The sequence below is a fragment of the Peribacillus sp. N1 genome (genome assembly GCF_054600815.1).
On record NZ_BAAHZO010000011.1, the window covers coordinates 1 to 57,671 of the forward strand.

At 40.6% G+C, this 57,671-nt stretch carries 59 protein-coding genes, 1 pseudogene and 2 riboswitches (1 of these 62 running past the window's edge); of the genes and pseudogenes, 16 read left to right on the forward strand and 44 right to left on the reverse strand.

Translation table 11 applies throughout. The features are described from left to right. Positions 1 to 848 precede the first annotated feature (848 nt). The gene (locus ACYP5M_RS24970) at positions 849 to 1,301 is read right to left on the reverse strand and encodes a hypothetical protein (protein WP_459735665.1); all 453 of its coding nucleotides are present in this window, start codon (positions 1,299 to 1,301) and stop codon (positions 849 to 851) included. A gap of 305 nt (positions 1,302 to 1,606) precedes the next feature. On the opposite strand from ACYP5M_RS24970, the gene ACYP5M_RS24975 reads away from it, so the two are divergent. Together ACYP5M_RS24975 and yidC are read left to right on the forward strand one after the other, a co-directional pair. After that, positions 1,607 to 1,894 carry a hypothetical protein gene (locus ACYP5M_RS24975; protein WP_101224472.1) on the forward strand — a complete coding sequence of 96 codons (288 nt, stop codon included), beginning with the start codon at positions 1,607 to 1,609 and terminating at the stop codon, positions 1,892 to 1,894. 28 nt (positions 1,895 to 1,922) lie between these two features. Next, positions 1,923 to 2,708 carry a membrane protein insertase YidC gene (gene yidC, locus ACYP5M_RS24980; protein WP_232782986.1) on the forward strand — a complete coding sequence of 262 codons (786 nt, stop codon included), beginning with the start codon at positions 1,923 to 1,925 and terminating at the stop codon, positions 2,706 to 2,708. Positions 2,709 to 2,804: 96 nt separating this feature from the next. Here the strand turns inward: yidC and cphA are convergent, their stop codons facing one another. Next, positions 2,805 to 5,426, reverse strand: a complete 2,622-nt coding sequence (gene cphA, locus ACYP5M_RS24985; RefSeq protein WP_459735666.1) for a cyanophycin synthetase — start codon at positions 5,424 to 5,426, stop codon at positions 2,805 to 2,807. Further along, complete coding sequence (locus ACYP5M_RS24990; protein ID WP_459735667.1) at positions 5,423 to 6,238, reverse strand: cyanophycinase; 816 nt, start codon at positions 6,236 to 6,238, stop codon at positions 5,423 to 5,425. Before ACYP5M_RS24990 ends, cphA begins: the two co-directional genes overlap by 4 nt. Positions 6,239 to 6,422: 184 nt before the next feature. Between ACYP5M_RS24990 and ACYP5M_RS24995 the strand changes: the two genes are divergently transcribed. Further along, positions 6,423 to 6,845 (forward strand): pyridoxamine 5'-phosphate oxidase family protein, encoded by a 423-nt coding sequence (locus ACYP5M_RS24995; RefSeq protein ID WP_230177645.1) that lies wholly within the window; start codon positions 6,423 to 6,425, stop codon positions 6,843 to 6,845. Positions 6,846 to 7,023: 178 nt separating this feature from the next. Here the strand turns inward: ACYP5M_RS24995 and ACYP5M_RS25000 are convergent, their stop codons facing one another. The 8 genes from ACYP5M_RS25000 to ACYP5M_RS25035 form a co-directional block, all read right to left on the reverse strand. Beyond that, positions 7,024 to 8,070, reverse strand: coding sequence for a M42 family metallopeptidase (locus ACYP5M_RS25000; RefSeq protein WP_101224468.1), 1,047 nt, complete (start codon positions 8,068 to 8,070; stop codon positions 7,024 to 7,026). Between the two features lie 95 nt (positions 8,071 to 8,165). Next, positions 8,166 to 8,303: a hypothetical protein gene (locus tag ACYP5M_RS25005; RefSeq protein ID WP_348964387.1), complete on the reverse strand. Its 138-nt coding sequence runs from the start codon at positions 8,301 to 8,303 to the stop codon at positions 8,166 to 8,168. Between the two features lie 31 nt (positions 8,304 to 8,334). Further along, positions 8,335 to 8,523, reverse strand: a complete 189-nt coding sequence (locus ACYP5M_RS25010; protein ID WP_034314269.1) for a hypothetical protein — start codon at positions 8,521 to 8,523, stop codon at positions 8,335 to 8,337. A gap of 109 nt (positions 8,524 to 8,632) precedes the next feature. Then, complete coding sequence (opp4A, locus tag ACYP5M_RS25015; RefSeq protein WP_402941557.1) at positions 8,633 to 10,396, reverse strand: oligopeptide ABC transporter substrate-binding protein; 1,764 nt, start codon at positions 10,394 to 10,396, stop codon at positions 8,633 to 8,635. Between the two features lie 19 nt (positions 10,397 to 10,415). Beyond that, positions 10,416 to 11,315: an ABC transporter permease gene (locus tag ACYP5M_RS25020; protein ID WP_402942924.1), complete on the reverse strand. Its 900-nt coding sequence runs from the start codon at positions 11,313 to 11,315 to the stop codon at positions 10,416 to 10,418. A gap of 21 nt (positions 11,316 to 11,336) precedes the next feature. Continuing rightward, complete coding sequence (gene opp4B, locus ACYP5M_RS25025; RefSeq protein WP_459735668.1) at positions 11,337 to 12,302, reverse strand: oligopeptide ABC transporter permease; 966 nt, start codon at positions 12,300 to 12,302, stop codon at positions 11,337 to 11,339. A 15-nt stretch (positions 12,303 to 12,317) separates the two neighbouring features. Next, positions 12,318 to 13,244 carry an ABC transporter ATP-binding protein gene (locus ACYP5M_RS25030; protein WP_459735669.1) on the reverse strand — a complete coding sequence of 309 codons (927 nt, stop codon included), beginning with the start codon at positions 13,242 to 13,244 and terminating at the stop codon, positions 12,318 to 12,320. Further along, positions 13,222 to 14,247 carry an ABC transporter ATP-binding protein gene (locus tag ACYP5M_RS25035; RefSeq protein WP_101224463.1) on the reverse strand — a complete coding sequence of 342 codons (1,026 nt, stop codon included), beginning with the start codon at positions 14,245 to 14,247 and terminating at the stop codon, positions 13,222 to 13,224. The genes ACYP5M_RS25030 and ACYP5M_RS25035 overlap by 23 nt, the downstream gene beginning before the upstream one ends. A gap of 493 nt (positions 14,248 to 14,740) precedes the next feature. Here ACYP5M_RS25035 and ACYP5M_RS25040 point away from each other — a divergent pair, with 493 nt between their 5' ends. Continuing rightward, positions 14,741 to 15,376, forward strand: a complete 636-nt coding sequence (locus ACYP5M_RS25040) for a Bax inhibitor-1/YccA family protein (RefSeq protein ID WP_434168968.1) — start codon at positions 14,741 to 14,743, stop codon at positions 15,374 to 15,376. Positions 15,377 to 15,580: 204 nt separating this feature from the next. Here ACYP5M_RS25040 and ACYP5M_RS25045 read toward each other — a convergent pair whose 3' ends face one another. The 3 genes from ACYP5M_RS25045 to ACYP5M_RS25055 all read right to left on the reverse strand — a co-directional run bounded on the left by ACYP5M_RS25045 (position 15,581) and on the right by ACYP5M_RS25055 (position 17,345). Beyond that, positions 15,581 to 16,123, reverse strand: a complete 543-nt coding sequence (locus ACYP5M_RS25045) for an acyl-CoA thioesterase (protein WP_459735670.1) — start codon at positions 16,121 to 16,123, stop codon at positions 15,581 to 15,583. Between the two features lie 130 nt (positions 16,124 to 16,253). Further along, positions 16,254 to 16,793 carry a M15 family metallopeptidase gene (locus tag ACYP5M_RS25050; RefSeq protein ID WP_402941549.1) on the reverse strand — a complete coding sequence of 180 codons (540 nt, stop codon included), beginning with the start codon at positions 16,791 to 16,793 and terminating at the stop codon, positions 16,254 to 16,256. 69 nt (positions 16,794 to 16,862) lie between these two features. After that, entirely contained in the window at positions 16,863 to 17,345 is a 483-nt protein-coding gene (locus ACYP5M_RS25055) for a DinB family protein (protein WP_459735671.1), read from the reverse strand. A 204-nt stretch (positions 17,346 to 17,549) separates the two neighbouring features. On the opposite strand from ACYP5M_RS25055, the gene ACYP5M_RS25060 reads away from it, so the two are divergent. Then, the gene (locus ACYP5M_RS25060; RefSeq protein WP_434168966.1) at positions 17,550 to 19,367 is read left to right on the forward strand and encodes an ABC transporter ATP-binding protein; all 1,818 of its coding nucleotides are present in this window, start codon (positions 17,550 to 17,552) and stop codon (positions 19,365 to 19,367) included. Positions 19,368 to 19,409: 42 nt separating this feature from the next. On the opposite strand, the gene ACYP5M_RS25065 is transcribed toward ACYP5M_RS25060, so the two are convergent. Next, complete coding sequence (locus ACYP5M_RS25065) at positions 19,410 to 20,111, reverse strand: DUF459 domain-containing protein (RefSeq protein ID WP_434168965.1); 702 nt, start codon at positions 20,109 to 20,111, stop codon at positions 19,410 to 19,412. A gap of 221 nt (positions 20,112 to 20,332) precedes the next feature. On the opposite strand from ACYP5M_RS25065, the gene ACYP5M_RS25070 reads away from it, so the two are divergent. Then, positions 20,333 to 20,839, forward strand: a complete 507-nt coding sequence (locus tag ACYP5M_RS25070) for an N-acetyltransferase family protein (protein ID WP_459735672.1) — start codon at positions 20,333 to 20,335, stop codon at positions 20,837 to 20,839. Positions 20,840 to 20,907: 68 nt separating this feature from the next. Here ACYP5M_RS25070 and ACYP5M_RS25075 read toward each other — a convergent pair whose 3' ends face one another. After that, on the reverse strand, positions 20,908 to 21,102 hold the full coding sequence (locus ACYP5M_RS25075) for an aspartyl-phosphate phosphatase Spo0E family protein (RefSeq protein ID WP_101224038.1): 195 nt from the start codon (positions 21,100 to 21,102) through the stop codon (positions 20,908 to 20,910). A gap of 253 nt (positions 21,103 to 21,355) precedes the next feature. Further along, positions 21,356 to 21,544 (reverse strand): Fur-regulated basic protein FbpA, encoded by a 189-nt coding sequence (locus ACYP5M_RS25080; protein WP_034314291.1) that lies wholly within the window; start codon positions 21,542 to 21,544, stop codon positions 21,356 to 21,358. A 175-nt stretch (positions 21,545 to 21,719) separates the two neighbouring features. Continuing rightward, positions 21,720 to 21,824: riboswitch (SAM riboswitch) on the reverse strand. A gap of 157 nt (positions 21,825 to 21,981) precedes the next feature. Next, a riboswitch (TPP riboswitch) is annotated at positions 21,982 to 22,087 on the forward strand. Between the two features lie 89 nt (positions 22,088 to 22,176). On the opposite strand from ACYP5M_RS25080, the gene tenA reads away from it, so the two are divergent. The 5 genes from tenA to thiE are packed head-to-tail and all read left to right on the forward strand — an operon-like array spanning position 22,177 to position 25,603. Further along, a complete protein-coding gene (tenA, locus tag ACYP5M_RS25085; protein ID WP_459735673.1) occupies positions 22,177 to 22,866 on the forward strand; it encodes a thiaminase II in 690 nt (229 codons plus the stop codon). 15 nt (positions 22,867 to 22,881) lie between these two features. Then, complete coding sequence (gene thiW, locus ACYP5M_RS25090; RefSeq protein WP_434169630.1) at positions 22,882 to 23,403, forward strand: energy coupling factor transporter S component ThiW; 522 nt, start codon at positions 22,882 to 22,884, stop codon at positions 23,401 to 23,403. Next, positions 23,372 to 24,178, forward strand: coding sequence for a bifunctional hydroxymethylpyrimidine kinase/phosphomethylpyrimidine kinase (gene thiD, locus ACYP5M_RS25095; protein ID WP_101224040.1), 807 nt, complete (start codon positions 23,372 to 23,374; stop codon positions 24,176 to 24,178). The genes thiW and thiD overlap by 32 nt, the downstream gene beginning before the upstream one ends. Continuing rightward, a complete protein-coding gene (gene thiM / locus ACYP5M_RS25100) occupies positions 24,175 to 24,990 on the forward strand; it encodes a hydroxyethylthiazole kinase (RefSeq protein ID WP_434168963.1) in 816 nt (271 codons plus the stop codon). The genes thiD and thiM overlap by 4 nt, the downstream gene beginning before the upstream one ends. Beyond that, positions 24,971 to 25,603 carry a thiamine phosphate synthase gene (gene thiE / locus ACYP5M_RS25105; RefSeq protein ID WP_434168962.1) on the forward strand — a complete coding sequence of 211 codons (633 nt, stop codon included), beginning with the start codon at positions 24,971 to 24,973 and terminating at the stop codon, positions 25,601 to 25,603. Before thiM ends, thiE begins: the two co-directional genes overlap by 20 nt. Before the next feature lie 39 nt (positions 25,604 to 25,642). On the opposite strand, the gene ACYP5M_RS25110 is transcribed toward thiE, so the two are convergent. Further along, the gene (locus ACYP5M_RS25110) at positions 25,643 to 26,848 is read right to left on the reverse strand and encodes an MFS transporter (RefSeq protein ID WP_459735674.1); all 1,206 of its coding nucleotides are present in this window, start codon (positions 26,846 to 26,848) and stop codon (positions 25,643 to 25,645) included. A gap of 272 nt (positions 26,849 to 27,120) precedes the next feature. Here ACYP5M_RS25110 and ACYP5M_RS25115 point away from each other — a divergent pair, with 272 nt between their 5' ends. After that, a complete protein-coding gene (locus ACYP5M_RS25115; protein ID WP_101224044.1) occupies positions 27,121 to 28,608 on the forward strand; it encodes an aldehyde dehydrogenase family protein in 1,488 nt (495 codons plus the stop codon). Positions 28,609 to 28,901: 293 nt separating this feature from the next. Then, the gene (locus ACYP5M_RS25120; RefSeq protein WP_459735675.1) at positions 28,902 to 30,134 is read left to right on the forward strand and encodes an aminopeptidase; all 1,233 of its coding nucleotides are present in this window, start codon (positions 28,902 to 28,904) and stop codon (positions 30,132 to 30,134) included. 464 nt (positions 30,135 to 30,598) lie between these two features. Here the strand turns inward: ACYP5M_RS25120 and ACYP5M_RS25125 are convergent, their stop codons facing one another. From ACYP5M_RS25125 to ACYP5M_RS25150, 6 genes and pseudogenes are all read right to left on the reverse strand, one after another. After that, positions 30,599 to 30,850: a hypothetical protein gene (locus ACYP5M_RS25125; RefSeq protein WP_057278949.1), complete on the reverse strand. Its 252-nt coding sequence runs from the start codon at positions 30,848 to 30,850 to the stop codon at positions 30,599 to 30,601. A 1,223-nt stretch (positions 30,851 to 32,073) separates the two neighbouring features. Further along, positions 32,074 to 32,316, reverse strand: a pseudogene (locus ACYP5M_RS25130) (tyrosine-type recombinase/integrase); the annotation flags it as partial. Positions 32,317 to 32,651: 335 nt separating this feature from the next. Beyond that, positions 32,652 to 33,221, reverse strand: a complete 570-nt coding sequence (locus ACYP5M_RS25135; protein WP_434168961.1) for a hypothetical protein — start codon at positions 33,219 to 33,221, stop codon at positions 32,652 to 32,654. A gap of 22 nt (positions 33,222 to 33,243) precedes the next feature. Next, positions 33,244 to 33,585, reverse strand: a complete 342-nt coding sequence (locus tag ACYP5M_RS25140) for a hypothetical protein (protein WP_148357100.1) — start codon at positions 33,583 to 33,585, stop codon at positions 33,244 to 33,246. Beyond that, a complete protein-coding gene (locus ACYP5M_RS25145; protein ID WP_434168960.1) occupies positions 33,569 to 33,892 on the reverse strand; it encodes a DUF4176 domain-containing protein in 324 nt (107 codons plus the stop codon). Before ACYP5M_RS25145 ends, ACYP5M_RS25140 begins: the two co-directional genes overlap by 17 nt. A gap of 31 nt (positions 33,893 to 33,923) precedes the next feature. Continuing rightward, complete coding sequence (locus ACYP5M_RS25150) at positions 33,924 to 34,427, reverse strand: hypothetical protein (RefSeq protein ID WP_452445070.1); 504 nt, start codon at positions 34,425 to 34,427, stop codon at positions 33,924 to 33,926. Positions 34,428 to 35,142: 715 nt separating this feature from the next. Between ACYP5M_RS25150 and ACYP5M_RS25155 the strand changes: the two genes are divergently transcribed. Beyond that, positions 35,143 to 35,310, forward strand: coding sequence for a hypothetical protein (locus ACYP5M_RS25155; RefSeq protein ID WP_164855016.1), 168 nt, complete (start codon positions 35,143 to 35,145; stop codon positions 35,308 to 35,310). Positions 35,311 to 35,434: 124 nt separating this feature from the next. On the opposite strand, the gene cspC is transcribed toward ACYP5M_RS25155, so the two are convergent. Continuing rightward, the gene (gene cspC / locus ACYP5M_RS25160; protein WP_034314312.1) at positions 35,435 to 35,635 is read right to left on the reverse strand and encodes a cold shock protein CspC; all 201 of its coding nucleotides are present in this window, start codon (positions 35,633 to 35,635) and stop codon (positions 35,435 to 35,437) included. 288 nt (positions 35,636 to 35,923) lie between these two features. Between cspC and ACYP5M_RS25165 the strand changes: the two genes are divergently transcribed. After that, the gene (locus tag ACYP5M_RS25165; protein ID WP_101224047.1) at positions 35,924 to 36,184 is read left to right on the forward strand and encodes a hypothetical protein; all 261 of its coding nucleotides are present in this window, start codon (positions 35,924 to 35,926) and stop codon (positions 36,182 to 36,184) included. 34 nt (positions 36,185 to 36,218) lie between these two features. Here ACYP5M_RS25165 and ACYP5M_RS25170 read toward each other — a convergent pair whose 3' ends face one another. The 3 genes from ACYP5M_RS25170 to ACYP5M_RS25180 form a co-directional block, all read right to left on the reverse strand. Further along, on the reverse strand, positions 36,219 to 36,824 hold the full coding sequence (locus ACYP5M_RS25170) for a YdcF family protein (protein ID WP_459735676.1): 606 nt from the start codon (positions 36,822 to 36,824) through the stop codon (positions 36,219 to 36,221). A gap of 84 nt (positions 36,825 to 36,908) precedes the next feature. Continuing rightward, the gene (locus ACYP5M_RS25175; protein WP_459735677.1) at positions 36,909 to 37,694 is read right to left on the reverse strand and encodes a serine hydrolase; all 786 of its coding nucleotides are present in this window, start codon (positions 37,692 to 37,694) and stop codon (positions 36,909 to 36,911) included. A 432-nt stretch (positions 37,695 to 38,126) separates the two neighbouring features. After that, a complete protein-coding gene (locus ACYP5M_RS25180; protein WP_101224050.1) occupies positions 38,127 to 38,294 on the reverse strand; it encodes a YezD family protein in 168 nt (55 codons plus the stop codon). A gap of 523 nt (positions 38,295 to 38,817) precedes the next feature. Here ACYP5M_RS25180 and ACYP5M_RS25185 point away from each other — a divergent pair. After that, entirely contained in the window at positions 38,818 to 40,206 is a 1,389-nt protein-coding gene (locus ACYP5M_RS25185) for an amino acid permease (RefSeq protein ID WP_101224051.1), read from the forward strand. A 40-nt stretch (positions 40,207 to 40,246) separates the two neighbouring features. Here the strand turns inward: ACYP5M_RS25185 and ACYP5M_RS25190 are convergent, their stop codons facing one another. The 16 genes from ACYP5M_RS25190 to ACYP5M_RS25265 all read right to left on the reverse strand — a co-directional run. Beyond that, entirely contained in the window at positions 40,247 to 41,221 is a 975-nt protein-coding gene (locus ACYP5M_RS25190) for an aldose 1-epimerase (protein WP_459735678.1), read from the reverse strand. 235 nt (positions 41,222 to 41,456) lie between these two features. After that, positions 41,457 to 41,756, reverse strand: a complete 300-nt coding sequence (locus ACYP5M_RS25195; RefSeq protein ID WP_076366987.1) for a YxcD family protein — start codon at positions 41,754 to 41,756, stop codon at positions 41,457 to 41,459. Next, the gene (locus ACYP5M_RS25200) at positions 41,744 to 42,178 is read right to left on the reverse strand and encodes a hypothetical protein (RefSeq protein WP_101224426.1); all 435 of its coding nucleotides are present in this window, start codon (positions 42,176 to 42,178) and stop codon (positions 41,744 to 41,746) included. The genes ACYP5M_RS25195 and ACYP5M_RS25200 overlap by 13 nt, the downstream gene beginning before the upstream one ends. Positions 42,179 to 42,374: 196 nt before the next feature. Continuing rightward, the gene (locus tag ACYP5M_RS25205) at positions 42,375 to 43,751 is read right to left on the reverse strand and encodes a C40 family peptidase (RefSeq protein ID WP_311735923.1); all 1,377 of its coding nucleotides are present in this window, start codon (positions 43,749 to 43,751) and stop codon (positions 42,375 to 42,377) included. A gap of 513 nt (positions 43,752 to 44,264) precedes the next feature. Continuing rightward, positions 44,265 to 45,329, reverse strand: coding sequence for a sulfate/molybdate ABC transporter ATP-binding protein (locus ACYP5M_RS25210; protein WP_459735679.1), 1,065 nt, complete (start codon positions 45,327 to 45,329; stop codon positions 44,265 to 44,267). 10 nt (positions 45,330 to 45,339) lie between these two features. Next, on the reverse strand, positions 45,340 to 46,224 hold the full coding sequence (cysW, locus tag ACYP5M_RS25215; protein ID WP_434168954.1) for a sulfate ABC transporter permease subunit CysW: 885 nt from the start codon (positions 46,222 to 46,224) through the stop codon (positions 45,340 to 45,342). 10 nt (positions 46,225 to 46,234) lie between these two features. Continuing rightward, on the reverse strand, positions 46,235 to 47,074 hold the full coding sequence (gene cysT / locus ACYP5M_RS25220) for a sulfate ABC transporter permease subunit CysT (protein WP_459735680.1): 840 nt from the start codon (positions 47,072 to 47,074) through the stop codon (positions 46,235 to 46,237). A 67-nt stretch (positions 47,075 to 47,141) separates the two neighbouring features. After that, the gene (locus ACYP5M_RS25225) at positions 47,142 to 48,173 is read right to left on the reverse strand and encodes a sulfate ABC transporter substrate-binding protein (protein ID WP_459735681.1); all 1,032 of its coding nucleotides are present in this window, start codon (positions 48,171 to 48,173) and stop codon (positions 47,142 to 47,144) included. Positions 48,174 to 48,426: 253 nt separating this feature from the next. Further along, complete coding sequence (nadD, locus tag ACYP5M_RS25230; RefSeq protein WP_101224057.1) at positions 48,427 to 49,080, reverse strand: nicotinate (nicotinamide) nucleotide adenylyltransferase; 654 nt, start codon at positions 49,078 to 49,080, stop codon at positions 48,427 to 48,429. A 23-nt stretch (positions 49,081 to 49,103) separates the two neighbouring features. Next, on the reverse strand, positions 49,104 to 49,949 hold the full coding sequence (gene kynA, locus ACYP5M_RS25235; RefSeq protein WP_101224058.1) for a tryptophan 2,3-dioxygenase: 846 nt from the start codon (positions 49,947 to 49,949) through the stop codon (positions 49,104 to 49,106). Positions 49,950 to 49,966: 17 nt separating this feature from the next. Beyond that, complete coding sequence (locus ACYP5M_RS25240) at positions 49,967 to 51,316, reverse strand: amino acid permease (protein WP_101224059.1); 1,350 nt, start codon at positions 51,314 to 51,316, stop codon at positions 49,967 to 49,969. Between the two features lie 14 nt (positions 51,317 to 51,330). After that, positions 51,331 to 52,617 carry a kynureninase gene (gene kynU / locus ACYP5M_RS25245; RefSeq protein ID WP_434169627.1) on the reverse strand — a complete coding sequence of 429 codons (1,287 nt, stop codon included), beginning with the start codon at positions 52,615 to 52,617 and terminating at the stop codon, positions 51,331 to 51,333. A 32-nt stretch (positions 52,618 to 52,649) separates the two neighbouring features. After that, positions 52,650 to 54,164, reverse strand: coding sequence for a carboxylesterase/lipase family protein (locus ACYP5M_RS25250; protein WP_459735682.1), 1,515 nt, complete (start codon positions 54,162 to 54,164; stop codon positions 52,650 to 52,652). A 228-nt stretch (positions 54,165 to 54,392) separates the two neighbouring features. Further along, on the reverse strand, positions 54,393 to 54,806 hold the full coding sequence (locus ACYP5M_RS25255) for a MerR family transcriptional regulator (protein WP_157831082.1): 414 nt from the start codon (positions 54,804 to 54,806) through the stop codon (positions 54,393 to 54,395). An 85-nt stretch (positions 54,807 to 54,891) separates the two neighbouring features. After that, complete coding sequence (locus ACYP5M_RS25260; RefSeq protein ID WP_434168948.1) at positions 54,892 to 56,532, reverse strand: SulP family inorganic anion transporter; 1,641 nt, start codon at positions 56,530 to 56,532, stop codon at positions 54,892 to 54,894. A gap of 511 nt (positions 56,533 to 57,043) precedes the next feature. Then, positions 57,044 to 57,671, reverse strand: partial view of a GH1 family beta-glucosidase gene (locus ACYP5M_RS25265; RefSeq protein ID WP_434168946.1) — the final stretch only. It continues 782 nt past the right edge of the window; 628 of the gene's 1,410 nt are visible here — the last part of the coding sequence; its start codon lies off the right edge, out of view; it ends in the stop codon at positions 57,044 to 57,046.

Consider the following 57,671-nt stretch of genomic DNA (forward strand, 5'->3'; position numbering starts at 1 on the left):
ATTCGACCTACACCCCACTTTATTCGACCGTTCACCATTTTATTCGACCTACACCCCACTTTATTCGACCGTTCACCATTTTATTCGACCCACACTTTATTCGACCCACATCACACTTTATTCGACCCACACCCCACTTTATTCGACCGTTCACCATTTTATTCGACCTACACCCCACTTTATTCGACCGTTCACCCATTTTATTCGACCCACACCACACTTTTTTCGGCCCTTCACGCATTTTATTCGACCTACACCCCACTTTATTCGACCGTTCACCATTTTATTCGACCTACACCGCACTTTATTCGACCGTTCACCCATTTTATTCGACCTACCCCCCACTTTATTCGACCGTTCATCATTTTATTCGACCCACACCACACTTTTTTCGGCCCTTCACGCGTTTATTCGACCTACACCCCACTTTATTCGACCGTTCACGCATTTATTCGACCTACACCGCACTTTATTAGACCGTTCACCCATTTTATTCGACCTACACCCCACTTTATTCGACCGTTCACCATTTTATTCGACCTACACCCCACTTTATTCGACCGTTCACCCATTTTATTCGACCCACACCACACTTTTTTCGGCCCTTCACGCATTTTATTCGACCTACACCCCACTTTATTCGACCGTTCACCATTTTATTCGACCTACACCGCACTTTATTCGACCGTTCACCCATTTTATTCGACCTACCCCCCACTTTATTCGACCGTTCATCATTTTATTCGACCCACTTTATTCGGTCATCCACGCATTTATTCGACCCACACCCATTTTATTCGACCCCCTTTTGTCCACAACTGAACAATCCGCTAATGCGGATTGTTATTTTAATAACAATGAAAGAATTGTATCTCATGCGCGTCCGTTCCATAATATGCCCATCGCTGTTGACTTCGTCTCCATCGATAACCTGCCACGGAATTATAGCCGACATATGTGGGGTAAAACCAAAATGAGCGGCCATTTTTAAGCCAAACATACGTATGTTTGTATAAACACCCTTTCATTGAATCAGTGTCCATTGCCTTAGACATTCCATCGTGAAGTTGTGGAGTGAATAATGGCGGAGCTATATGAGGCGGACCTCCTCCGTTTGGCGGCCGCGGCGGCGGATGGTCCCCATAGGACGGGCCAGGCGGGCCAGGAGGAGTCCTTACATCCATTATCTGTTTTGGATATGGAATCGCCAAGAAATCATTATCCATGTTTCGGAGATGTGCATTTTGATAGATATTTTCAGTACCGTTATGGTGTTGATAGAATGAATTGTATGGATTCATACTTTTTCACCTCATAATTGAACTTTCTTTTATCCGTATGTAGACGAACGGCCATATGTGCATTTTCATTCCTAATTACTGTCTCTACTTTGTGGTTCTATCGAATCTTTAAACGGAAAATAATGCGTCAGAAAATATTCCCTGTTTATTTTTTGAAAAAATCCCTGTATTTTTTAGCTTTCTTGCACTAGAATTTGATATAGTGTTCTTAATGATTTAAACTCAATAATGTCAAAAGTCATTTCAGGCCCTGAATCATTGTGGGAGGCCAAATTTTCTTATCTTAGAAAAAACGAGGGATTCCTATGTGGGAATTATTATTAGAATTCGATTATCAGACCGTTCGCCATGCGGTATGGGCAGGTTACTTATTTACCTTTGTCTTTCCACTGGCTGCGTTTTACTTCTTAAATAAAAAGCAATCGCTCTTGAACGACAAATATCAAGCTTCCGTTCATACAGATAAAAGTAAATCCCCCGTTCATGCGGGCAGCATTTTTGACTGGCGCGGTGCACAGCGCTTCTTCACATTTATCCGGCAAAAGGATTCACCAGATGATTCCGATGAGCCAAGCCTCCTTCTCTTTGTTTAACCACTAACAATTTGAGGAGGAAATTATATTGAAGAAGAAAAACATGTTTCTAATTGCAGTACTATTTCTGGCAACGACCCTATTGACAGGATGCTCAGCAGCAACGAGCGGTCCATTTCATACCGCTTTGGTTAACCCTATGACAAAAATGTTGGAATTTAATGCTGATTTATTTAATGGCAACTATGGTTTAAGCATCATCATGATGACATTTTTGATTCGCCTTGTCTTGCTTCCACTGACTGCCAAGCAATATAAAACACAGCTTAGCATGAAAACGAAGATGAATGGGCTGAAACCAGAAATGACTGCAATCCAGCAGAAAATCAAAGAGACGAAAGATCCAGCTAAACAAAAGGCCCTTCAACAGGAAATGATGCAGCTTTACCAAAAGCATGGAGTCAATCCTTTAAACATGGGCTGTTTGCCGCTCTTAATTCAAATGCCGATTCTAATGGGCTTTTATTATGCGATCCAAGGCTCACATGAAATTGCGACCCATAGTTTCCTTTGGTACAGCCTTGGTCAGCCGAATATTGCCATGGCGATTATTGCTGGTGTCATTTATTACTTCCAATCGGTCATTTCCATGAGACAAATGCCGGAGGAACAGCAGAAACAAATGAAGATGATGAGCCTGCTCTCACCAGCAATGATTTTATTCATTTCTTTCTCCGCTCCTGCTGCTTTGCCGTTATACTGGTCAATCGGAGGTATTTTCATGATTGTTCAGTCCATCGTGCTTCAGCGAATATATAAAAAAGACCATGCCGTTGTTCCGGCTGCAAATGAAACGGTTATGAAAAAAAGCTAGTCCAATTGGATTAGCTTTTTTTTTCATAAAGTTAAATTTTCGCGAGTAATTGCTAGCCTTGATGGAAAGTGGATTTTCAGGGCGAAATTCACTATTTTATTTCTTCGGCAATGGATTTGTTGATACCTTTTCGAAAAACTTCTCTACATATTCGAAATCCGTGTAAAAGAACAATAATAGGTCACCCGGTTGTGATGTTTCCCACGCTTTTACGAATGCGTCCAATTCATTAGGTTCGATTAAGGTCCGATCTTTTTGTAACCCTGCTTCTACGGCAGCTTCCTGAAGCAGTCTGGCTACTTCGAACGGCTCCCTGCCCCGCAAATCATCGTCTTCTTTAATGATGAATAGATCAGAATTCATGGCCGCCTCCTTGGAGAGCCTGATTAGCTCTTCATCAATACGGTCCCCAGGTCCTGCCAAAACAGTGATAAGACGATTTTTGTTATAGGCACTGACCGTTTCGAAGATGGCCTTCAATCCTGCTTCATTATGGGCATAGTCGATGATGATCGTGCGCTCTTTCAACTTTTTTAAATTGAAACGTCCTTTGGACAAATTCGTATCAGGCATAAATGTGGCAGCCTTCCTTCGTAGTTCTTCCATTGAAATACCTTGAGTCTCGGCTGCGGCTAACGCTTGAAGTAAATTGGCGATATTATGACGTGCCATGCCGGAAATCGTTATTGGAATCTTGGTGCAATCCATAAACTGTCGGATGACACCATCAGATGAATGACAGATTACACCTTGTTCATTGACGTACCAAACTTTACATCCCCCATTTATCGCAGCCTTCACGTGAGGCTGGGTGGCATCAGTAGAGGTGTAAATGACCTCTCCATCTGTATGAGCGTTCATGGCTGCTACATTCGGATCATCTGCATTCAGCACACAATAGCCTGTTTTCATTACGACTTCGGCTACCAGCCTCTTTAATTTAATGAGATCATCCAATGTATCGATTCCATCATGGCCGAGGTGATCCTCACTTACATTGGTAATGATCCCCACATCACATTTACGAAAAGCAAGACCTTCACGAAGAATCCCTCCCCGGGCCGTTTCCAATACGGCTACATCAACTTCAGGATGGGCCAATACCATTCTTGCACTGACCGGGCCACTGCAGTCACCCTGATCCATTACCTCATCGCCGATATATACTCCATCTGAATTCGTCATACCCACCTTTGTATTTTCATTAGAAAGAAAATAATGAACCAATCGGGTCGTTGTCGTCTTTCCATTTGTTCCGGTCACTGCGATGATCGGTATAGCTGCCTCTTCCCGAGTCGGAAATAAATAATCGACAATGGCCTTGCCTACATCCCTTTTTTTCCCTTCGCTCGGATAATGATGCATTCGAATTCCCGGAGCAGCATTCACTTCAATAATCGCAGTCCGTGAATGCTCGATTGGTTTGGATATATCCTCACAGATAAAATCGATTCCGGCTATATCCAGACCAACCGCTTTCGCGGCAGCAACCGACATATTTTTAATGGTGGGATGAACCTGATCCGTTACATCGATTGCCTTTCCACCAGTCGAAAGATTTGCATTGCCGACAACTTGAACCAATTCCCCTTGATTCGGAATGGTATCGAGCGTCCGATTCGATTTTTCCAAATAACACGTCACGGTATGTGTAAGCGGGATCTTTGACATTGGCTTCTCATGTCCTTCTCCCCGCAAATCATTACAATTTTCCTTTTCTATCAATTTACGTATCGATTCCTTACCGTTGCCAATAACAAAGGGAGGAAGCCTCAAACTAGCGGCTATAAGTTCACCGTTGACTATCAGTAACCGATAATCATGTCCTTCAATATGCCGTTCGACTATGTACTTCTCCACATGCGACTCCAAACAATTGATTACATTGAATAGTTCATCCTTATTTTTGATATGGGTGATGACGCCCTGCCCCTGCCTCCCATTGTACGGTTTAATGACCAGCGGAAAACCCAGCCTGTCCGCCGAGGCAAAGATATCTTCGATGGAATGGGCAACTTCCCCTTCAGGTACAGGGAGTCCACACCCTCTTAAAATTGATTTGGTCAATGATTTGTCACATGAATTCTCAACGGCAATATTCGAAGTCTGGCTGGAAATTGTCGCCTGGACATACTTCTGCCTTGTACCGGTTCCTAAACGTAGTAAGCTTTCATCACCCATTCGCTCGACAGGGATACCTTTTGCTTGTGCTGCTTTAAAAATGGCTTCGGTACTTGGCCCCAGTTTATTTTTATAATATAACTGCTCTATTTGTTTTACATAAGATTGTACATTTATATGCTTTTCACCATTCAGGATGGCTTCCGCTATATCTTTTGCTGCTAAAAAAGCTTGAAGACCTGAGTGAGGCTCCTGATAGTCAAAGGTCACATAATAGAGGCCCTTCTTTTCCATCATTATCGTTTTTCCACGAATGGCTTCGATTCCGGCCAGGTTTTGAAGCTCAATCGTCATATGCTCCAATATATGTCCCATCCATGTTCCTTTCCTCAGCCTTTCGGCGAAACCGCCTCGATACCCTTTTGAACATGTATGGCTTCCCAGGTTCGGGAGTGCCTTTAACAATTTTTCATTGAATCCAGGTATTGAATCAGATGGTTTCTGTTCCAGTTCCCCTATATCCAATTCAATGCAAATCGTCGGTGTATAAGCAAAATAATTAGGTCCTTTTAAATAACGGACTCGATTGATTATCATTGTTGGATCCCCTTTTTCATCAACAATTTCCTTGCAAGCAGATCAAAACGGTATCCTCTGGTTAGTGCATGTAGGTTAAATCCCGAAAGGGTCAACTCTTCACTGCCATTATCAGAAGATGTGATATTGATATAGTCACTTGTGCTGCCATCAAGCACCAATACTTGATGTTGGCCAACTACTTCAAAATGACCGTCTTTAACTAAAATTGCTGTATTTTCATCAATGCCAATACCCATAATTTCCTTTTTCCCTGCTATCGCACTTAACAGGCGGTCAAATCGGCCACGCTGGGAAAAATGTTGATCGATTATCAAATCGTCAAGGAAGCCGAAACCTATCCCAATCTCAACCTTTAACTTATTGTCATTCAGCATCGTGTCAGCAGCAATGATCATATGCTTACCTAAAATGGAAGCACCAGCACTTGTCCCTGCTATCACCATTCCTTTATGCCAGGCTTTAGAAAGGGCATCGTGGAATTTGGTTTTTCCAATCAGCTCAAACAATCGGCTTTGGTTTCCCCCTGAAATGAAAACGGCGGAAAAAGATGTCAGCTGTTCACAAATTGCTGGGTCATCTGCATCCTGCCTTGAATCCAACTTGATCACTTCCACCCTGCCCACGCCTAAATCCCTGAAAATCTTGATATACTCTGTACTCACTTCCTCAGGAATTTCACTCGCTGTAGGCAATATTCCTATTCCGCCATCCCTATTACGGGTTGCAAGCTCGACAAATTTATTTAATACTTCACCTTCAAGGCACTTATCCTCTGCCCCGCCAATGATAAGTAATTCACCACAATTCATTCATCATACTCACCTTTACAAATGGATTAACATCATGAAATTGCTCAAAATAGAACACATAATGACTAGTATGGCAACTTCTATCAATCTTCATTCATAAAAATGGGAAACTGTAGAATTTTGTTTAACTTAATGAAAAGAGAGGAAAAGTAATAGAGTAAAAAAATAAAAGGAGTGTGCAAAAATGAGCGAAAACCAAATTAAAGAAAAAGTATTGAACATCATCCGTGATCATAAAATAGGAGTTTTATCTTCAGTTGAAAACAACAAACCACATTCACGCTATATGACATTCTTTAACGATGATTTAACTTTATACACACCAACGAGTGGAAAGACGGAAAAAATTGATGAAATTGAAAAGAATCCTAATGTTCATATCCTGATCGGCTATGATAATAAAGGATTGGGCGATTCTTACCTGGAAATCTCAGGTACCTCGAAAATAAACGATTCGCAGGAACTGAAGGATAAATTATGGAATGAATCCTTTGAAGATTGGTTCGAAGGTCCGAAAGATCCGAATTATTTAATCCTGCAAATTAAGCCGGAAAGCATCCGGTTGATGAACAACAACGGTGAACCTCCACAAGAATTATCATTGTAAATCTTTATTTTTTGTACTTACGCCAATTGACGAGTATTTGATCGAAATTCACGAGTATTACTCCAAATTACGAGTAAATGACCGAAATTCACGTGCATTTCACTAACACAGTACTATATTAAAAATAGCGCTATAAAACAGTTAAAAGCCCGCACATGAGTGCGGGCTTTTTTCACGATTACACCAGCTCTGATTGGATATAGTGCAAAATCAGATTGGCTGTATGCTTTAATGAAGAAACATGTGTCCGCTCGAAGGCATGTGAGGCATCGATTCCCGGTCCGATCAGACCATGTACGACATCATATCCTGCCCGGATTGCAGCGGAAGCGTCCGACCCATAATATGGATAAATATCGACGCGGTAGTCGACGGCATTTGCTTGGGCAAGTGAAACTAAATGCTGACGCAGTTTATAATGATATGGACCTGAGGAGTCTTTTGCGCAAATGGATACGCTGAATTCATCCGTAGATTGTCCATCGCCGATCGCGCCCATATCGACTGCTAGATATTCGACTGTTTTCTCAGGGATATTGGAATTTCCGCCATAGCCGATTTCTTCATTGTTGGAAATCAGGAAATGGGTCGTATATGCCAATTTTATTTTTCCTGCGGAAATGAGGTCAATGATATGAAGGAGGATGCCAACGCTAGCTTTATCATCCAAATGCCTTGATTTCAAAAAGCCTGTATCCGTCACTTCCACTCTTGGTTCAAAGGAGACAAAATCTCCAACAGAAATGCCAATGGCCTCTGTTTCCGCTTTTGTCTTCACGACAGCATCTATCCGGACCTCAATTGTCTCATCATCACGCTTGGCATCGCCGGCATTTTTATATACGTGGACAGAGGTCTGATTGATTAAAATGGTCCCGGTGATAATGGTTCCGTCAGCTGTATGGATTTTACAATACTCCCCTTCCACTGAGTTCCAGCGGAAACCGCCGATCATTGTCAATTTAAGGCGGCCATTCGCCTTGATTTCCTTTACCATGGCCCCCAGTGTATCGACATGGGCAGTCAGCAAACGATGTTTGCCATCATTTTCGCCTTTCAATGAAGCAAGCAATGCCCCTTTATTCGTGATCTTGTAAGGAACCTTCCTCTGCTCCATGAAATCAGCCGCGTATTTAATGGCTTGCTCTGTATAGCCGGAGGGGCTGGGTATGGACACCAATTCTTTTATGTAAGATACAATTTCTTTTTCTTCGATCACACTCATGCGTATCATCTCTCCTTTCCTCTTGCTTCATTATATCTTTTCATGGCAACTTTTAACATATTTAAAGACCGCCAAAAGGCGGTCCTTTAATCGATTTAACTCATAAAAGCCAGGACAGGCAACATGGCCATAACTAATGTTGAAATTCCATATAACGCTAAGTTCTCCATATTCACTCTTCTTTTCCACTTATCGCGCCATACTTTGTATCTGTCCATATCTTCGTTCCTCATAAAAAAACCTCCTTCATGATGAAAGTTCAACTTACTTCAACTGTCTTTGTTTGTTGGACATTTCCTTCATATATTCCAAGAAGGCAATTCTCTTTTCGTCTGGATAGGCTACAATGTCTGCAATGATTTCCTCTTCGAGAGGTTTCAGTAAACGGCCAACCGATTCAGTAAACAATATTTCTAACTCTCTCTTTGTTTCATTAGGATTTCTCACTTCCATCAATATCACCCTTCCAATTACTTACTATTATCTATATAACCTTTATCCTCTACATTGAAACGCAAAAAAATCGACCGCCCATAAAGGCAGCCGATTGTCATCAATTAAATTATTTCGTTACCCCGACATTATGCCACTGATATTGGCGGCCAGCGAGATAATCATAACCTGTCACACGTTCATTCACTCCCGCCAATTGATAACGGAATAATGTCGGAATGACCGGAACCTCTTCATGGATCAATTCCTGCCACTCATTATACGTATCGATTCGATATTGATCATCGAAGGCTTCCTCTGAAATCCCTTTAGCAAGAAGCTCATCATTTTTTTCACTCACCCAGCGGGTATAGTTAAATTCTGCAGATCTGGACCATATTCCTGATGGATCCGGATCGGAAGCGACACCCCATGCAGCTTGATAAATATCCACTTTATCATTATCCTTTTTCAGCAGGTCGTAGAATGAATTGAACTCATGCAGCCTTCCATCCTGCAATTCTACGTCCAAACCAACTTGTTCCCATTGTTGGATATAATATCTTGCTAGTGGCTCAGAAACATCGGAACCGCTCATGGAAGCAAAGTTGATCTTGAACTCTTTTCCGTCTGCATCTTCACGAATGCCATCATTATTCGTATCTACAAATCCTGCTTCATCCAAAAGTTTTTTAGCTTTTTCAGGATTATATTCATATGGTTTTACATCTTTATTGTTATATTTAAAGTTCGGTGTAATGACAGAGTTGGCAGGGAAGCGAAGGCCCTTGAACATCTTTTCGCCAACTTCTTCATTATTGATGGCATAAGCCATCGCCTGACGAAGGCGTTTGTCACCGAATTTCGGGTTCTCATCCATAACGTTTTCTTCTTTTTCCTTATCATAATGACCGAAGTTGAAACCAATATAGGTATAGGCTAATTCAACTTTCCCCAATAATTCGACATTATCCAATTCCTTGGCCTGATCATATTGCTCAGCCAGGACCTCCGCTACATCGAGATCACCGTTTTCAAGTGACTTGACGACAACGGACGGATTCACGACTTTTAATGTGACACTGTCCAATTTAGGTTCACCGCGGTAATAATCTTTATTAGCTTCGAATTCGACCGCTTCCCCTTGAACGATTTTCTTCACTTTGAATGGTCCAAAACCAATCGGGTTTTTACGGATCTTATCCGAAGATTCCAACTCTGCAATCGGAACATCTTTTAAGTATTCTTTATGAAGCGGGTATGTCCATAATCCAGTCGTGACGGAGGGATTCGCTTTTTTGAAAGTGAAAGTGATTTTCTTGTCGTCGACTTTAATGCCTGAAATCTTGTCCGCTTTCCCTTCATGATACTCTTCCATACCCTCAATTAAAGCCATTTGTTCATCATAGCGTACACCCTTGTAATCCTTGCTTCCCATGACAAGGTATGCATATTCTAAATCAGCGCCTGTCACTGGTTTGCCATCATGCCATTTTACATTATCCTTAATCGTCAGCGTGACCGTTTTATGATCATCTGAAATCTCATAGGAAGCGGCACCTTCATTTGTATATACATAGTTTTCGTCTGTATCCAATAAATCCTCATCAAAGAATGTGATAACTTGGTTATCGGGTTCGCCTTGATAGAAAACCTTGTTTAATATCCCTTCAAACGGGGTATCGGATACCAAACCATATGTCAAATGGCCACCTTTAATCGGCTCTCCTTGATTCGTCGTCTTTGTCGGGAATTTAGAGGTATCGACCTGTTCGACATCTTTCCCTTTTTTCTCTTTCGTTGACGATTTCTCCGTATCATCCGAACATGCAGCAAGCAGTAGAGACGAAATGGCCAATGCACTTAATACCTTACTGTAGCTTTTGATTTTCATATCATACACTCCCCTTTTTTTATGCTCTTCTTTGTCTAGCATCGGCTGCGCGTTTTAACGCTTGACCAACGAAATTTATACTCAGCATCAACACTAAAATCATGAGTGATGCGGGTACCCATATCCACCACTTGTTTTCCAGAACATCTGGATTACGAGCATAACTGATGAGCGTACCTAAACTCGGTGTGCTCTCCGGAAGACCGAACCCTAAGAAAGTCAAACTGGATTCTAAGCCAATATTGCCAGCAAGATTCAAAATGAAGTTAACGATGATCAGTGAACTGACATTGGGCAGAAGCTGAAACAGGATGATTTTCCAATGTGGCGTCCCGAGTGTCTGTGAGGCGTGGATATAATCCAGCTCACGCTCTGACAAAGCCTTTGAACGAATCAGCCTGGCCTTGCCTGTCCATAAAAACATCGTCATGATTAAAATGAAAACATATACATTGAAGATCGGTACAATCGTGACTACAACGATGATGAACATCAATTGCGGCAGTGCAATCACGAAATCGATAACGCGCATGATCACATTATCGGTTGCCCCGCCGAAGTAGCCAGCCAGAAGCCCTAATGATAAACCGATGATAGCCGTGAATAATGTAATGAATAAACTGATCGTGAATGAATTTCTGGTACCTATTATCAGTTGTCCGAATACGTCCCGGCCGCCATAATCGGTTCCAAGCCAATAGTCTGAAGATGGTTCCATATAAATGGAGAGAAAATCGACCTTGGCTATTTCCTTGGCGTCCATGAAGAACGACGCACCGTAAACAAAAATCAATATGGCTGCTAATATGATCAATGAGCCCATGGCAAGCTTATCCTTTTTGATTTCCTGCCAGATGATTTTGATTCCTGAAGGGCTCACATCTTTCACTTGTATGTTCTTTCCCGTTTCTACTTTCATTTCCATACGCTCACCCCGCTCCTATTCTATCCGTATGCGCGGATCGACCGCACTAAGTATGATGTCCGAAAGAAGAGTGCCAAGCAGAGTGGCAAATCCCGTCATCATGACGATGGCCGTGACAACGCTGAAATCCCGCAGGCTGACTGAACTAAGGAAAAGCTGCCCCAGACCCGGATAACTGAAAATGGTCTCGATTATGACCGCGCCGCCGATCAATCCGGTAATTTCATAACCTAAGAATGCCGCTATCGGTAAAAAGGAATTTCTCAGGATATGCCGTGAATATACTTTTGATTCAGGCACTCCCTTCGAACGAGCAGTCCTTACGAAATCCTTGATTTTATTATCGATGATTTCATTTCGCAAATATTGGATCGTACTTGTTGTTGCAATTAAAGCTGTACTTAAAGCTGGTAAAATCAAATGAGTGATCTTGCTTACAACATAGGCAAATGTTCCTTCATCCACTTTTGAATCGACACTGCCGCCAGACGGGAACCAATCCAGGGCAAATCCGAAAATGAATAACATGATTAAAGCAAAAATGAAAATCGGCGTGCCAAATCCTACATAGCTATAACCCGTAACGGTTTTATCCACCCAGGTATCGTTATACCTTCCACTAAGTATGCCTAATGGAATCGCAAGCATATATGTAAAGATAAGCGTGACCAACGCCAGGAACACCGTGTTCCAAAGCCTGTCTTCTATAACATCCATGACGGGCGTCTTATGTGTATAGGAAATACCGAAATCCCCCTGTACTGCATTGGATGCCCACCTTATATATTGTTGGTACCAAGGGTCATTCAAACCCAGTTCTTCCCTGATCCTATCAAGCTCGGCCGGGTTGGCCCTAGGATTGATTTCCTGACCTGACAGTGCATCTCCCGGCATTGCTTTTGCCATCATGAAAACGATGATGCTCAATAAAAAGAGCTGCGGGATCATAACTAATAAACGCCTTAGGATAAACTTCCACATATTCCTTACACCTCCTTATTGTAATGCGACTCTATGTGTCGATGAGATTGGCTTCAAATCGTAGGCACGTCCATCCTCATCGAAATATTTTGAGTAGGTAGACTCATATTCCGAGGTGAGTTTTTTTCTAAGCTGCACTTTATCTTCGCGAACTTCCGGCTCTAAATCCGGAATGGCGGCAATCAGGCGCTTCGTGTATATATGTTGCGGATTTTCATAGATTTCCTCGCTTTTGCCTTCCTCTACCAATCTACCGCGATACATAACTCCCATCCGGTCACACATATGCCGGATTACACCTAAGTCATGACCGACAAATAAATAAGTCAAATTGAACTCCTGTTGGAGATCCTGAAGGAAATTCAATACCTGTGCCTGAACGGAAACATCCAGTGCTGACACCGGTTCATCCGCAATGATCAGTTTAGGTTTCAATGTCAAAGACCTGGCAATCCCAATACGCTGGCGCTGCCCCCCTGAAAATTCATGAGGATACTTGTGAATCGACTCCGGACTGAGTCCGACTTTATCCAAGAAGTCCTGGACGATTTTCTTTTCCTCTGAAGGTGATAACCGTTCAAAGTTCCTCAGCGGTTCGGCAATGATGTCCAGTACCCTCTTCTTGGGATTCAATGATGAATACGGGTCTTGGAAAATCATTTGGATATCTTTTCTAAATGGTTTAATTTCTTTTCTACTTAAAGATGCTAAATCCCTGCCTTCAAACAGGATTTGTCCGGATGTGACATTATTCAGCTTGACCACTGCCTTGCCTGTCGTGGACTTGCCGCTTCCGGATTCCCCGACCAAACCATATGTTTCCCCTTGCTGTAACTCAAAGGAAACACCGTCCACGGCCTTTACGTGATCAACCACCCTTCTGAAAAAACCGCCCCTTATTGGAAAATGCACTTTCAGATTATCTAATTTGAGTAATGTCATGGGCCGATGCATCTCCTTCAGCTTGAAAATAAAATTCTTTATAGCACGTACAGCGCACAAAATGATCGTTGCCCACTTCGTGAAGCCGGGGTGTCTCTTCATGCGCATGCTTAGGTATCCAAGGAATCCTATCTTGGAAGCGACATCCTATCCGATCCATTTTCGCTATCGATGGAACGATTCCCTCGATAACGTGCAAACGATTTTTCTCGTTTGCAGCCGAAGGAATCGAATTTAATAACGACCTTGTATATGGATGCAGCGGATTGTTGAATATCTCTTTAACACTTCCCGTTTCCACTACCTGACCTGCATACATGACAACGATCCTGTCAGCGACCTCTGCTACGACGCTCAGATCATGTGTAATTAAGATGATACCCATTTTTGTCCTGCTTTGGATATCCTTCAGCAGATCAAGTATTTGTGCTTGAATCGTAACATCGAGTGCCGTCGTGGGTTCATCTGCAATTACCAGTGCAGGGTTGCAAGCAATGGCAATCGATATCATTGCCCTTTGCCGCATTCCGCCCGAGAGCTCATGCGGATATTGCTTGTACGTCCGTTCAGGATATGGAATTCCCACTTGTGTCAAAAGTTCAATCGTCCTATTCTTTTTTTCAGCACTGGAGAGTTCAGTATGGTAATCAAGATTCTCCTCGATCTGTTTTCCTATGGTCATGAGCGGGTTCAAAGCCGTTAATGGTTCCTGAAATATCATACCCAATTCCTTACCACGGACTTTATTCATTTGCACATCATTCAACTTTAGTAGATTTTGACCTTTATAATTGATATTTCCTTCGGATTTCGTTCTCTGCTTATTATGTAATTGCATGATAGATAAGGCCAAGGCACTCTTTCCACAACCTGATTCTCCAACAACTGCTACAATTTCATTTTCATTCACCGTAAACGAAACATCATCCACCGCTGCATGATATTTGCTACCGATTCGAAATGAGGTAGTTAGGTTCTCTATTTGTAAAATAGCTTTCTTCATCCTTGCTCCCCCTAAACTATTTTATCGGGAAAATAATTAATCTTCTGATAATTAGTTAGAATTTTAATCAATTTTTTACATTTATACAATAGTTTTTATAGAAAATAATCACATTTTTTTCATTTTTTATAACTTTAGGAATAATTTTCTGCAATAAAAAATCATTTCCTTTATAACTGTTATACAGTAAAGTTTTGAAGTCCGATTAAATATATAGAATCAATAATTTTGAATTTATTATTTCAAGATATCTTTTTTAAAGATTATGCCCATGTATTGACCTTGTCTTTTTACGTACTGCGGAATGGTTCCGATAGAAGTATTTTAATATTTCAGAAAAATTAGTATATTTGTAAGAATATCATAAAAAAGGTAATTACTTCATATATATTTCATTACTTTTAAAAAAACACCAAATTTTGATGTAATGCAATGAAACCTTTTTAAAACAGATTCGTAGAAAACGGTAGAAAATAAATGATGAGGTGATTGAATGTATTCACAAACTGTACAAACTTATATGCCGTCGGTCATGCGGACGTTCGCTTTATCACTTGCCGTTTCCGTTTTAGGGATGGCTCTCGGCACTCTTGTACCGCCATCGTTGTTTCTTCCGTTAGCGATACTTGAGATCGCCATGTTGATTGGAGCATTTATATTGCGGAAGAAAAAAGCCATCGGCTACACATTTTTGTATAGTTTCACGTTGATTTCTGGAATTACGACCTATCCGATCATCGCACACTACCTAGCTGCTGCAGGGGCAAATGTGGTGATCCTGGCAGGTGTTACGACGACAGTCGTATTTGGAGGGCTGGCGATTTATGCCACAACCACCAAAAGGGACCTTTCTTTCTTGGGAGGAATGTTATTTGCTGCCTTGCTAGCTTTAGTTGTCATTAGCATTTTCAACATTTTCTCTCCATTAAGCTCTACAGCCATGCTGGTCTTTTCCTTTATCGGGATTTTAGTTTTCAGTGGTTATATTTTATATGATTTCAATCGTATGAAGCATTACGGGGTAACAGCCGAAGAAGTACCGCTCATGGCCTTGAATCTATATCTTGATTTCATTAACCTATTCATTAACATCTTGCGCTTCTTTGGTATTTTAGCAAGCGATGACTAAAGTGCTAATAGTATAAATCCTAACAAGATAACAAAAGAAAGACGCTTGGACTTATCCAAGCGTCTTTTCACATTTCTTTCCCATACAGTTAAGCTGTAAGATGGTAGTAGTGATTTCCCCAAAACTCCTGGCAATGAATAAAATACCAAATCACAATGAATTTGGTCTCAATCATTAATAAGAACGGCAGAAGGGATGCGTATCTTATTTATATAATCCTGGATTTGATTGATCGGTCCATGGCAGTTTCACACCGAAAGTGCTTGCAATGAACTGTGTATCTTCCCTTCGTTTTTTCCTAATTTGGGCCCGTTGTTTTGCTGATTCATTTAAATTCATTTCCATCTCTGTTTCAGGAACTAAACGCGGAACCGGAATTGGTTTACCTTCTTCATTAATGGCAACAAATGTCAAGAATGAAATAACACATAAATTCCGGGCTCCTGTAACTAAATCCTCTCCAACCACCTTTACGATGATTTCCATTGATGTTCTGCCCGTATACGTCACGAAGCTTTCAAGGCAAACTGCATTTCCTTCGTGAATAGGGTGCAGGAAATCGACAGAATCAGTTGATGCAGTAACGACGTTGCTTCGAGCATGACGCATGGCTGATATAGCCGCTACATCATCAATGTATGCCATTAATTTGCCTCCGAACATCGTACCAATATTATTTGTATCCGGCGGGAGGACAAGGCTTGTTTTTATGACCAAAGAGTCCCGGCAATTTTTTGTTTCTTCCATGGTGACTGCACTCCTTTATGTCTGATTCTCACTAGTCCACTTTATCGAATTCTTACCTGTAAAGCAATTCACATGCTTATTTTCCTGCTATTAGTCAAAATTATGCGGCTTATAATGAAGCCAACCGCTTTCACTGCCCTTTTGGCTGCTTGCCTTGCTGCAGCTCACGCAGGCTTAAGCCAAATGTCATTTGTAAATGCGGATAATCCTTGAACCCTGCCCAATCCCCTCCCCAATCGAAACCTAACCCTTTAGCGATGGTTACGACTTCCATCCAATCCGACTTTCCATTATCGTTGCCGTCATAACTCATATCCCAAATGGCCTCGCCTTGTTTGTTAAGGAGGGCAAAATCTATCGCCAAACCGAAATTATGCAGCGATTCGCCACCTCTTGCATTCGTTACGATGTTGCCCGAGTCTGATCTGCCCTTTTCATAGAGTTCATTTTGCTCGGCTAAAGACCGGAACCCCGCCGTAATGATAACCGGGATGCCTTTGTCATTAGCCAATTGAATGAGCTCGTCCTTTTTTTCGGCGACGATCGGATTCAGCTCGTCAGTCAGTTCGATTTCATCCAGATCAGGAGGAAGCATATACTTGAACAAGAGCCCCAGTAACAATCCTAAAAAGCCCAATACCAAAAATGTCCTTACCCAAGTGGCTTTCACTGAAAAATCCTTCCTTTACGAATATCTGTCTGAAAGTGAAAAACTCAACCAAAGACGGATGAGTTTCTTCTATAACTTTGCTTTCAATTCTTCAATTTGCAATAAATGCCGTTTTTCATGAAGTCCCACGAACGGGATCCATTGCTTCAAGCTTAAATCTTTAAACAAAGGATGTGGTAATGACTTTTGTTCCAGATCAATTTCCTTTGCATGGTCAACGACCTGTACAAAAGCTTTTCGGGATTCGGACAACTTTTCCTTAACTTCACTCAAAGTTTGGTATGATTCTGACGGAATGACAAATGGCGGCGCCTGGACCTTCACTTCACGATTTAAAGTAAGCTCGATCGGTTTATCCACAACAGGAATGCTATCGTTGCTTTTCAATTTATCGGATATGCTCTTTGTTATGGCCCTCTCCATTAAATATAAATGATCCAATACCTGGATGATGCTCCATCGTCCAGGTTCAGGATGGGCGTTCAGCTGTTCATCCGATAGTCCATTGACCGCATTTAAAAGCTCTTCCCTGATTTTTTCATTTTCATTCATTTTTAGCATCTCCTCTTATAAGCCTCGCTAATCTCCTTTAATTATTCCATTTCATATAGGAATGTGTAAAATAATAATACTTTTTGACACAAACGAACCGATTAAAAGTTGTCTATTTTTTGAAAAGCTCTATCATAGTCATTAAGGTAAAATTCAAATGACTTTCAAAATTCATCATAGATAGTCTAAATAGGAGTGATCGCTATGAGTGGAGGACATATTCCATTCAGCCACAAAGGCCGCAGTTCCATGCATGCAATACCTTCAAAAGGAAGCATATGGTTGATGCTCAAACAAATGTTCAATCGGGTACCATCCAAATGGAAGTTTTGCACTTTGATATTATGTATCATGCTTTTCATTTCATTGCTTGAGTTCTCCATCCCCCAGTTGACGCAGTTTACGATTGATAAAGTCATTCCCGAAAAAAGATATGATTTGTTAATCTGGATTGGCACAGGAATTCTTTGTGCCAGCATCTTATTGGCGTTACTGAACTACTTTAACAGCTATATCGTTTCCAAGGTCGGTCAAAGAGCTATTATGGATATACGGAATAGCATGTATGACCACATTCAAACACTGGATATGAAATTCTTTGACAAAAATCGAACTGGTGACTTAATGTCCCGGTTGACCAATGATGTCAATTTACTGCAGCAGCTCATCTCTTCGAGCATGCTCCAAGTATTGACGGACACGGTGACTTTCATTGCCGTGGCGGTATATATGCTTTTCATTAACTGGAAGCTGACCATTGTCCTTCTTTTTATATTCCCTTTCATGTTCTATATCACAAGGGTATTCGGGAAACGCATCAGGATGTCATTTAGGTCTGTGCAAAGTTCCGCAGGAGATGTCAGCAACCAGTTACAGGATTCCATTTCAGGAATGCGGCTCATTCAATCTTTTACGAATGAAGAGTTCGAATCAAGGCGGTTTGCCGAGCGTAATCAGGAAAATATGGCTGCAAACATTAAGTCCGTTCGGCTACGTTCCATGTTCGGTCCGATTATTGATTTATTGAACAATATCGGCCTTGTAGCAGTCATTGTGTTCGGTGCTTGGCAAGTGATGGAAGGTGAATTTACAATAGGATTAATCGTGGCCTTCCTCGCCTATTTGAGGTTACTGCAGAGTCCCGTTCGCAATTTTAGCCGAGTCATCAGCATTGTCCAGCAATCAGCCGCCGCCTTTGAGCGGATAACTGAAATATTGGAAACACAACCTGAAATAAGTGACAAGGGAAATGCCCTTGAACTCCCTTCCATAAAAAAGCAAATTGAATTTCAAAGTGTTAATTTTTCTTATGATGAGAATGTTCCTGTGCTTAGCAGTTTAAACCTGACCATGAAAGCTGGTCAAGTAACTGCTCTGGTCGGCTCCTCTGGTGCAGGAAAATCGACCATCACGAGCCTTTTGATCCGATTTTATGATCCGCAAGATGGAACAATCAAAATGGATGGCCATGATATCAAAAATGTATCACTGAAATCATTAAGGGGACAAATGGGGGTTGTCTCCCAGGATATCATTTTATTCAACGGTTCCATCCGTGATAACATCATGTATGGAAAACTTGATGCTACAGATGATGTAATCATCGAATCCGCCAAAGCGGCAAATGCGCATGACTTTATCAGTGCCTTTCCTGATGGTTATGATTCTCAAATTGGAGAGCGCGGAGTCAAGCTTTCAGGCGGACAAAAACAGCGCATTGCCATTGCCAGGGCACTTTTGAAAAATCCGCAAATCATCATTCTCGATGAAGCAACAGCGGCCTTGGATACAGAATCCGAACATTTGATACAGGAAGCTTTGTCACGTTTATTGATAAACCGAACTTCAATTGTGATTGCACATCGTTTATCGACCATTCATGATGCCGATCAAATAATCGTTCTGGAAAAAGGGCAGGTTCATGAAAAAGGAACACATGAACAGTTATTGCAAAACAATGGCAGATACAAGCAGCTCCATGACTTGCAGTTCCCTCAACTAAAAGCCATATTAAATTCCTAGAAAGCAAGAATGCACAGAATGCCTTCCTGTGCATTTTTGCTTTCATTTGAAATCATAACTTTCCAAAACCCGATTCGCAATGAGCTGATACCCTTTTTCATTCGGATGTAACTTATCACTGAAATACTCTGTTTTCTTTTTATCTTCAAAAAGATCATTCGTAGGAATGAATAACATCCTATTGTCTTTATCCGCTATTCCCTTTATTGACTGGTTATAATCGCGAATATGCTTTTCAAGTTTTTGATTTCCTTTAATTGGGTTATATAGTCCCACTACCAAAATATCAGCTTTATCGTTTGCCTTTATGAGTGTTGACGTAATCTTTTTCAGATGGCTGATATACTCCCGTTTACCCTCATTGATTTTTCGATCACTTATTTTCTCCAAGTCCCCGCCGTTACTATTGATCAAGTCATTCGTTCCGATATAAACGATGAAAGTATCGGCTTCATCAAGTTTCGTTTTAATGCGGTAATCATCAAGCTGTTTCATCACCCCATCCGTTTCCTGGCCTTTTATACCGTAATTCCAAAAACTCACTTTTTGTTCCGATTCCGGGTTATTCAATTCATCCTCCAGGCCTTCTATATATCCTTCTCCATCCTTATCCCCTTTTCCATAGGTTAACGAATCTCCAAAAGCCATCACCCTTTGCACATCTTCCGACTCCGAGGCCTGAAATTCATATGCAACAAAACATATAACCAGTACTATAATCAAAAAAACTGACAATTTTTTCATTTGGTTCTCCTCTGCCTTTTTACTAGAAGTATTTAATCCTTTACATACCCAAAAAACCTGCAGACTTAACATAAAAAAGGAATTGTCAGATAAAGAGTAAAAAGTGTATGATAATAAAAAACTTTCAATGGATTGGATGTCAATTCACCGTCCCTTAAACAAAAAAACGGGATTACCCTTCATTCTGGAGATTGAATAAATGATAGTTAGGAGATTACATCATGGAAGAGCACATAGAGTTTAGAGAGGCAGAACTATCTGATTTACCTAGAATTGTTGAAATATATAATTCGACAATTGCTTCAAGAATGGTCACGGCAGATACGGAGCCTGTATCCGTCCAATCGAGGGTTAAATGGTTTGAGGAACATCATTCAGAAAGTAGACCGCTATATATCATTACTATAGAAGGGAAAACTGCTGGATGGATGAGCTTTCAATCCTTCTATGGCCGACCGGCATATAATTCCACTGCCGAAATCAGCATTTATATTGATGATTATTTCCGGGGAAAAGGAATCGGACAAATTTCGATTCAAAAGGCAATTGAATTGAGTCCAAAATTAGGTATTAAGACTATATTGGGTTTCATTTTCGCCCACAATATACCTAGCCTTAAGCTTTTTTCCAAATTCGGGTTTGAAGAATGGGCACATTTACCTCAAGTTGCCGAGCTGGATGGCATTGAGCGGGATTTGATCATTCTTGGTAAACATGTCGATATTTAATATAATTTTTTAGAGCTATTGCCTTGAGCAGTAGCTTTTTCAAATTAATACAGGTCGAATATGCTAATTTAAAAATACCGATATGCGTTTTGGAGGGAAAAATATTCTGACTCTCTTTTACTTGCTAACGCATTTAATAGCGTATCCAATTCTTGACTGGCCTGAACAGTAAGCAGACTTGTTAAGCCGTAACTTGCTGCCAATTTGATCATTTCCTGTCTCTTTTCTTCTACCCTTTCTATAGTTACTTTACGGCAAGGCATTATATGCCACCTCCCATTTATTCAATTTTTTTACACTTTCATCATAATTAAACTACTAGTTAAAATCAACTATTTTTCAGAAATAAAATGTGTTATTTTATAGGACAAATGTGACAAAACACCTACTTTATTCTTTAATTATGTATATTTTATGTCATTTTCTATTAAACGCAAAAAAGCATCCACTAGTGTATACTGTGAATGCTTACATCATATCCCTTATCCAAGAGCCCAAAATATAGTCCTTCGCTTACTATGTCATCCATTCAGAAGGTGACTCGTTATTAGGTCTATTTATAACAATCTTATATTCATCTTCAAGCACTTTTAATGGGGCATCATAAAGGTGCCTTTCATCAGAGGTTTTGTATACTCCATTGGCCAATAGCTCTTCAATGAGTTTTGCCTTCCTCTGTTCAATCCTCTTAAATAATTCTGCCATGTAAATGGCTCCTTTCCTAGTCATCCTAGAGCCTGCTTCTAGTTAGCTAACTTTATCAACTTGTTTGATTTTCACCAAATTATATATACCTTTTCTATTATGTCACTAAACGTTATTTCCCAAAAATAAAAGCCCCTTCTAATTCAAGAAGAGGCTGACTGTGTCCGTACGGCTCTTCTTATCTTCCAAGCATATGCTTGTTGGATTTAGCACAGTTCCCAAAATGGGTCCGCTGCCGAGGTTTCTTTGGGCCAAGTCCCTCCACCTCTCTGGATAAGAATTCGATATATAAATGATGTAGAAATGATTCTACCCTAATAATTATCAAAAGTCAATTACCTGGTTCTCCCTTTTTTCCTGGACATTACATGCTCCCTCTTCAAATACAGGTTGCATTTTCTTGTCTTTCTGATATGATGTCAGTAATTACATACAATTCACACCACTAGGGGAGTCTTTTTTAAGACTGAGATGGAAATAGTTTCCGGACCCTTTGAACCTGAACCGGCTCATACCGGCGGAGGGAAGTGGATGATATCGTCCATTTACAGACTATATCCATCTACCCCGTTCCGTATTCAGGAACGGGGTTTTTCATTATCTAGGGGAAACATTCTAAAGGAGGATGAACAATGGAGAATATTAAAACAGAAACATTCAGTGATAGACTTCATGCACGGGCAAAAGAGATTTGGAAAAGGAATCATTCACATCCCTTTGTCCAGGCAATTGGAAATGGTACGCTTCCTGAAAAGAAATTTGCCTATTACATGAAGCAGGACTATATCTATCTCATGGATTATTCCAAGCTCTTTGCTTTAGGTGTCATCAAAGCCCATAACATCGAAACCATGGCAAAGTTTGCGAGTATTTTAAATGAAACCCTTCAAGTGGAAATGGATATCCATCGGCAGTATGCTTCCGAATTCGGGATCAGTTCCAAGGAATTGGAAGAAACAGAACCTACTCCCACCACTCTAGCCTATACAGGTTACATGCTAAATGCAGCTCAGCATGGGACATTGGCAGACTTGATCGCCTGTCTCCTGCCATGCGCTTGGGATTACTATGAAATCGGTTTGCTATTAAAAGAACAAAATGGAGCAGCATTGGAAAACAATCGCTACGCAGATTGGATAAGGTCCTATTCATCACCTGAATTCGGGGAAGCATACAAGTGGCTGATCGCATTGTTGGAAGAATTGACGGAAGGCATGCCAGAAAAGGAACTTCTTCGATTAGAAAAGCACTTTTTGGTTACTTCCCGATATGAATACTTATTCTGGGATATGGTTCAAAATGAGCAGGATTGGCCGCTGTAGGTCGCAGACATGATGATGAATCCTATCAAGAAACTGACGTTGACTGCCATGATAACGGCTATAACGACACTGACCAGTTCATTTATTTTCATCCCTGCAGGATTTGCAAAGGTCTTTCCTATTCAGCATCTGTCAAATGTCCTCACGGCCGTTCTATTGGGGCCTGCTTATGCTGTGACACAAGCTTTCCTAGTTTCCATCATTAGAAACATGTCTGGTACCGGTTCAATATTCGCCTTTCCCGGGAGCATGTTCGGTGCACTTTTGGCTGCCATCCTTTATCGAAAAACACAAAGCTTAAAATTCGCTTGTTTAGGTGAAGTGATCGGGACCGGCATTCTCGGTTCCATGGCCTGTTATCCACTTGCCATCCTCCTATTAGGAGAAAAAGCTGCTCTTTTTGGTTTTTTACCGGCTTTTATGCTCAGTTCATTCGCAGGTGCGATTTTAGCTTTCATATTACTTAAAATACTTCTAAAAAATAATTATATGAAGGGGTTTTTTTATGAAAACAGCATTAACCATCGCCGGCTCTGATTCAGGAGGCGGTGCTGGAATACAAGCGGATTTAAAAACATTTTCTGCACATGGGGTTTTTGGAATGTCTGCCATAACAGCCGTAACCGCACAAAATACAATGGAAGTCCGTTCAGTACAGCCAATTGAAACAGCTATCATATCGGACCAAATTGCAGCTATATTTGAAGATATTCCTGTCGATGCAGTAAAAATAGGCATGCTTGGATCAAAAGAAATCGTGGAAACAGTCGCTGCGTCCCTTAAAACCTTCATGCCTGCCATCGTTATCCTTGACCCTGTCATGATTTCCAAAAGCGGCCACCATTTGCTCGACGAAAAGGCTGTCTCCGCCTTAAAAATGGACTTACTTCCGTTTGCAACACTTGTAACACCAAATGTACCGGAAGCGGAAGTGCTTACTGGCTTGTCGATTCGAACGAAACAAGATTTCTACAAGGCATGCATTTCAATACAAGAAATGGGTCCCAAAGCCGTTTTACTTAAAGGGGGCCATGCAGCGGGAAATCCAAATGATCTTTATTATGATGGGACTGACTTCCACTGGATCAAGGGAGAGCGCATACATACAAAAAACACTCATGGTACGGGCTGTACCTTATCATCCGCCATTACATCAAACCTGGCAAATGGACTGCCCTTGCAAGAGTCGATCGAACAGGCCAAGACTTATATTTCTGAAGCGATACGCAATAGTTTTTCAATCGGTAAAGGTCATGGTCCTGTCCATCATTTTCATTCATATTCAAAAAAAGAACGGAGTGACTTAATATGAAGGTTTCCGCAGCCGATTTATTCGTGAAGGTAAAAGAAAGAAAACCACTCGTCCACCAAATCACCAACTTTGTTACGGTCAACGACTGTGCAAATGCCACCCTTGCCATCGGTGGTTCACCAGTGATGACATCGAGCCCAAGAGAAGTGGCGGATATGGTTAAATTAGCGGATGCATTGGTCCTGAATTTCGGTACGATCGATGATAAAGCCTTGGAAGCAATGGAGATTGCCGGTAAGACGGCAAATGACCTGGATATCCCGGTCATTTTGGACCCGGTGGGAGTTGGTGCCACCGCCTATCGATCAGAGCAAGTGAAAGAGCTCCTAAGTAAGGTTACTTTCCAAATCATTCGCGGCAATGCAAGTGAGATCCTTTCATTGATGGGTGGGGATACCGTTACTCGCGGGGTGGATTCGGAGGAGCTTGCGGTCAGCAATGCAGACCTGGCTGCTCGAGCCGCAAATAAATTGAATTGCATCGTCGTGGTCAGCGGAGCGAAGGATGCGGTCAGCGATGGAAAACGTACGTCCATCATCGATAACGGGAACCTGCTATTAACTAATGTTACAGGTACCGGTTGTATGTCCACTGCTCTTATCGGCACTTTTTCCGGAGTCACCGATGATTTCTATTCTGCGGCGATTGCCGGTATCTCAACCATGAGCATTTCAGGGGAACTAGCTGCCAAAAACCTTCAAGAGGATGAAGGAACAGGAACGTTTCGTGTGCGATTAATCGATGCAATATCAAGAATGGATAAGGAAATCTGGATGCATGAGGTGAAAATAAATGAAGAAGTCCCAAATTGATTTAAGCCTGTATTTAGTTACGGAAGAGTCCCTGGCAATAGAAGAATTGACCAAAATCATTTCAGAATCGGTTTCAGGAGGAGTCTCGATCGTACAGCTTAGAGAGAAAAATAATTCCTCCCTCTCCTTTTATAATAAAGCTTCTGCATTAAAACAGTTATTGAACGAGCTGTCCATTCCCCTTATCATCAATGACCGGGTGGATATAGCACTTGCTGTTGCAGCGGATGGAATTCATATTGGGCAAGATGACCTTCCACTGCCTGCCGTCAAAAAAATGGTTCCTGAAGATATGATCGTCGGTGTATCTGTTTCCAATCTTGAAGAGGCTCTAGAAGCCGAACGAAATGGAGCAGATTATATCGGAGTCGGTTCCGTTTTCCCAACAAAGACCAAACAAGATGCAACCTTAATGGCAATTGGGGATCTGGAGGAAATTTGCCGCAGCGTATCAATTCCCGCCGTAGCCATCGGGGGTATCACGGCCGATAACATTTCCTCCCTTTCTGCTAGCGGGCTGTCAGGTACCGCAGTCGTATCAGCCATCATGAATGCAGAAAGTCCTAAGACTGCCTCCGAATCCCTTATAAAAATCATAAAGGACTTTAAATAACAAAAGGATGGGGACTGAATACAGCCCCCATTTTTTTGTTTATGTCAAAACAGTATTCTTTGTTTCCTTCCCAAAAGCTACGGCAACTGCCCCCACTAAAATAGCAATTGTGAAAATGGTGAAAATCGATGAAATCGGGGTGCCGGCAGCAACTAAATACCCTACAAGCAACGGTCCCAGGACACCGCCGATCCTGCCGATCCCTGCGGCTAAACCAGCACCTGTACCACGAACTGCTGTGGGATACTGCTCAGGAGTATACGCATAAAGCGCACCCCATGCCCCTAGGTTGAAGAAAGATAGGAACATTCCGGAAACTATCAGCAGTGCCAGCCCCTCTGCAGACCCAAAGAAAAAAGCACTGACTGCCGTTCCAATTAAGTATGTGATCAAAACGAATTTACGTCCAAACTTCTCTATCAGCCATGCAGCTGAAAAATAGCCCGGAAGCTGTGCAAGCGTCATGATCAATACATATTCAAAGCTTTGGATCATGCTGAACCCTTTTAGGACCATCACACTTGGCAGCCATAAAAACATCCCATAATAAGAAAAGACCACGCAAAACCATAGCACCCACAACACAAGGGTCTGACGGGAGTATTCCTTTTTCCAGACACTTTTCATATTGCTTAATACAGATGGTCTCTGCTTTTTTTCAAGTTCCGTATACTTCGGTGAATCCGGCAGTTTCAAGCGCAGATACAGCGCATATACAGCGGGTACGGCGCTCAATAACAATGCAACCCGCCAACCATAAGCCGGTATGATGAAATAAGATATGAGCGCTGCCAAAATCCAGCCAACCGCCCAAAAACTTTCAAGAAGGACGACGACCCTTCCCCTTTTACTCGCTTCAACACTTTCAGAGACCAATGTCGAGGCAACCGGAAGTTCCCCTCCAAGTCCCATTCCAATCAAAAATCGCAATATCAAGAACAAGCTGAGTGTACTGACTGCTGCAGACAGGCCACTTGCGATTGAAAACAATAATAATGTAATGATAAAGACATTCTTCCGTCCGACCCTGTCGGCCATCGCACCAAAGAATACGGCTCCAACAGCCATTCCTATGGAGTTTATGCTCCCAATCCAGCCAACCTGCTCACTGGTTAAGTTCCAGTCCTGTCTTAAAGCTACTATAATGAAAGAAAGCATACCGACATCAAGTGCATCGAACATCCATCCAAGACCCGCAACACCAAGTAACTTACGCTGCGATATCATTTTCGCATCATTTCCCATATATTCCTCCTGAAGAACTTTAGACCTTCTTGTTATTTTATCCTTATTCATTTTAACTATTAACTTTCATTTTTGCTATAGTAAATACACATGTCATGACAAAAAAATACTTCATTTTTAAAATGATGAAGAAACCTTGGATATTCTGTCGAATGTTATAGATTGAATATTCCCTTTTTTTCATTTATCATAAAAATTGGCATAGATCATAGCGTTAACAATAAGTCATCATGTTTTGCCCAAGATAACCATTTTATTCAGGAGGGTAATTAATGACAAATCTAACGTTAGAAGTAAGTGGAAAGCTGCAAAAATTTTTAACAGGACCAAAAAAGCTCTATATTAATGGCCAGTTTGTAGAAAGTGCTTCAAAAAAAACCTTCTCCACTCCTAATCCTGCTACAGGACAAAAACTTGCCGATGTTTATGAAGCTGATAAAGAAGATATCGACTTAGCCGTCAAAGCTGCACGCAAAGCATTCGATGAAGGTCCTTGGTCAAGGATGAGCGCAGCTGCACGCAGTAGACTTATGTATAAACTAGCCGATTTAATGGAAGAAAATAAAACTGAACTAGCTCAATTGGAAACGTTGGATAATGGGAAACCAATCAATGAAACGACCAATGCCGACATTCCTTTAGCGATAGAACATATGAGATATTTTGCTGGCTGGTCCACCAAGATTGTCGGGCAGACCATTCCGGTAAGCGGAAATTATTTTAACTACACAAAACACGAGGCTGTTGGTGTTGTCGGCCAAATCATCCCATGGAACTTTCCGCTTCTTATGGCGATGTGGAAACTGGGAGCGGCACTCGCTACAGGTTGCACGGTCATATTAAAGCCTGCTGAGCAAACACCGCTTTCCGCTCTTTACCTTGCTGAATTAATAGATGAAGCCGGTTTCCCTGATGGTGTCGTCAATATCGTTCCCGGTTTTGGTGAAACCGCCGGACAAGCACTTGTCGACCATCCTCAAGTAAATAAAATTGCATTTACCGGTTCGACCGAAGTTGGAAAATTGATCATGCGCTCCGCTTCATATTCATTGAAACGGGTCACATTGGAACTTGGAGGGAAATCGCCAAACATCATCCTGCCTGATGCTGATTTCTCAAAAGCCATCCCTGGAGCTTTGAATGGAGTCATGTTTAACCAAGGTCAGGTATGCTGTGCCGGTTCAAGGGTTTATATTCAAAAGAAACATTATGATAATGTTGTTGCCGATATGGCGAGCCATGCAAAAAACATCAAACAAGGGATAGGTCTGGATCCAAGTACACAAATTGGACCGCTTGTTTCCGAGGAGCAGCAAAATCGGGTAATGGGTTATATAGAAAAAGGGAAAAACGAGGGTGCGGAAGTTCTTGTCGGCGGAAATAAACCGGGTGAACAAGGCTACTTTGTTTCTCCTACTATATTCGCTGGTGTTGAAGAGGATATGACGATTGCCAAAGAAGAGATTTTCGGACCTGTCATAGCGGCAATGCCATTCGAGGATTTAGATGATGTCATTAACCGTGCAAATGCCAGTGAATATGGATTGGCTGCCGGCTTATGGACAAGCGATATAGCCAATGCCCATTATGTTGCAGGAAAACTCCGTGCCGGTACAGTATGGGTGAACTGTTATAACGCGTTCGACGCAGCTTCCCCGTTCGGCGGCTACAAACAATCCGGAATCGGACGTGAAATGGGTTCTTATGCACTGGACAACTATTCTGAAGTGAAAAGCGTCTGGATTAATTTGGGCAAGTGATTTTTTGACTATTAAGAAAGAGGGTCTCAAAGAGGCCCTCTTTCTTTCAGTCCAATGATCCACTGTACAGAATCCTTGAATTATTCAACTATTCAAACCTTTTCAATAGTCTTTCCTTCTTTAGTTTTGGTAAAATGCAAGATAGACAAAATAGCTGCTGGAGCCTGAGCGAACTTATGTTGCAAATGAACCCTTCGTATACTATTAATTTTTACATCAGAGTAAAAAGTTTCTTTTTTATATCACAATAAGTACAATTATAAATGTAGAAAATGGAAAAGGAGTTTTGAATGATGAGTGATTTTCAAACGAATTTAGAAAAATATGCAGAACTTGCCGTAAAAGTCGGCGTAAACATCCAACAAGATCAAACCCTGGTCGTAAATACAACATTAGAGGGCGCTGACCTTGTGCGTCTCATTGTAAGAAAGGCATATGAGAACGGTGCGCGCAATGTCATCGTTAATTGGAATGATGATATTGTTTCACGCACCAAATATGAACTGGCTCCGGATGAGGTGTTCCACGAATATCCAAAGTGGCGCGCAGAAGAAACGATCGAACTTGCAGAAAACGGAGCTGCCTATCTATCCGTCATCTCCTCCAGCCCTGACTTATTAAAAGGTGTAAAGCCTGAAAGGATTGCCAACTTCCAAAAAGCATCAGGGACGGCACTTAAGAAGTGGCGTCAGTATATGCAATCCGATAAAGTAAGCTGGTCCATAGTTGCGGTCCCTTCAAAGGCTTGGGCTGATAAAGTATTCCCTGAAGAAGCAGAAGGAAAACGTGTTGATCTGCTATGGGAAGCCATTTTCAAAGCAGTTCGTGTTGATGTTAAGGATCCTGTAGATGCCTGGAAAAAACACGATGATACCCTGCATGAAAAGGTTGATTACTTAAATGATAAGCATTACCAAAAATTGCATTACGCGGCTCCTGGAACCGATTTGACTATCGAGTTACCCGACAAACATCTTTGGGTCGGGGCAGGAAGCGTTAACGTACAGGGTCATGAATTCATGGCTAACATGCCAACCGAAGAAGTGTTTACAGTTCCATTGAAAACAGGCGTTAACGGTACGGTTTCCAGTACGAAACCACTTAGTTACGGCGGAAACATCATCAATAATTTTTCCGTGACGTTTAAGGAAGGACGAATCATTGAAGTAAAAGCCGAAGAAGGGGAAGAAATCCTAAAGCAATTGGTTGAAACGGATGAAGGTTCACACTACCTTGGGGAAGTGGCACTTGTTCCATTCAACTCACCGATTTCTCAATCGAATGTTTTATTCTTCAATACATTATTCGATGAAAATGCATCAAACCATCTCGCTATCGGCAGCTCCTATGCTTTCTGTATTGAAGGCGGAAAAAATATGAGTCCAGAAGAGCTTGCAGAAAATGGACTCAATGAAAGCCTTACACATGTCGATTTCATGATTGGATCGGAGAAAATGAACATCGACGGCATCAAACAGGACGGCACTTCCGAACCTGTCTTCCGTAATGGGGATTGGGCGTTTTAAGAAGAGCTTTGATCTATTAGGGTTTTGAACGTCTAAAACCTTGAGTGTTCAACAGAAATGGTCACTATTCATCAGCCGCGTGTTTCTGCATACTAGGAAGCACGTGGCTATTGATATAACGTAATTTTGAATAGTTGTATAACCAATCCGCTTTGAAAATATTCTATATTACCAAGTCTAGGGTTAATACAACATTTATTAAAGCTAATATAAGTTTTGATATGTACTACCGCTACATTCAATTTCATTTGAATCGACAAATCTTGAATAAATTGATCAAATGGTAATTTAATCGGATCAACTCCAGCTAGAAATTCACTAAGATAATGTTCCGCTTCCTACTTAACATTCCTGTATTAGTAAAATTGATAAAACCACCAATCTTAAAGACTGGTGGTTTTTGTGTATTTATAAAAAAGACAAAGTATTTTAAATCAAAAATACTTTGTCCCCCAATTAATATCCTAGAATAAACGGATGAACACGGCAACTCCGGTTCGCCCGAAGTCAAGGTTCAATACTTGTACAAATCTATTTCGAAGTAAACAACGTACAGCAGCTCTGTAGGAATCACCAGGATCTAAATTGTTAGCACAAGGAGCAGCACTTCCAATCGTTGTAGCTTGTACAATTGTACGCTGAGCTAAAGGTATTAACGTAGCTCTTTCCCAAAGAATCGTAACTACATCAACAGATCTAGAACCAGAATCAGACATATAATTCACCTCTTTTCATTGTTAATATATTAAATGCAATTTCAGACAGCATGGTTCGTTCTTTTGTCATGCTACACACAAAAAAGGCAAATTTATTATCTAATTATTCAAGAAAAATTCTAGCAACTTATTCAAAAGGAAACGAGCGCCAATAGGGAAATCCAGGAACACTTTGAAATCCACTAAGTCGTCGAAGCCACTGCCCAGATTGTTGAGCAATAATCTGAAGCCGAGCTGCGAATGAAACTTGGCAGTACATCTGTCAAAGGACTCTTAACTGATTCCGGATATAGCTTCCATTCAAGGAAATTAATAGGAAGTATGTATTAATGATAGAAACTGATACAATTCATTTCGATAAAGGTTTTCGCCGATTGAATTTCATAGCCCTGATGATTTAATGGAGATTGTGGGGCGGATTAGTAAGAAGGTTTAGGTAATTAGGGGTTGTGAATGAGAATGTGATGTTATCAAGACGTTTAACTTAGTGACCGCATTTGAAACCCAAAAACATGCGTTATTAAAGGAGTTGTGACCAGCTTAGTGACCAAAAATGTGACCGCTCCTGTAATGAAATAAATAATACTAAAAAGTCGGTCTGAAAGTTCGTGATTTAAGGTTTCCATTCATTTAATACAAAAAGAAGTTCCAAAAATAAATGGAACTTCTTTTTTATATGAATTTTAAGGTCGTTTGAATAAGCCAATAAATTGATAGTAATCAGTTCGTATAAACCTATTAAATAGCTTCCGTTTTTTTGTAGCCAATTTGCCATATAATCTTTCAAAATCTGGATGGGACGTAATTATCAAGCTTAGCGAAAGCTTGACCCATTTTCTTTATACATTTACTCTACCGCTTTCTGCTCTCCAATCCGCTCACCATATGGAGGATTCTCACCAGATTATTTCTTTGCCAATTGCTTCTTATTTATACTATGGCTTTGGATAAACAAAAAGGAATACAAATAAGCCTCCCTCTAAGATTGGAAGAGGCTTATTCTAAGGGAACTTTATTAACTGTTTAGGCTTATTATAACTGTACTTTCTCTGGTAACACAGTGGTCACATGCGATCACAAAAAAGTAGTTTTTCTTACTTTTTCCATTTTTATCCTTTTAATCTTCGGAACCTGGCTTCCGTAATGGGGATTGGGCGTTTTAAATAAAGTGTTGTTATAGAGGGGTTTTGAAGGTCTAAAACCTTGAGTGGTCACAAAAATGGTCACATTTCTTTAATTTTAAACAAATTATCAAGTTCATCAGCCACGTGTTTCTGCATACTAGGAAGCACGTGGCTATACTTGTCTAGCGTAATCTGAATGGATGTATGTCCAACTCGCTCTGAAATGACCTTTACATTCACATTTTGTTTGATTAACATCGTAACATGTGTATGCCTTAAATCATGAAAACGAATTGTAGGTAACCCTAGCTTTATTGCTAAGTTTTCAACATCATCATTTAACCTAAAAACCCTGATCCTGAATTTTGTTAGGGAGATTGTACCGCCGAGTATTTCCTCTTTTTCATTATTTTCACCTTGCCTAATAGAACTTACTCAATATTAAAAGACCTTGTCAGCATTACTCTATGACAAGGTCTTTAAGAACCACATTTACTTATTATAGGTTCAATCTTATGTATTTAAATACCAAAACAATCACTATTTGAATTCTTTAATGAAATAGATATTCAACAATCGACAAGTCTTGGCTTACTAATTCTATCTTTTAAAAAAGACTAGGTTTTAATGTTTCTAGGTAAATAATCATTTTTTACACAGCTTGAATCAAATTAAAGTTACTTAGCCGATTCTTGTTCATAATCGATATTGTATTCTTTGGCAAGATTCTTCATCTCTACATGGTACTCAGTTATCACTTTTTTATATTCTTGCCCTTTGGCATTTGATTGATTTATTAGTTCCGTATCCTTTTTTTCCAAGCCCTCTTTTTCAAGCACTAAAGCATCATAATATATACCTGTAGCTTCTTCAATTTTAGCTTTTAAAGGTTTTAATTCTTCAACTTCTACAACTAGTGTTTTTGCTTTATTTACTGCTTTTTGGTAGGTCGGTATAACCTTGTTTGCAAGTACCTCATATAATTCTTCATCATTATGATAATTATCACCCGATACAGTTGATAATACTTGATTTGCTTCTGTTTCATAACTTACTATTTCTTGTATATCCTTGTTTATAAAATTAACAATTTCTTGTTGTTTATCCTCAAATGATTGCTTGTTTCCATTTGATGTGGCTTCAGTTTTAGTCTTTTCTTTTTCGGATTGATTTTCCAAAGAAGAGTTCTCACTACAACCTACAAGTAACAAAGAAATTGTAAATATGATTAATATGAATTTTTTCAAAAGTACCTGTCCTCTCTTAGTTCTAAGATTTTATTAAAGCTGGATCGTTTTTTATAAATGCGTCCCGACGTTTTAAGTATCCCTTCTTTTGGATCAATTTTATGATGCTCATCATTAAAAGTCCAACGAAGATTCCCGAAAGTGCATACCATTTCACAATAAAAAGCAAAACTATATATACAAAAAAGGCTATAAAAAATAAAGAATACACTAAGAACATCATTGCGTTAAAAACTTGCAATTGATATATTCTATTAATTTCCTTTTTTGAGGTTGTTTCGTTCTTTTTTAATTGCGCTAAATACTGAAACTCTAATTTTACTATTTGGTATGGTTCTATGAACCAATTAATGATTTTTTTCATCTGAATGTTTCCTTAAATCTAGTGACTTTAGCTTTTCTTTCATTAGCTTTTCACCCTCAGATTCGAATCCCTTAAAAATCACTTGTTTTATTTGTTCATGATTAAAAAAAACGTTACTTTCATCAGAAATGTGGCCTTGAGGATAGGGGCAAGCTACATACTCCCATACACTATCTTTTTCAGCTTGTTGTTGCATTCTTCCATAAACCATTAATGGTTGTGAAAATATATCAAGCAAAACTATTGTCCCTATTGGTAACAATTCATTTCCTTTATCAATAATTAAAGAATTAACCTCTTTTGTCATTAATAAATAGCTCCTTTCAAACTAATTATTTTTATTCTTTTTCAAAACTTAATCCAAGCTTAATTCCTATCAATAATCGAAGGTCAAGTACAATTTCTTTCCCAATCTTAGCCTCGCCACCTGCTCCGAATGCTGAAGCACCAGCTGTTCCCTTTATTGTATAGTCTGTAAAAGGAAGTGGAAAGATTCCTGAAACTTCACCTTCAGCTACTGCCGCTTTTGCCCCAAACCCGATAGAACTATTATCTATTCCAGCGTAAGCATTCGCTTTAAGAATTTCCCCTTTAGCTTCTACCCCGGTACTGCCTACGTAATCAATTTCCTTATCAAGCTGCGATTTCACTTTTGCATTATAAACGGCTCCACCAGCTTTTACAACAGGAAGAATACTTTTACCGCCTACACTGGCTTGAGCCTCCGCCATTCCAATATCTTGGTTAAAACTGCTATCAATTATGCTTGTATCATGTTCTACGCTAACATGGATTCCCGTTAATGAGCTGCTTCCACCAATTTGATCACTACCGTTTTTCACACCTTCAAACCCAGACCAATCATTCTCTGTTTTACCTACCGAAGCTTCTATTCCTTTCTTATCTGTAGTATACCTTTATAGTTGTCATAGCTTTCTGACCCTCCGCATTTAAAAATTACAAAGCGTTAAGAGTATATTAAACCTCTTTTTAATGAAGCATATAAATACGCCTAAAAAAATTGTTAGTTCCAATCAATCTCTCTATGTAAAAACCTGCCCAATTGCTCCTTTTATTCAGACGATTTCACACATATTTTCCCTTTTCTTAATCACCAACAGGGTTGAGCTTTTGTCCAGCAAACTGAATGACATGTCATCCCCCCCTTTATGAAGATTCCTCTTGTTTCGGACAGCCTCCCCCATAAAGAGAATATGACTCATTCGCTTCGCCAATCCCTCAAAAGTCGCTAAAAACTCTTCCGGGTCATACAAAAAAGCCTTCGCTTTTCTACAGTAATTGATAAATGAAATATACTTCCGAAAACTGACTCTCCATAATCCAAACTGTGACATCCATTCCTTGTTCAAGCAAAAAAAAACGCAATCCGCCCTTCTCCTTCTGCAATCGCTAAAACATCACACTTTAACTTCCTCTTTATATCATTCAAAATAATGAAAGCCTGATGATTTTACACACCTCATATATCATTGGAATATCTTGAACACATCTTTCATTGCCAAATATGTTATACTATTATTAAAGAGGGTGGCTAAATTGAAAAGCAATAAGTATAATACTGGTGAAACAGTAACTATTCAGGATACTAATGAATCAGTAACCATTAATAAATGGGCATATGTAAAAAACATGAAAAGATATTCTTATACTGTTAAAGAACATCCGACTACTTTTTTCTTTGAAGAAGAATTAAAAAAAGCTTAATGACAAGTCACTAAAAACCTACTCAGTCAGAGTGGGATTTTTTTTGCTTTCATTTTATAGCACAATAAAAAACAGACTCCCATCGAGGAAGTCTGTTCATATAGGTTACGATTTAATTTAAAAATTAAGCTTTTTGAACGTTAGCAGCTTGAGCTCCACGTGCACCTTGCTCAACTTCGAAAGTTACTTTTTGACCTTCGTCTAAAGATTTGAAGCCTTCGCTTTGGATAGCTGAGAAATGTACGAATACATCGTCTCCGTTTTCGCGTTCGATAAATCCAAAACCTTTTTCTGCATTAAACCATTTAACTGTACCTTGTTCCATTGTTGTTGCCTCCTAGTGCATAACACACATTGTATTACTATTTTTAATCATTTGGAAAATAACGAGTATCCTCTTCCACAACCAAAAACAATTCTTTATTAGATTAACATGAATTGATGCAGATAGCAAATTATCCAGTGATATTTTAAGGTGGCTTCACATTCTTTTTGCCTTCCTATTTTCTTTATTTATCCAATTTAATGATTCAGATAATAATTAATGGGTATATCAGAGTAATAACAAACCGTACGATTTTCACTTTAAGAATTACAACAAGGAGGTCACTCAATGAAATATTACAAAGTTTCTAATAGCGGTTTTGACAGTAAGGTTATTGTAGCCTATAGCGGGTATGAGGCACTCGGATATTATTTAATGGAAATCGATGATCAACTTGGTTTTGTTGATGATATAGATGTGGAAGAAGTGGATGCTGATGAACGAGTCGAGATTTCCTATACCGGGTATCCCGTTTATAAAACACTTAAGGAGCTATATCAAGAGAAAGATTTTTGGGAAGTGCCTAATGTTGTCGTGGAAGTCGAATAATGAAACCACCCCACATCTTTAAAAGAATTCCAATTTACCTCCCAATTAAACCGGTCATATAGTATTTGGTAATTGCCAGATATTCACGGGTATATGATTTCAATAGTGACACTCTTGGTGTCTTTGCCGGCAGTCCCTTCATGTCCAAGCCTTCTCTTTTTGCTATTTCTACTGCCCGGTAGATATGAAAGTCATTACTAACGATCAATCCTGAAGCTGCTGTATCAGGAATGAGTTCTTTTGAGAAAACAATATTTTCGTGAGTTGTTGTAGATTTGTCTTCCATCATGATGCGTGCTTCTTCAATTCCCTGGGCGATTAGTCCCTGTTGCATGGCTTTTGCTTCCGATATTTCTTCTCCCGGCCCTTTGCCGCCAGATACAATGGCCACTGTCTGTTTATTAGCCGATAAATACTCTGCAGTTTTATCAATCCTGTATTGTAAGGATAATGAAAGCACCAAACCTTTGACCCTTGCTCCAAGAATAATGAGATAATCAGCATTTCCCGGAATTTGCTGGTGAATGGTTCCTTGAATTTTCATGTGCAAAAAACCAAAATACCCCAGTACTGCAATAACGCAAATCACACAAAATTTCTTTAAAGTTTTTCCCCGTTTTTTTCTTTCCTTATATATCATGCTTTCCGACTGACTCCCTCATAAATACAGAGCGGGAAATCATGAATGACTTCCCGCTCTTCCAAAAATATTGCATTCAACAGCTTATTCTGTAACCATGTCATCATATATCAATTTTCCAATTTTACTGATTACTTGACGGCTTTCTTCCTCTGATTTCATATCTTCAGTAAGAACTGCAGCATAAACAGTTTGTGTTTCTGACCGAATGATTGCGCAATCATGGGCAACTCCTCGAATTCCGCCCGTTTTGCTTGCGACCTTGACCCCTCTGCCCATCAGTGATGGAAGTTTATCCCTTAATTGCTGATTGTCAAGTACACGCAAGATTCTTTCCTGGCTTTCTTTCGTTAAAAAGTTGCCTGTATGTATGGCTTTTAAGCAGGTGATCGTATCTTCCGCCGATATGGTATTGTCGCGCCCTTCTTTTAGTGCCTTAAAATCCTGCATTTTTCGTTCGAGGACAGTATTTTTCAAACCAAGTTCCTTGATGCATTGATTGATTCCCTCAAAGCCTAGCAGGTTCATCATCATATTCGTGGATGTATTGTCGGAAACAGTTATCATCAATGTCAATAAATCCTCTACAGTTAAAAATACCTTGTTCGATAAGACATGCAGCACCCCGGATCCCCCAGTCACTTCATTAGGCGGGATGGTCACTGGTTGGTTCAAATAGATTTTCTTTTGTTCACTTTGACGATAACCTTCGATGATCATTGGTATTTTGATTAAACTCGCTGATTGAAAGGATTCATTCTCATGATATCCAATCGTGTCCCCAAGACCATTTTCAATTTTATATGCGATTCTCCCATTAAATGTTTCAACTAATGCCAAGATATCATGTTCTATAGTCTTTAAGGTCATCTATCCCTGTTCCTCCCTTATATATCATATAATCCCTATAAAAATCCTTATACCCTAACTTATTCTACCATGTTAAAAGCAGTACAATCTTCTTATAAATTCCAAATTGAATGATTTTTTGTATAAAAAAAGAGCCTTCATATCGAAAGCTCCGAGTTTATTGACAAAAGGGGTCCGTCTGAATTTTTAAACTAGTTGATTTGAACGGAGGGTGCGAGACTCCTGCGGGAAAAGGCGCGTCCAAGGGAGACCCCACAGGCGCCAAGAGCGCCGAGGAGGCTCCCGGACCGCCCGCGGAAAGCGAGTGCCTGGAGAGGAAATCAACGAACATATTTTACACTCCCTCAAAAAAACGTTGCCAATCTTAATTATTATCGATTTTGTCTACAGTTTAAGAGCCTTCATATCGAAAGCTCCCTCAATAACCATTATTCATCTGGCATTAACTGCCCGGCTCTTCGCTAATGGGAATCGTTTCTTCTCGGTTGTATCCACCTGTGTGATTTTACCATCATGTACGGTTATTAAAACTGATCCATATTGCAGATCTTCCAAGCTTGAAATGATATGCCTGATTTTCATTTCTTCTTTCTTTTCCATATATCTCTCCCCTTCACTACTGGTAATAAAGCTTCGTTTCATGCCTAATGTTAAAAGTGATCCCATGAAAAACGCAGGTGCTTCCCACTTTCAATGTTTTCTTGAGGAACTTGGTTTACCTATCATATCCTCATCACTTTACTTTCCGAATAAGAATAACCAGTTAATAGGAACTCCATATTCCCCTCCCTTCACTATAAAAAATAAAAGGCACCCGCCATCTAACAGATTAGATGTAAGGGTGCCTTTAGTTGACTAATCGGCAATATTCGGGAGTTGCTTATGTTATAGAAAAATAAAATCCAAGCAACAAACCATATTATTCTTACCAATTAACTTGGTATTTACTAATATAATCCAATTTTCTCCTATTGTCAATAATACTTTTAAATTTTCTGATTAGTCTGCGTTTTACATTTTACTTATTTACCACTTTACCAAACTAAACTATTTGAGATATACTATTTTAGTATAAGTTGTCGGTATAAACACACACTTTGTATATAAGAAAGGTTCGATATAAATGGTAAATAAAAAATGGGGTTTATTGATTTTGACCACTTTCGTAATTGGAAATATGGTCGGCGGCGGAATTTTCATGCTCCCTGCTCAATTAGCACAGGTATCCAGTCCATTAGGGGCCACATTGGCATGGATTGTTACTGGACTGGGGGTTTTTCTAATAGCTTTGGTGTTTGGTAACCTGGCAGTCCGAAAACCGGATTTGAAGGCTGGACCACAAAGTTATGCTCAATCATTATTTAAATCTCCTGCTAAAGGAAGGGTTTCAGGGTATAGCATGGCTTGGGGCTATTGGGCTGCGAATTGGGCTGCGACAGCTTCTGTCATCATTTCATTTGCTGGTTACCTATCAACGTTTTTCCCGGTGATGCATAGCACGAAAGTGATTTATACTGCAGGTTCGTTTCAACTTGAACTAGGTAAAGCATTAACGTTTGCGGTATGTTCCATTGCCCTTTGGGGGATTCAGGCAATCTTGGTAAGAAGTTTTAACAGTGCTGGGAAAATGAATCTTTTTGCTACAGTTACCAAAGTGCTTGGATTCTTATTTTTCATCATTATCACGATATTCATCTTCGATACTTCCAATCTAGGAAACGGAGCTGAATTTTATGATAAGGCAGGTTCAGCCGTCTCTTTAGGTGATCAAGTGAATGCTGCTGCAATTTCAACATTATGGGCCTTCATCGGTATCGAAGCTGCCGTCATGCTTTCAAACCGTGCCAAGTCACAAAATGATGTAAAGAAAGCGACGATTTTTGGTTTACTCATCGCTGTTGCCATTTATATCGGCATTACTTTATTGACGATGGGTGCCATATCACAAGACGAGTTGAAAATATCACAAAAACCGCTTGTTGACGCACTACAAGCAGTAGTTGGTTCAAGCGGCACGTATTTAATGGCTGCTCTTGCCGTCATTTCCTTATTGGGATCGACAATCGGATGGATTGTCGTTGCCTCAGAAGTTCCTTACCAGGCAGCGAAATCGGATTTGTTTCCAGCCTACTTTGCGAAAGCGAACAAAAATGGCACACCCGTCCGTTCTATGACAATAACAAATATCATGACACAGATATTCTTATTCTCCACTATTTCGGGTACGATTTTGGAGGCTTATAAATTTTCGATGATCGTCGCTACACTCGCTTACTTGATCCCGTATCTTGCATCCGTTTTGTATCAATTGAAACTGGTCATGACTGGGGAAACCTATGACATCATGAAAGGCTCAAGGGTACGTGATGGAATTATCACCATCCTGGCTTTAATCTACTCGATCTGGGTCATCAAGACAGGTACAGCCGATATGAATACATTCATACTTGGCATTGCCTTATATGTATTCGGAATCGTCCTATACCCACTCTGGATGAGAAAAAAAGCATAACCTTAAACACCTTGGCATTAATAAGTGCCAAGGTGTTTTTTTATATATCCTTTATTGCCAATCTAGTTCTCAGCTGAACCGTATCACCTGATCTTAGCTCCCTCAATCCAGTCAATTTTGCAGACAAATCCAAATTAGGAGCATTCGTTACCCATGTATATGGTTCAGGACAGGCGAACCCCTCCTGGTTGAATAATACCCAAAACTTAAAGTGTTGATCAGCATGATAGATGACCTGTATGCCTGCCTCTTGGTCAGTGAGAATGCACTCGTTCTCGAGGGCTCTTTCCTCATCATAGCCAAATAGGTCATCAAACAGCCGGCCCTCCAAGCTAAAGCCGTTTTGGATTTCCAATGTATCGGCCGTTTCATGAATTGCACCAGTGGGCAATGACCTTTCATTCAACTCCCAATGTTTATTGACGGGAAGGGATATTCTGCAATCCTCTAATTTCCCCCCTGGTCCAAATGGAAAATTGAATACTGTATGATAACCTGCCCCCCACGGAAAGGGTTCATTGCCCTTGTTGGTGATTTCCAATTGTATATCCAATGATTCATCCCTTAAAGTTAAAGACATATTCACAGTGATATCATGTGGAAAGCTATCTTTTAAATCAAACTCACTGCTTGAAAATTCAGTATTAATGACAATTTCTTTCCCGTTCACTTCCTTTTTGCAGACTTTCCAAGGCTTGTCATGTAAAAAACCATGTATATGATTAAATTTTTCCGTTTCATTGACCGGAAACCTATACACAGTCCCCTTATATGTAAATTGACCAGCTTCAATTCGATTAGGAGGAAACAAGATAGGCATTCCGTATAAAATGGGAGCCTTTTTATACTCTTCCAGACTAACCGGAGTTCGCAGCACCTCAATATCCTTTTGCTTGTACTTAAACGAAAGCAGATTGCTTCCTAAAGATGGCGCAAGTATCGCTTCCACTTTTTCATTGCCGAACTTTATGGCCTTTTCATTTAAAAAAGTGATATCTTCCATGTAACCTGTCACTTATTCTCCTCCTTTGACTTGAACATATATCCATCCTACTTCCGCAGACCATTTTTTGCAACAAATGGAAAATATAATTCATTATAATCTATCTGTGTTTAAAATATGTGTTGGCAATCTAGCATTATGCTTTGTTTGCTATTTTTCTATTTCTCTATTATCTTTTTCCCTCACATCGATCAAGTTGTACCTTATTAAATAAAAAAAGGATGCCGTTACGGCATCCTTTTTTTATTTATCTATTACTTTCACTTACTAAAGCCACTATGCCTTCTTCATCATCCAAAACAAGTTCAATACCCGAGTATGGATCTTTATTCATATATTCATCCAGCCATAAGCGAAGCGCTTCTATCAAGTTGATGGTAATTAACACTTGTTTTCGGCCATCGACAAACGCTTCCGCCGAAAAGCCATAATCATCATCATACATTAACTCCACTTCCACCTCATTGGGCTGTACTTGCTTTTTACGGGCAATGTAAACACAAACCGCATTGATGATATCTTGTTCGGATATCTTTAGCCTCTCCATGGGTTTGTATCCTCTTTCTTCTTCTTATCTTTGAAATACGTGAATATTTTACGGATTACAACGATTAATACCACAACCGCCAACACGTTGATTAATAGACCAAGTATAGAACCAAGCATTCCCATATTGGCGAATAGGCTTCCAAAAAGTAAACCTGCCAATCCACCTAGCATAATTCCTTTCATTAAGCCGCCTTTTGTGAATGTGTTTCCACTCTTAGCTTTATTAGTAGTAGTAGCATCTGACTTCTTCGTTTCTTTATTTTGGAAATTCGAATTATTATTGTTGTTGCTGTTAAAGCTTCTTTTTCCTGACTTGTAACCCCTTGCATCGACTGATTCCGTATGATCCTGGAATACATAAGTGCCGACTGGCGAGAATGCTAGTGTAATTGTAAGTAATGCAGCCATAAATTTTTTCATCATGTTTTTTTGCCTCCGTTTATAGTATGGAATGATGTTTCTTTATATGTTTTCCCAGAGTTACTGAAGTCCACATCACCTATCCTTATTTTATCTTATAGTATTTACGTTGAATTTCAAAATAAGTTTCATTTTTTTCGATTTTTTTCAAAAAAAATAAGCAGGGGCATTTTCTCCCCTGCTTATTATAGAACTATTAGTTTACACGAACGACACGGCCGTTGAATACACCTGCCCAATATCCGCTTTCCATATTGGCGATTGCAACACCTGTTGAACTTTGGGAACCGATAAATTTGCCGCCGCCGACATAAATACCGACATGTCCATCAGTTTTATAGGTATTGAAGAACACTAAATCTCCAGGTTGTATTTGACTCTTAGATACTTGACGTCCTGCACCTTTCAATGCATCCGTACTTGCTGGAAGGTTCACACCAGCTTGTTTATAAGCCCATGCAACGAATCCTGAACAATCGAAAAGACCGTTAGCAATATCGGATGCCGTTCTTCCGCCACCAAATTTATATGTGGAGTTACCGATATATTTATAACCTGCTGTAATGGCAGAGCCTGTATTTGCACTGCTTGGTTTGCTTGATGTTTCAGTTTTACTGGCTGCAGGTTTTGCAGCAGAACTGTTTTCAGATGAATTTGAAGATGATTCACCTTTAGATGAGCTTTTTGCCGAAACTTCGCCTTTAGAAGAACTTGTTGATTCTTCCCTAGAAGAGCTTGATGATCCTTCACTGGAAGAATTTGAAGAACTCACTTCTTCAGCAGCACGGTCAAGATCTGCTTTCTCTGCTGCTTTACGTTCTTCCTCTTTTTTGATATTTTCACGGATGGATGCTATTTGTGCTTCTAAACCGGCATCTTTATTCTCTAAAGATTGTTTTAGTGCTTCTGTTTCCGATTCCTTCTTTACAATCTTAGCCTTCATGTTGACAGTTTCAGCTTTTTGATCTTTAATTTGGGATTGCATGCCTTTAAGCTCTACTTCCATATCCTTAAGGCTTTGCAATTTTTTCTCAACGGTCGCTTGTTTTTTCTCTAAGTCAGCTTTATCCGCTTCCTGCTCGCTAAGAATCTGTTGGTCAGCTTCCACGATAGTGGCTACCGCTCCAACACGATTAACGAATTCACCAAAGCTTTTAGAGCCTAAAACAACTTCTAGGTACTCAACGTCCCCGCCGCTCTCTTGGAATGAAAGCGCGCGCTCTTTCAAGACTTCCTCGCGTTTTGCGATTCTTTCTTCCAACGCTTTAATTTCTTTCTTTAAAGATTCTATGTCTTTTTCGGTGTCTTTAATTTCTTGTTTAGTATCTTTGATTTTTTGATCATTTTCTTTCATTGCCGATTCGATCTGGGCAATTTGGGCATTCATTTTCGATTGTTCTTTTTTCAATTGTTGAATAACTTGTTCTGCCTCTGAAATATCTGATTGTATTCCTGTGCGTTGCGATTGAATATCCGTGATAGATTCAGCTTTTACAGACGGTATGGCAAAAGCGCTTCCTAATCCAAGCATAATTGTCGTGTTCAATACGATAAGTTTTTTCTTCAAACTCATTTCCCCTGCTTTCCTCCCCTTGCATTTCCATCGACCCACTTCTTTTTCTCTATGAAAAATGATTAGTCAAAATAAATTGCTGGGAACTCTTCTCTATTTTTTTTACTCTTTATGTAATCTTCTAAGGTTGAGATAATATTAAATACATTTCTTAAACTCTACTATATTTTCATCTAAGTCGTAGTATATCATCAGATTTTGTCAAATGCGTAATAACAATATTACAATTATATTTCAATTTTAACATTAAACATAAAAATTCGACTTTTCCACGAGATAAAACATCCAATATATTACATAATCACCTTCGTATTCTGATGCAAGACTTTCTATCTAGTGTTTAGCACCAAGGGACCATAGACTATTGGCAGGCAAAAACTCACCAACTGTGAATGCACGGTAGCCCTTTTGGAACAGATTGCAGCTCATTTACCCTTCATACGGGAAGGGCTGCTAGCATTCACCAAAAAAAACCGCTCATCAGCGGTTTTTCCGTCAATATTCGACCCATCCTTAAATTCCAGCCATAAAGTCGACAAATACTTTCAATTCTTTCGGTCGGACGAATACCCTTTCTCCTTTGCTTATTTCCAGATTCATATATTGTTCTTTCGTCAGTTCGATTTCCAGCGGTTCGTTTGTATCCTGACGAATGACTTCTATCCGGACGATGGGGCCAATTGTATGAATGTGGTCAATTATGGATGCGATCGAACCCTTTTCCGTTGGTTCTCTTTCCATGATAAAGTTATGCGCCCTTACATAACCAGTTCCCGCTCCATCTTCACTGTCCGGGGCATTCATTTCCACATTCCCAGTTACCAATTTCCCTTGGTGAACGTTGCCCTTGAAAAGATTGACACTGCCAAGAAAATCATAAACGAATGGATTTTCCGGGTGATCATAAACTTCTTCCGGAGTTCCAATCTGTTCAATTTTCCCTTCATTCATGATAACGACCCGATCAGCAACATCCATCGCCTCTTCCTGATCATGCGTCACGAATACACTTGTAACATTGAATTCATCATGAAGTCTTCTTAGCCAACGCCGAAGTTCTTTGCGAACCTTGGCATCCAATGCCCCGAATGGTTCATCAAGCAAGAGGATATTCGGTTCAACGGCAAGTGCCCTTGCCAAAGCGACACGCTGGCGCTGGCCGCCTGATAATTGCGATGGATAACGATCTTTATATCCTTCCAGCTTGACGAGTTGAAGCAATTCGGTAACCTTTTGTGCAATAACTTCTTTACTCGGCCTTATTTTTCTAGGTCGGACCTTTAATCCATAGGCAATATTATCAAAAATGGTCATATTGCGAAAAAGGGCATAATGCTGAAAGACGAAACCCACATTTCGATCTTTTACATGTTTATGCGTGTAATTCTCTTCATTAAAAAGGATCTTTCCGTTCTCAGCCTGTTCAAGACCCGCGATGATACGCAGTAATGACGTTTTTCCCGATCCTGAAGGGCCAAGCAGGGCTACAAGTTCACCGCTCTTTATTTCCAGATCGATGTTCCGGAGTGCTTGATAGGACCCGTAATATTTTGTAACATTTTCAATGATGATACTCATTTCATTCCTCCTATCTCGCTTTGGTTGATTTAAAGTCAGTTTTCCACTCTATGAAGCTCTTAATAATCAAGGTTATGATTGCAAAAATGGACATCAGGGATGCAACGGCAAAAGCGGCCGAAAATTGATATTCATTGTATAAGATTTCAATATGTAGCGGCATCGTATTGGTCATGCCACGTATATGGCCCGATACGACCGATACAGCTCCAAACTCCCCGATTATCCTTGCATTGCAAAGGATGACCCCATATAGAAGTCCCCATTTTATATTGGGAAGCGTCACATACCAAAATGTCTTAAACCCTCCCGCACCCAGCGTGAGTGATGCCTCTTCTTCAGACGTCCCCTGGTTTTGCATGAGCGGGATCAATTCGCGCGCAATGAATGGGAAGGTAATGAAAATGGAGGCGATGACAATCCCTGGTATTGAAAAGATCACTTTAATGTCAAGAGATTGCAGCAGTGGACCAAGTGTTCCATGCAAGCCGAACAGAAGGACAAAAATCAACCCGGCAATGACGGGTGAAACGGAAAAAGGCAAATCTATCAATGTTATTAAGAAGTTTTTTCCCTTGAAATCATATTTTGTTATGGTCCACGCGGCAACCACTCCAAATATGGCATTGAGTGGCAAGGTGATGAGGACAACGATCAATGTTAACTTAATCGCAGCCACGGCATCAGGATGGACAATGGCCGCAAAATAAGCTTCGGCACCTTTTTCAAATGCTTTTACAAAGATCGCGATTAATGGGACGACTAAAAACAAAGTGAGAAATAGTAATACAATGGATATGAGGATCCACTGTATGGATTTAGGCTCTTTAGTTGCGTTTCTCGTAGTAATGACTGGGTGATTCGCATTTGCAACAACTGAATTATCATGTTCCATCATATCCCTCCTACTTCCCTGAATATCTTTTGCTGGTCCACCATTGTAAGATATTGATGGTGAATAAGATTATAAATGTAATAATGAGCATGACGGCTGCAACAGCTGTTGCACCTTCATAATCATACTGTTCAAGCTTTGTCATGATGATCAGCGGGGAAATCTCCGTTTTAAACGGCATATTTCCGGCAATGAAGACAACTGACCCATACTCTCCAAGTGCCCTCGCAAAAGAAAGTGCAAAACCCGTCAATATCGCTGGAATCAATTCCGGGAAGATAATTTTAATGAATGTCTGCATTCGATTCGCCCCTAAAGAGGCAGATGCTTCCTCCATCCCTTTTTCGATATTTTCAAGCACCGGTTGAACCATCCGCACCACGAATGGAAGACCGATAAATATTAGGGCGATGATGATCCCTGCGGGAGTGAAAGCGACCTTAAAGCTGAATAATTGCCCGATCCATCCGTTCGGTGAATACAAGGTGGTCAACGTAATCCCTGCCACGGCAGTCGGGAGGGCAAAAGGCAAATCAACCAGTCCATCGATGATCCGTTTGCCGGGAAACTCATAACGAGTAAGCACCCAGGCAATTAACACACCAAAAACTGCGTTCACAAAGGCCGCAGTTAACGCTGTCATGAAACTCAATTTATAAGAAGCGAGAACCCTTGGTTCAGTTATGGTCGCCCAAAAATCCTGGAACCCCATTGAAAATGTGTTTAGAAAAACCATCGATAACGGGATCAAAACGATGATGGAGAGATACAGCAGCGTAAAACCCATCGTCAATCCAAAACCGGGTATGGTCCTCTTTTTCGTCTGTTTACCTTCAGTCACTATATTCATCGCTTCGCCTCAACCCTTTTTCTGATTTATGAAGGAGAAGATGTTAAAGCCATCTTCTCCTTCATGCTTATTGCTGTTGATAAATCCCGTCAAATGTGCCACCATCATTAAAATGTGTTTCCTGGGCTTTTTTCCAGCCGCCAAATGTATCATCAACAGTCACCATATCGATATTGGCAAATTGATCTTCATATTCGGCAAGAACCTTCTCATCCCTCGGACGATAGAAATTTTTCGCGGCAATTTCCTGACCGGCATCCGTATAGAGGTATTCCAGGTAAGCTTCTGCCACTTCCTTTGTTCCTTTTTTCTCGACCACTTCATCGACAACAGCTACCGGTGGCTCTGCTAATATACTGATTGAAGGATTGACGATTTCATATTTGTCATCACCGAATTCTTCCAGGGTTAAATAGGCTTCATTCTCCCAAGCGATTAATACGTCACCAATTCCCCTTTCCACAAAAGTGGTCGTTGCACCGCGTGCCCCTGAATCCAGGACTTCAACATTCTGATAAAGTTTTTTCATGAAATCCTTCACTTTTGTTTCGTCATTATCGAAATTTTTCTCCGCATAAGCCCAGGCAGCCAGGTAATTCCACCTTGCCCCTCCGCTTGTCTTTGGATTTGGAGTAATGACGGATACATTCTTTTTAATCAGATCATCCCAATCTTTAATGCCTTTAGGATTATCCTTTTTTACCAAAAACACAATGGTTGATGTGTATGGTGTCGAGTTCTCCGGTAAACGTTTTTGCCAGTCCTTCGCTAACAAATTACTAGCTTCATAAATGGCATCAATATCATAAGCCAATGCCAAAGTAACGACATCCGCCTCCAATCCATCAATAACTGCCCTGCCCTGTTTACCAGATCCGCCATGTGATTGCTGAATCGTTACATCCTGACCGGATTCTTCTTTCCAGTGCTTCACGAACGCTTCATTGAATTCCTGGTACAATTCCCTTGTCGGATCATATGATACATTCAAAAGCTCGACTGACTTTGATGTCCCGCCGCCTTCCGTTTTTTCCGAGTTGCATCCCGCAAGTACACCGAATGCTAAAATCAAACTTATTAATAACATTACCTTTTTCATGAGCTTCCCCCTTTTTTACAACAAAAAAGGCATGCTATTTCCCTTTCAATTATTCAGGAGATAGTATGCCTTCAGTTCTCTGATCAGCAAGTATTTTTTTGTATATCATTACCATAAAGCAAAGTTTACCCAGTTGTCAACTAGGTATTTCATGTCCTTTTATTTAAATTCATTCACCTTTTGCAAGTTTAAGAATTCCATCACATGAAAAGGGCTCGATCCAACGGGGAGATCGAGCCCTTTTTAATACTTATTATGAATCTGAAGCTTTTTGATACAGCCTATTGTCCAAGATATACTGATAACACTGATCAGGCAGTAAATACCTTGGTTCCCCGCCCATCGCGAATTCATCCCTTATATATGTAGAACTGATTTCCATGGAAAGGCCTTTATCAATAAGGTGAAATGTATTTCCATCATCATAATTCCTTAGCAATGGACTTTTGGATATGATTTTCAGCATATCGATCCCATCCCGTGCCATGACGATGAATTTATGATTTGCAATCAGTTTTTCCCTGAATTTCCATCGTAAGTGTACCGGCAGCTCCTGATTATCAATATCTTCAAGTAAATCTGCACCCATTATGAAGTAAACTTCGTCCTTTGGAAATCGTGATTTAAAATATTCCATCGTATACCAAGTATATTGTTTACTCGTCCCGGCACGTTCATTAATTTCATAATCACTGACTTCGAATAACGGGTTGCCCCCTATTGCCAGCTTGAGCATTTCCCAACGGTGTTCATTGCTCGTTTTCATCTGTTTATCGATACGGCCATTTGAGCAAGGTAAAAAAATCACCTTGTCTAGCTTAGCACGATGCGCAATGGTGGATGCTGTCCATAAATGCACGTTCGTGACCGGATCGAAGGAAGATCCATATACTCCAATTTTGCCCATCCTGATATCCCCCCAGTCAAAGCTTACAGTTTGGTCCTTAATGTCCAAAGCTCAGGAAAAAATGGCTGTTCGACCACTTTCTTCAGATAACTTACACCTGACGATCCGCCAGTTCCCTTTTTATTACCGATGATCCGTTCTACAGTACTCATATGATTGAATCTCCAGAATTGTTGTTGACTTCCAATATCAACGAGTTTTTCGGCCAGCTCATACAAATCCCAGTAGTTATGCACATCGCGGTAAACGGTCAGCCATGCTTTTTCAACACTTGCATTTTCCTGATAAATTAAAGACCAATCCCTCTTCAGGACCGATTGATCAATAGGAAGCCCTCTTGCAGCCAAAGCACCTAAAGCCGCATCATAAATACTTGGTTTATTCAAGGCTGCCATCATCGACTCATAAAGCTCGGGCTGATGACGGAAAACGGCCAATATTTGCGAATTCTTTTGACCCATCGCAAATTCTATCAACCTGTTCTGAAATGATTGAAACCCTGAAGAGTTTCCTAGTTTCTCCCGGAATTCCATATAATCGGATGGCGTCAAGGTCGAAAGCACATTCCAAGATTGAACTAGTTGCTGTTGGATCCTGGCCACTCTGGATAGCATCTTAAAGGAAGGCTCCAAATGTCCTGCCTCAATATGATCAGTTGCCGCAGTCAATTCATGGATTATCAATTTCATCCACAATTCACTTGTTTGGTGAATGATGATGAACAGCATTTCATCGTGATGGCCGGAAAGTCGATGCTGACTTGATAAAATTTGATTTAAATGCAGATAGTCCCCATAGGACATATCTTTTTCAAAATCAGTTACCATACTTTCTTCCAAACGATGTTCATCTCTTGGACCCTTATCCATACTATCCCTCTTTCCCTTTACTTTCTTTTGAATTTCGACATCAAAAAATAAATGATGCAAAGAAAGATCAGCCAAGGAACCCCGAACTGGAGCACGATTTTAAATGGGCCAGTGAACCAGGTAGATACCGTCAAAGCAAACAAAAGTAATGCACCAAGAATCGTTAGATATGGAAATCCATACATTTTAACCGGTAATTTGCGGCCACCTGATTTCTCCCATCTCTTCCTGAAATATAAATGGGAAATGAACACCATGAACCAGGTTAAAATGGCTCCGAACATTGATATCCCCATCATGAATGCATATGAAGTATCCGGAAGCAGGACCTTTACTCCTGCAGCAAGAAATATTCCTAAAGTGGATATGAGAAGTGCCCTTACCGGGACACCTTTCCTGCTCACTTTTTGAAATAGGGCTGGAGCCTGCTTTTGCTCGGATAACGAAAATATCATTCTGGTGGAGGCATATAATTGACTATTCATAGCGGATAAAGCAGCGGTTAAAATAATGAAATTCATTATTCCCGATGCCCCGGGAACATTCAGGATTTCCATTACCTTAACAAATGGGCTTTTGTCAATACCGGCAGATTGCCAGGGAACAATCATTAACATGATCCCGATAGTCAGTACATAAAAAGTGGCAAGCCTGAAGACAGTAGCCTTCAAAGCTTTAGGGACGGCTATATCCGGATCCTTTGCTTCTCCCGCCGTCACCGCAATCAACTCAGTTCCTAAAAAGCTGAAAAGCGAAATGAATATGGCGACCCAGAGCCCCCAAAAGCCGAAAGGCATAAAACCTCCATCATTGGCATAGTTCTCTACACCGATCCCGCTTGAAGGTCCTGCGCCAATCACCACATAGGCGCCAAGTAGAATGAATATGACAATGGCGCTTATCTTGATCATTGAAAATACATACTCAAAATTCCCGAATGTATTGACACTCGTCGCATTTACATAGATTAGCAGTGCAGCAAAAAGGAAAATCCAAACACTTCCAGGTACAGCCGGGAACCAATATTTCATATAAACAGCGATGGCACTCACTTCGACACCAATGGCAAGAACATTCGCTATCCAATATGAATACCTCACAACAAAACCCGCAAATGGACTTATATATTTTTCAGCAATGGTACCAAAGGATCCCGATGTTGGATAGGCTACAGTCATTTCCGCCAAACAGCCCATCAGCAGAAGGACAATGAATGCACCTATTGCATAGCTGATAAGTACACTTGGACCTGCCGTTGAAATCGCAAGGCCGCTACCCAAGAATAACCCGGTGCCAATTGCACATCCCATGGCTATCATGGTGATTTGATTCGATGATAATTCACGATGCAGTTTATTTTTCTCCATATGTTGCTCCCATTCTAGGCAATGATTCCCCTTTTATTTTCATAGTTTTCATATATTCTGCCGTCCATGATCTTCTTAAGCACCTGTACAGTTTCATAGACTTCCTGAAAAGAGGTATAAAGAGCAACAGGTGCTAAACGAATCATATTCGGTTCACGATAATCGGGAATGATGGCCTCTTGTTTCAATGCTTTACATATTCTTGCAGCTTCTGGATGTTCAAGGATGATATGACCGCCCCTTTTTGCTTCATGCCTTGGGCTCCCAATCTCAAATCCATATCCCGTCAATTCCGAATGTACTAAATCCATAAGATATTGAGTCAGCTTCAAGGATTTCTTCCGGACTTGTTCTATCCCCGCTTCCGCAAACATTTCAAGCGAGCCTAAAAGGGGGGCCATGCTTAATATATGGGGAGTTCCAATTTGAAAGGCACCTGCCGAATTTGCCTGGGTAAAGGTATGTTCCATATCGAACTGCCTATCTTTCCGCGACCCAAACCATCCAGCCAACCCGGGCATCCTTGCAAAATGCTTACGGTTCACATATAACCCCGCTACACATCCTGGTCCGCCATTCAAATGCTTATAATTACACCAAAACGCGAAATCCACTTCCCAGTTGTCAAACAAATGCGGGATGGCCCCCACGGAATGACAGGCATCGAATCCTATCATGATTCCACGCGCATGCGCTTCCTTTGTTAACCTCTCCATATCAAGGATCTGTCCGCTTCGATATAAAACCGTCGGAAGTACAATCAACGCTATTTCCTCGTTCATCTCTTCAATGATGTCTTCTTCTTCAAGGAATTTACCATCTCGGCTTTTCACCTGAACCAAGTGTGCCGAAGGATCAAGCCCATGCAATCGGAGCTGGCTTTGAAGTGCATAGATATCACTCGGGAAGGTTAGTTCATCCGCCAAAATCTTATTCCTGCCAGCTCTCGGTTCAAAAAAAGTGGCCGCAAGCTGATGCAGATTAGCTGTAGTCGACCCTCCCATTATCACTTCATCCTCTAAAGCTCCTACCAACGGGGCACTCAATTCACCCAATCTCTCAGAAAAGTAAAACCAGGGCTCGGTGCCTTCCGTCCACCCATCGATTCCATACCTTTTCCAATCTTCCAATGACTTCATTAAACTTTTCTCAGCCCGCTTTGATAAAAGTCCCAATGAGTTGCCATCCATATAAATCATTCCGGGGTTCAAGTAGAACTCCTCTCTGTAAGAAACTAATGGATCTTCCTGATCCAAAGTTTTCGCATACTCTTTCGTTGACATGAAATTATTGATATCCATGTTCTCCCCGCTTCCTTCCAAGCCACTTTTTTTCACTTGTAGATCCCTACCCCTTCCCATGCCAACCTTATCATTCTGTCAGGATCTTTTTCAATATAATCCTTTTTATCAAAAATCATTGTGTAGTGATTTCTTTCATCATATTTCGGCCAGATTTCTCCTTCCGGGGGATTGGGGTTTCCATATTTCGCAAAGTTGACCCAATGGCCCTGCATTCTATGGGAAACCTTCAGGGCAGCTGACCTTGAACCATATGAAACAATCCGTTTCCCAAATGCCGAGTCAAAAGTCTGGAAAGCAAAAGGGATTTCCATACCATGCGTCGCCCCTAATTTACTTATGCGCATTGCCGCCGTTTTATAATCAAAACGATACATCCATGTTTTTTCAAAGCGGCTGTATGCCTCCGCATACCAAACCGAGGGAATATGGAAAGTCGCATCACGGCCAATGCCAAGCACAGCTTCCTTTTCTGGGTAGTTTAAATAAGCATTCGTAATTCGTTCTTTCGCCTCTGGATCAGTGTTATCGAACATTTTCTGAATCATCGCCGCATTAGTTGGAATTAATGGGGGATCCATCTGGTCGAATAACGTCGCTTCGTCCCTATTTGTTCCTATAAGCAAGGGTATTCCCTTTGCTTTTCCGGATCGAATCGAATCTAGTGGATAATCGGGCAGGAAGTCACCATCTACGACAGGTCCAAATGATAATGAGCCCGGCATGGCCTGTGAATTTTCCTGCAAGAGTTGGTAGGAAGCCGTGACAATCTCTTGAACTGGAAGCGTCTTTAAGCGGTGGATTTCATCCTTTCCAATGCCCAATATTTCAAGGAACCTTTCACTGAATTGGCGAGCAAATCCTTTTCCGTAAACAGATGTCGGAGCAGGACTTTCCGCAATGGCCTGTTTAAAAAGACCTCTAGCTGAAGGAACAGTAAGTAAAGTCGTCACCGCATTGCCACCAGCTGATTCACCAAATATCGTAACATTATCAGGGTCGCCGCCAAACGCTTCTATATTTTCATTAACCCATTTCAGAGACGCAACTTGATCACGTAAACCTAAATTGGTTTCAAATATTTCCCCATCAACTGCAAACTCGGAAAAATCCAGATATCCCAGTGCCCCCAGCCTATAGTTGATGCTTACTACGACTACATCTCCATTCTTAGCCAGTAAATGTCCATTGTACATATCAAGGGATCCAGCTCCCGTTATGTATGCTCCTCCAGGAATCCACACCATGACCGGGCGTTTTTTATCATCTGCCCTAGGCGACCAAATATTCAGGAACAAGCAATCCTCATCCATTTTTTCATTTCCCGTCATTCCTGTCCTTACCGCCCGATCCATCGGCTGCGGGGGAATCGGACCAAAATCCACAGCATCCAGGACACCGCTCCACTTATCAACTGGCTCCGGCGAGAGGAAACGCAGACCCTCAATCGGCGCTTTCGCATACCTGACTCCACGCCAAACGCATATATCGTTTTCCATAGTACCTTGAAGATGTCCTTTTACCGTCGTAACTATCGATCCAATCATTCCCTTTCACCTCTTCATATAGTAGTAGATACTTAAGTTCTTCTTTTTCCATTCCCTTATATCCTTCATCTTTATTGAAAAAAGATCTATAGACTCCGTTCTTCCAAAATAAAGTACCGCTATCGTATATAAAGTCAGGTTATCCTCATGAGTTTGAAGTTTTCATTAAATGGCCAGTTAACAAAAAAAGACCCAATCAGGTCTTTTTTGTTGAACTTGGCAAAAAGCTTAGGCGAGCATGGCAAGGATACTCAATAAAGAGCTGCCCCGAACGGAAAGCTGTTGTGCAGCATATGTTAATTGCTGTTCATCGAGCTGTTCCAATAAAGGCTTTAATTCCAGCAATTCATTCTCCAGTCCTTTAAGGTCTGTAGATAGCTTGTCCACCATCAAGAGCACTTGCTCAGAATCAACAGTGGTTTCAGACCAGACTTGTAACCGTTCCTTGATTTCAGTCAAAGGCATATTCTGTTCTTTATACCGATTAATCATTTGAAGACGATTTAAAGCATCTTCTGTGTAATACCGATATCTTGACCCAGTTTTTTCATAGTTCAGCATTCCTAATTGTGTGTAATAGTCAATGGTTCTTCTCGAAACATTCGCAAGTTCAGCAAGCTGGCCAATCCGATATATATTCACCCAGATAGTCACCTTCTTTTAAAAATCTACTGTTAACGATACTATAACATAACTATCCAAAAAGGTGACTTCGAGGATGAAACTATTAGACTACTTTATCCGAATTGCCCTTCAACTGCTTCTTGGCAAAATACAGGGCATCTTCCTTCGAATTAAAAAAGTGCTGTTTATCTATTTTATGATACAGACCAGTGCTGAGTAACAATTCCTTGGGTTGCTGCTGAATTCCGGAAATGATTAATTTCCCCTTATATTTTCCGATGCGATTAACAATCGCCAATAGTGCAGCCTCTGCTGAAGTGTCCATATATGTTACCCGGCGCATGCTTATTACCAACACTTTCGTCTTATTATCCAAGTTCTCCAATATCGATGACTCCAGGACGTCTATCGAACCAAAGAAGAGGGGACCTTCCAAGTTATACACATTGATCTTTGAATCCGAATTATCAATTGGGACTATCTCGGTAATCTCATGACTTCTTTCCCTGACTTTTAACGTGTGGCTCATTTTTGCAATGAAGGTGATGAAGGCAATCAATAAGCCAATTCCTACCCCCATGATTAAATCAGTGAAGACTGTGACAAGGAAGGTGACTAGCAAAACCGCAGAATCCGCCGTCTTCGTTTTCAATACATGAGCGAATTCCTTTCTTTCACTCATATTCCAGGCAACAAACATCAATATGGGCGCCATGCTAGCCAAAGGTATATGCGCTGCATATGGAGAAAGCACCAGCAAAACCAGTAAAACGACAATTCCGTGAATGACTCCGGACATCGGGGAGGCTGCCCCGCTTTTTATATTGGTAGCTGTCCTGGCAATGGCACCTGTCGCAGGTATCCCCCCGAAGAATGGGGTCGCGATGTTCGCGATTCCTTGCCCAACCAATTCCTTATTACTATCATGCTTGGTCCCCCCCATGTTATCGGCCACGGTAGCGGATAACAATGACTCGACACCGCCTAACAAGGCAATCGTAAAAGCAACGGGAAGGAGTGTGATAATGACTTCCACTGATAGCTCCGGCACTTGGAATTGCGGAAAACCTTTCGGAATCGCTCCATACGTAGAACCAATCGTAGCCACCTTATCGGGAAATAAAAAGTAAGCTGCAATTGTGGAAATCAGCAAACCCAGAAGCGGTCCTGGCACTCGTGGCAAAAGTCTAGGTGCCAGCAGTATGACGACAAAACATATAATCGCAACAATCACACTATATAGATTGATCGTGTCTGCTTTAATCACCAGTTCCTTCATGTTATCCATGAACGCTTCATGTTTTTCCACTTTCATACCAAAGAAGTTGGCAATTTGCCCTGAAAAGATTATTATCGCAATTCCTGTTGTAAATCCAATGATGACGGGACGGGGAATGAACTTCATCAAATTGCCTAACTTAAGCAGACCCATCAGGACTAACATAATCCCCGCTAAAAACCCGGCAATTAGCAGGCTTTCATACCCATATTGCATAACGATTCCAAATAATAAAGGAACGAACGCCCCGGTTGGCCCTCCAATTTGATACTTGGAGCCACCCAAAATCGATATGAGGATTCCTGCGATGATGGTCGTATATAACCCGTATATCGGTTCGACGCCTGAAGCAATTGCAAAAGCCAATCCTAAAGGGATGGCCACAACACCTACGACCAATCCTGCCGTTACGTCCTTTTGAAAACCCTTCATATTATACCCTTTAAATCTAGAATCTTTTATCATCTTTTTAAAACTCACATCCTTAGTCGTTTTTTTAGTTGGGATCTACCATCATCAGGAAAAATGACTTTCTTTCATTTTAGAGGGAGTTGCTTGATCAAAATTAATCTGACTATTGTAGGTTTTTTCAACGGGACAAACCATGCGGGGGGACTTTTCAAAGCTAAGAAATAATCGTCATATGTAATCTCCTTATGTTAAGTTATTTGACATGGCCTCTACCACGCTTCAACATTATACAGTAAAACGTAAAACTGTACATTGTTAGCAACGTTAACATTTGTTTACAACTTTTTGCATATTTTTACATTTATATTACAATCCGGGACCATGTTTCCAGTCTAGTTAATTTGAAGCCGGAGATTCAGACTATGAATCAGGAGGTTTGAACTTTGGACTAATTCCCCATACCGGAAAACTTGATTAATGGCCAATAGAAAAAGCATGTTTTGAGAAAGATTGCTCAAAACATGCTCTATAAAAACTCAAGGCTCTATATAAGTTTTCTTTCAGTTTACAGCTCTTCTCCTCTCGTCTCGATAATATGTTTATACCAATGAAACGACAGCTTCTTTTTCCGGTTTAACTGATCATGATGATCCACATAAATAAATCCGTATTGCTTCTTATACCCGTTTAACCAACTTAATAGATCAATGACAGACCATGCGTAATATCCTTTTAAATGTATGCCTTCGTTGATTGCCCGCTTAATCACTTTTAAGTGCTCCTCAATATATTTAATACGGGGAACATCCACTATTTCACCATCGATAATCGGATCCTCATCACCAAGTCCGTTTTCTGTAACATACATTTTAATATCACCATAACGCTCTTTTAACATATGCAGCCCATCTAAGAATCCTTGAGGTGAGATTTCCCAGCCCCATTTTGTATATGTTTTATCTTCCATTTTCACGGTCCGATAAAAGCCATCAAAAGACGGGTTTCCTGGAGCTAGAGTGGATGTTTCTCTTGAATGCTCCATGTTTGAAATGACTTCCCCATTTTTTTCCACACGAATGGGCTGGTAATAATTGAGTCCGATAAAATCATTTTTCCCCGCATTTCTTTTTAGCGTATCCAGTTCTTCTTCGGTCCAGCTTGGTGTCCAGCCTTTCTCCTTTAATTGCTCAACC

Excerpts from the sequence above, each read along its gene's own strand:
- ACYP5M_RS24970 (WP_459735665.1), bottom strand. The coding sequence starts at position 1,301 with ATGAATCCATACAATTCATTCTATCAACACCATAACGGTACTGAAAAT.
- ACYP5M_RS24975 (WP_101224472.1), top strand. The coding sequence starts at position 1,607 with ATGTGGGAATTATTATTAGAATTCGATTATCAGACCGTTCGCCATGCG.
- cphA (WP_459735666.1), bottom strand. The coding sequence starts at position 5,426 with ATGATAATCAATCGAGTCCGTTATTTAAAAGGACCTAATTATTTTGCT.
- ACYP5M_RS24990 (WP_459735667.1), bottom strand. The coding sequence starts at position 6,238 with ATGAATTGTGGTGAATTACTTATCATTGGCGGGGCAGAGGATAAGTGC.
- ACYP5M_RS24995 (WP_230177645.1), top strand. The coding sequence starts at position 6,423 with ATGAGCGAAAACCAAATTAAAGAAAAAGTATTGAACATCATCCGTGAT.
- ACYP5M_RS25000 (WP_101224468.1), bottom strand. The coding sequence starts at position 8,070 with ATGAGTGTGATCGAAGAAAAAGAAATTGTATCTTACATAAAAGAATTG.
- ACYP5M_RS25005 (WP_348964387.1), bottom strand. The coding sequence starts at position 8,303 with ATGAGGAACGAAGATATGGACAGATACAAAGTATGGCGCGATAAGTGG.
- ACYP5M_RS25010 (WP_034314269.1), bottom strand. The coding sequence starts at position 8,523 with ATGGAAGTGAGAAATCCTAATGAAACAAAGAGAGAGTTAGAAATATTG.
- opp4A (WP_402941557.1), bottom strand. The coding sequence starts at position 10,396 with ATGAAAATCAAAAGCTACAGTAAGGTATTAAGTGCATTGGCCATTTCG.
- ACYP5M_RS25020 (WP_402942924.1), bottom strand. The coding sequence starts at position 11,315 with ATGAAAGTAGAAACGGGAAAGAACATACAAGTGAAAGATGTGAGCCCT.
- opp4B (WP_459735668.1), bottom strand. The coding sequence starts at position 12,302 with ATGTGGAAGTTTATCCTAAGGCGTTTATTAGTTATGATCCCGCAGCTC.
- ACYP5M_RS25030 (WP_459735669.1), bottom strand. The coding sequence starts at position 13,244 with ATGACATTACTCAAATTAGATAATCTGAAAGTGCATTTTCCAATAAGG.
- ACYP5M_RS25035 (WP_101224463.1), bottom strand. The coding sequence starts at position 14,247 with ATGAAGAAAGCTATTTTACAAATAGAGAACCTAACTACCTCATTTCGA.
- ACYP5M_RS25040 (WP_434168968.1), top strand. The coding sequence starts at position 14,741 with ATGTATTCACAAACTGTACAAACTTATATGCCGTCGGTCATGCGGACG.
- ACYP5M_RS25045 (WP_459735670.1), bottom strand. The coding sequence starts at position 16,123 with ATGGAAGAAACAAAAAATTGCCGGGACTCTTTGGTCATAAAAACAAGC.
- ACYP5M_RS25055 (WP_459735671.1), bottom strand. The coding sequence starts at position 17,345 with ATGAATGAAAATGAAAAAATCAGGGAAGAGCTTTTAAATGCGGTCAAT.
- ACYP5M_RS25060 (WP_434168966.1), top strand. The coding sequence starts at position 17,550 with ATGAGTGGAGGACATATTCCATTCAGCCACAAAGGCCGCAGTTCCATG.
- ACYP5M_RS25065 (WP_434168965.1), bottom strand. The coding sequence starts at position 20,111 with ATGAAAAAATTGTCAGTTTTTTTGATTATAGTACTGGTTATATGTTTT.
- ACYP5M_RS25070 (WP_459735672.1), top strand. The coding sequence starts at position 20,333 with ATGGAAGAGCACATAGAGTTTAGAGAGGCAGAACTATCTGATTTACCT.
- ACYP5M_RS25075 (WP_101224038.1), bottom strand. The coding sequence starts at position 21,102 with ATGCCTTGCCGTAAAGTAACTATAGAAAGGGTAGAAGAAAAGAGACAG.
- ACYP5M_RS25080 (WP_034314291.1), bottom strand. The coding sequence starts at position 21,544 with ATGGCAGAATTATTTAAGAGGATTGAACAGAGGAAGGCAAAACTCATT.
- tenA (WP_459735673.1), top strand. The coding sequence starts at position 22,177 with ATGGAGAATATTAAAACAGAAACATTCAGTGATAGACTTCATGCACGG.
- thiW (WP_434169630.1), top strand. The coding sequence starts at position 22,882 with ATGAATCCTATCAAGAAACTGACGTTGACTGCCATGATAACGGCTATA.
- thiD (WP_101224040.1), top strand. The coding sequence starts at position 23,372 with ATGAAAACAGCATTAACCATCGCCGGCTCTGATTCAGGAGGCGGTGCT.
- thiM (WP_434168963.1), top strand. The coding sequence starts at position 24,175 with ATGAAGGTTTCCGCAGCCGATTTATTCGTGAAGGTAAAAGAAAGAAAA.
- thiE (WP_434168962.1), top strand. The coding sequence starts at position 24,971 with ATGAAGAAGTCCCAAATTGATTTAAGCCTGTATTTAGTTACGGAAGAG.
- ACYP5M_RS25110 (WP_459735674.1), bottom strand. The coding sequence starts at position 26,848 with ATGGGAAATGATGCGAAAATGATATCGCAGCGTAAGTTACTTGGTGTT.
- ACYP5M_RS25115 (WP_101224044.1), top strand. The coding sequence starts at position 27,121 with ATGACAAATCTAACGTTAGAAGTAAGTGGAAAGCTGCAAAAATTTTTA.
- ACYP5M_RS25120 (WP_459735675.1), top strand. The coding sequence starts at position 28,902 with ATGAGTGATTTTCAAACGAATTTAGAAAAATATGCAGAACTTGCCGTA.
- ACYP5M_RS25125 (WP_057278949.1), bottom strand. The coding sequence starts at position 30,850 with ATGTCTGATTCTGGTTCTAGATCTGTTGATGTAGTTACGATTCTTTGG.
- ACYP5M_RS25140 (WP_148357100.1), bottom strand. The coding sequence starts at position 33,585 with ATGAAAAAAATCATTAATTGGTTCATAGAACCATACCAAATAGTAAAA.
- ACYP5M_RS25145 (WP_434168960.1), bottom strand. The coding sequence starts at position 33,892 with ATGACAAAAGAGGTTAATTCTTTAATTATTGATAAAGGAAATGAATTG.
- cspC (WP_034314312.1), bottom strand. The coding sequence starts at position 35,635 with ATGGAACAAGGTACAGTTAAATGGTTTAATGCAGAAAAAGGTTTTGGA.
- ACYP5M_RS25165 (WP_101224047.1), top strand. The coding sequence starts at position 35,924 with ATGAAATATTACAAAGTTTCTAATAGCGGTTTTGACAGTAAGGTTATT.
- ACYP5M_RS25170 (WP_459735676.1), bottom strand. The coding sequence starts at position 36,824 with ATGATATATAAGGAAAGAAAAAAACGGGGAAAAACTTTAAAGAAATTT.
- ACYP5M_RS25175 (WP_459735677.1), bottom strand. The coding sequence starts at position 37,694 with ATGACCTTAAAGACTATAGAACATGATATCTTGGCATTAGTTGAAACA.
- ACYP5M_RS25180 (WP_101224050.1), bottom strand. The coding sequence starts at position 38,294 with ATGGAAAAGAAAGAAGAAATGAAAATCAGGCATATCATTTCAAGCTTG.
- ACYP5M_RS25185 (WP_101224051.1), top strand. The coding sequence starts at position 38,818 with ATGGTAAATAAAAAATGGGGTTTATTGATTTTGACCACTTTCGTAATT.
- ACYP5M_RS25195 (WP_076366987.1), bottom strand. The coding sequence starts at position 41,756 with ATGGAGAGGCTAAAGATATCCGAACAAGATATCATCAATGCGGTTTGT.
- ACYP5M_RS25200 (WP_101224426.1), bottom strand. The coding sequence starts at position 42,178 with ATGAAAAAATTTATGGCTGCATTACTTACAATTACACTAGCATTCTCG.
- ACYP5M_RS25205 (WP_311735923.1), bottom strand. The coding sequence starts at position 43,751 with ATGAGTTTGAAGAAAAAACTTATCGTATTGAACACGACAATTATGCTT.
- ACYP5M_RS25210 (WP_459735679.1), bottom strand. The coding sequence starts at position 45,329 with ATGAGTATCATCATTGAAAATGTTACAAAATATTACGGGTCCTATCAA.
- cysW (WP_434168954.1), bottom strand. The coding sequence starts at position 46,224 with ATGGAACATGATAATTCAGTTGTTGCAAATGCGAATCACCCAGTCATT.
- cysT (WP_459735680.1), bottom strand. The coding sequence starts at position 47,074 with ATGAATATAGTGACTGAAGGTAAACAGACGAAAAAGAGGACCATACCC.
- ACYP5M_RS25225 (WP_459735681.1), bottom strand. The coding sequence starts at position 48,173 with ATGAAAAAGGTAATGTTATTAATAAGTTTGATTTTAGCATTCGGTGTA.
- nadD (WP_101224057.1), bottom strand. The coding sequence starts at position 49,080 with ATGGGCAAAATTGGAGTATATGGATCTTCCTTCGATCCGGTCACGAAC.
- kynA (WP_101224058.1), bottom strand. The coding sequence starts at position 49,949 with ATGGATAAGGGTCCAAGAGATGAACATCGTTTGGAAGAAAGTATGGTA.
- ACYP5M_RS25240 (WP_101224059.1), bottom strand. The coding sequence starts at position 51,316 with ATGGAGAAAAATAAACTGCATCGTGAATTATCATCGAATCAAATCACC.
- kynU (WP_434169627.1), bottom strand. The coding sequence starts at position 52,617 with ATGGATATCAATAATTTCATGTCAACGAAAGAGTATGCGAAAACTTTG.
- ACYP5M_RS25250 (WP_459735682.1), bottom strand. The coding sequence starts at position 54,164 with ATGATTGGATCGATAGTTACGACGGTAAAAGGACATCTTCAAGGTACT.
- ACYP5M_RS25260 (WP_434168948.1), bottom strand. The coding sequence starts at position 56,532 with ATGATAAAAGATTCTAGATTTAAAGGGTATAATATGAAGGGTTTTCAA.